Here is a 49,612-nt window from a genome sequence, read left to right as displayed (position 1 = left end):
GTATATCTGTTTGAAAAAAATAAACACTGCCTATGATATAATAAATCTAAGTATATATTTATAAAATAAAAATTAAATTTAATCAATAAATTTATTAAATATAAATTAAATACATGAGGAGAAATAATATGGATGAAAATCAGCAACTCAATATGAATACAACAGAAGTAAGAGAGTTTTTGGAGATTAGTAATTTCATTGTAAACAAACTGGTAAAAAAGGGACAATTAGTTCCAATTAACAAAGATACATGGCGATTAGATGGGAGTTTCCTTTTCAGAAGAAGTGATGTAGAAGCAATAAAAAAAGCAAGAGAACCTGAAGGTCTTACTTTGTACCAGGCTAGTAAAAAATATGATGTGAGTACATATCAATTAGAAAGATGGCTAGAAGATGGGGAATTAACAGCCACTATACAAGAATATCGTAATCGTGAAACTAAATTCATAAGAGAAGAAGAGTTACTCAAGCTTGTACATCGATTAGATCAGGCAAATGCACTTTATACATACTCTCAAAAGTATAATACCGTTTTATTCCACAGATACATGCAGGGGAATACGATAGCAAGAGTCATTTCCATTCCAAAGCGTGGAGATATTATGTTAATTGATGAGTTCGGAAATGAACTTACCTTAAAAGAAGCAAAAAAATTAGGGTATGAACCAGCTTATGAGTTGACTGATAAACCTCGGAGCCATCATCAAAGATTTATTAAGTTCCGTTTACCTAAGTCTGATCAATTACGTAGTAGTTCTTTCCAAAAAGTTGACTTAATACTCCAATATGTCTCACCAAGAAATATAAAGATTTCAGAAGAGAAGGGTTTTTGGTATTTAGATGTAAGACAATCACTTATTGAATTGCCTATGGGTATGCAAATGGAGTGGGTTGAGAGCCTCTCACCATATTTAATTGAAGGAAAATTAGTGAAACGTGTTAATAATAGCGTTTATTTAGATAGCAGCAGTGTGACAAAACCAGTTACGATTTCCAGTAAAGAATATCAAGTACTTAATAAAATAGTCGAAGAAACAAACAGCACTATTGAGGAATTTATTGCGTCCGCTATTCGCGACAAAATCATTCACTATCAAAATACACAATAAACGTATTTATAAGCTATTTTAAGCATAACGAGAATTGATAATCATACAATGATACAGAAAGGCTTTTCACATGGTATCTATCCCTTATATCCGAAAAGACACCTAATTAAGGTGTCTTTTTATTTTTCACCTTTCAAGGAGAAAAAGCATATATTAGAATAGAGGACGAGCTGATCACTCCTCCTCTATTCTAATTTTTGGTTAGAACCCCTCACACAGTAAGAGCATCTATTGTCCTGGATGCTCTCTTTTTATTGAACAAGATGGACACTTAATATTCTGTAAGTGTAAACATAGAGGCAGTAATAACCATTGAAATTGATAAAATTATTTGAAAGAGCATTTTCTCACTGCACTCGTTTTTGTTCATGGATTTTCTAAACTTTTTATTGATAATATTAAAATATGAAGAATGTAGTTGAGGTTCGATTTAAGTTCTAACAAAATATCCGAATTTGATTAATTAGTACAACCGTCAGTCAATTAACAAATGCTGGTACTAGTTTAGTATTGATTAATACGATCGGGAAAGATGTATAAAATAAAGATTCAACATGGAAATAACTCGTATACATTCACATCGAAAAGGGTTGTCTCATAATATATTAAGACTGGTTTATTAAGATATTGTAAGGGTGTGAATATATGGAAGATATACATGTGAAAATTGAAAGTCTGAAATCAGAACAAAAAGAGATCATGCGTGATATTCGTAATTTAGAAACTCGAATAATAATTAACGAGAAAGACATTTCTACAATTAATAAGCAATTAGAAAAAATAAGCACGAATACCTCTTGGATTTTACGCATTATTATCAGTACGATAATTATGGCCGTTCTAGGTTTGATACTAAGAGGGACAATTTAAAATTCCAAAAAGTACTCTTTGAAGAGAGACAAGTATCTCTCTATTTATTTTGATGAGATGCATGTCGGAAAAGGATAAAATACTAACTTAAATCATATTTCTTAAAAGTAAATGTAAATAAGTAACCCCAACTATAGAAAATGTATAATCCTTATAAATACCACTATTCATGAATTTATTTAGCAATTCTTCTTACGTGGCGTTCCATCTTTAAGACCCATACCTATGATAATACAAATCCTTCTATGAAAAAATCCATATTTGATTACCATCATCCTTCGTAGACATAACAGTCTATATTGTGTGAAAGGTCATTATCCTAAATAATAAACAATACTATAAGAAGAAAATATAATGGAGGTGGAGTCATGGGGGTTGTTAACGCTACAGATGCAGATATTGCACTTTTAGCAAGATTACTGAGAGCAGAGGCTGAAGGAGAAGGGACTCAGGGTATGTTGCTAGTCGGAAATGTAGGAATTAACCGAATAAGAGCCAATTGTTCTGATTTTAAAAATCTTCGTACCATTAGACAAATGATTTTCCAAGAACATGCATTTGAAGCTGTTACTCACGGTTATTTTTATCAAAGAGCAAGAGAAAGTGAAAAACGCTTAGCTCGTCGAGTAATCGCTGGAGAGAGGCATTGGCCTGGAAAATTTAGTTTATGGTATTTTAGGCCACCAGGTGATTGTCCTCAACAATGGTATAATCAGCCTTTGGTCGGACGTTATAAAAAACACTGTTTTTTTCAACCAACAGCCGCAACTTGTGAACAGGTTTATAACACATTTTAAAAAATGATAAAAACAATCTGTATAAAAGTATATGGTAGAAAATATGTTGGCTTGTGCCAACCGAAATTCATCTGCCACTTACCGTTGGGCTATCGTTTTGCACACGCTTGAGTAAGGTGAATTCTTTCGGGAAGTGCGGTTAGAAATAATTTAAAGGAATCTAGATAAAACAAAAAAACACAGATAAATTTCTATTCATGACTATATATTATAACGGCTCTAGATTATGTCATAGTTATGTAGGAGATTCGATGTCTAGGGCAAAAAGATTAAATGATTATGATGGTTAATCAAATGCAAAAATTTACTGTGGAAAAATTAGCACATGAATTGGTTGTTTCAAAACGAAGCATTTTCAATTAGGTTGCACATTTAGACAGTTAAATATATATAGATAACTTTATGGATTGGTGGTATAAGATCTTCTAATTCTTAATTATATAGTATGAAAAACTTGGTAATTAACTTGTACACTTTTAGTAAATTTATTTGTTTTATGTAAAGGTGCCAAGAAATACTTTGTAGTTTTATTTCTTGGCGTGGGTATTTATTTGGGTCATTTGGATGCCGACCTTACAATAGTATATGTCCGATATATAGAATGGTTTGTTATTTACGTTCAGTTCAGTGAATTTAGGAAAGAAAAAACACCTATTTTTTAATAGGTGTTTTTTCTGCAAATTGGCTTATAAAATTAAAGGAAAGGTATTTCTATTCATTCATTTTTAATAATCATCGTTATGATCATGTTTATGCTCATCACATTCTCTACAATGCTTGCGCTTGCAACAGAAACGATTACAATCAGGTGAATTTATAGAGATGACGTTAATTCTGTTAATCGCAATACGTGCTAATCCTGGGAAACAATCAAAGTCAGATAAAATGATTACGTTGTTTCCTTGAAAACCTTGGAATGTTGCACTTGTAGGTGGTTGGCAATCATATTGAATAACAATACAAGTACCAGGAGTTAATGTGTGTAAGAATTGTGCTAATGCTGGATTATTATTGAACTGTCTATTGCTTTCATCTTTTCTGTGATGATCTCTATGATGATCTCTCCGATCATCTCTCCGATCATCACATCTATTGAAATCACAACCTCCACCAAAACCAAAACCCATAAAATTACCCCCTTTCGTTCGTTAGTACATCTTATGCTCGTCTAGAAAGGATGGTGTGAGTATAGGAGTCTAGTTAAGTGTGGATTTTTTATGTAAATATGAAAGTTGTTTAATAATACCATCTTTTTTTCTCTTCATTTACCTAATATGTTCAGTTTGATTTGTGGTGTACTATTACAAGGTATTTTTTGTAACATTGCTATATCTTTTGTTTATAGAATTAATGTTCGAAGGTTTTACGTATGGTATGGGGATCGATGGATTCTATGCCGGAAGAATTTCCAGATTTTTAAAAGTGTCGATAGGCCTGAACCCTACTAAGGAGCTTGTTTCTTTTTCGAGAAGGGAGTAACTGAGGATATGCATCGCTTTTATCAAGAGTAGTAGTTCATTTAAGCAACTGTTCTTTGTTTTCCCTCCTTATTAGATATAAAGTTTTTATCTTGTAATACCCAATTAGATTTCTCGGTTTGAGTTACACATTTTATAGGGTTTAGTAAATCAAATAATTTATAAATTCGGTTAGGAGTAGTATAAATATACGATGCATAGTTGTGTCTGAATAATGTAATGACGTCCTTCCTTTCTAAAATTATAAAAAGATATGGATGATAAAAAAAGCGAAAAGAGGATATAAAAAAGAGTTGTATAATGGTGATTCTTTTGTTATGTAAATGTACGACGCAACAGGAAGAAGAATTTGAATTGAACGGGGAAAGTGTATGACGCTATGCTTATTTAGTGAAAATGTTATAGCCTTGGCATAAAAGTAAATCCAGTTTTATCGCCAACACTCGCGAAGCAAACAGTGATGATACGTTCTTTTTTAGTATCTACATGTGTTTGGGGATATAGAAAAACCTCTTCACGAAGAACTGTAGCACGCAAATGTAAGCAAACAAGATTGACTTATCCTATGAGGAGGCCATGAAAATATCCAAATAACGAATCTTTACTTGAAGAAACAAATGAAACAGAAAAAAATGTAAGAATGACTTTTGTAGATATATTCAATTGGTTTATTTTGGATATCATCAATATAGTAAAGGAAATGTATATAAAAAGATTACTTGTCTTGGAAACAAGCGATCTCTTCATTAAATAAATTGCTACTTACCAAAAGCAAGTATTAATTATCCCATACATATGTTCAGGAGATATTATAACGCAATTTTTTAGTTATATAGGGGGGAGCATCAGGATTTTTCTTTATAAAAGAATAACTCTCTAAAGTGTCTTTCTCCGACTTGAATCATCTTAATTTTAATGATATACATAGTACTCCTATCTAAATTAGAAGATTAGGTAATAATAACAAGTTAAAAAGAACGAATTTAGTGATATAACTTGTATCCTATTGCATCTCATAATACAATTAAAGGGTAACTTAAAATAATTGCTATATATAGTAGGCGGGTCATCTCACTTCCATCCAGTAGGGAGGGAGGTGATAGAATGATCGCATTTTTAATTGAATTAGCAAGTGGATATGCTAAAGGTATCGGAATAGGTTTAGGAACCTTAACGATTACTATAATCCCTTTCTTATATAAAAAAGCGAAAACCGCCCTACTCGGAAAAGATAATAAGGACGGTTCTCGATCTCAAAGTTAATTAAATTGTAAAACAACCGCGCCTACTATCTTCCCAAATAGCAAGTTTAAGTTGCGAAAGGCAGAAGTTTCTCAGGCTTCTGTCTTCTTTATTTTATGCAAAAAGCTTATAAACTTATACACGGTATTCATATTCTCCAATGAACAAATTGAAAAATTTATGTGCGAATACTATGGCTTCATTATATCCAATTTGTTGACTAATAGTCAACAAATTGGTATATTTTCATGCGATCTAATCATCTTTATGCAAATGAAACTGCATTGTAATGTACTAGAGTACAAAAAATAACACAAAGAAAGGGATAATCTTTTTTACTCACATTTCTTCTAAAAATTATAGAGACTATATCATTTAAGGTTATACTTACTTTACTAATTCGTTTTACAACAAGTTGACTATTATTGAGCCTACAGTTTATTTCTATTTGTTAACATTACATGTTGCCACCTCAATACGTCTTTCCTTCTTTATTTTTGTATAGTGTCCAGGTACATCTACTTGTTATTTCTCCAATGATACTAATTGTTTTGAACTTACAAATGGAAATAATGGCTGCAGGATTAATCCTGTAGTATTCACTCTAGCACTAGGTACAAATTACCGCCGAGTTACAAGAGAAAATTTACTTATACAAGGATATATTCGTCACAGCATTGAATATGCAGGTAGTGGATTGGATTCACTACTATTTGTTTGTATTGCGAATATTTTATTTTCTGGTTTTATAGATTTAACAGAAGGTTATTTGCTATTACTAGTTTTTTCCTCAGACACTACACGTCACTTTATCATTCCTAAAAAATGGTGACTTACCATGCTTAGAAAAATTCTTTTTGAAAATACAGTTTTTTATAACGAACAACCATATTGCGAATTAGTCAGTGCTCAATTTTTTGAATTAGCTCTTTCTCCTTGTCCAACAGAATTAAACGAAATATTTGATACTCTTCGCGAAAAAATTGTACTAGATCTTACTGTGAAAATTTTACAAGTACAAGTATAAAATAAAAAAGACAATGTCTTTTTTATTATTATAAAACATATATAATGATGAAACGGTCACGTATCAAAACATATTTTATGATTTTCATAAGTGGGGGATGGTGATGGAAAAGCCATTGGTTGGTAAGCGAATATGGAACAAATTTTACAAAAGGGAAATACTAAATGATCAAGATGATTCACGCGAAATAAGAAAAAATAAGAAAAATGAAAAAAAAGAATCAGAGAAAGAAGCAAAAGCGATACAAACAGAGAAAGAAAGAAAAGAACCAGAGTTAGAAAAAGAAGTGAAAGTAATACAAACGGAGAAAGAAAGAAAAGAACCAGAGTCAGAAAAAGAAGTGAAAGTAATACAAACGGAGAAAGAAAGAAAAGAACCAAAATCAAAAAAAGAAGATAAAATAATTGGGTTTGAGAAAGAAAGTGAAAAGAATTTACTAGAAAAAGAAGCGGAAGCGAATGAATTAGATGAAGTAGAGGTGAAAATTAAATCAGAAAAAGTAGATAAAACGAATGAATCACAGAAAAAAAGTATAGATTCGGAATCAAAAATAGAGACTTCAGTACGTTCAATAGAAGTAAAAACGCCATTTTCTATTATTTCGGATGTTACTAGTTTTATAAAATTCCCTAATATTAATGTAAAAAATCAAGAAACATTTGTATTTCGAAGTGAAAAAGATGCAAGAGGGCGTGAACTGGATTCTAAGTTATTAACTACAATGCAAAATTATGCTGAAGAAATTAACTGTAATTTAGTTTCTTCAAACCTTCATGAAAAGAGAGTACTTTTAGAACTTTCTAATCAAAAAGTAAAAGGGAATATGGAAGAGCGTTGGGGAGGCCAATCTTCGTGGATTCCTATCCACAGTATGATATTAGAGAAGGATGTTGAAGCAGATGTAAATAATTATATAACTGCGAAACTACCAATAGAGATAGGGAGGTATAAAGGTGAAATTAGTTTAATAGAAAAGGTAGTTTTTAAAGGGAAAACTATAGAAATAAAAGAGGTGTCACAGGAAATTATTTTGACAAAAAAAGAATTCTTATTGCCAAAAATAATAAAGAAAGAACATAATCCATCTATAATTGAAAAAGGAAGCTTATGTGTAGAAGGATATATATTTCAATGTATTGAATTTATATCAGAACAAAGTAAAACTCACGATAAGCGTTATCAGTTAATGCAAAATATTGTATTGGAATTAACTATCCAATTATTGCAAGAACAGGAAGTTCTTGTGAGGATTACATAAATGATCATATATCCATCAATCAGCTGGAATTTTTTTCAGGAGTATGTAATAGAGGAAAACAAAAAGGGTGCTAGCAAGTTTGCAAATAATCTAACTAACATGTATTAAAAATAGAGGTGGAATAATAATGATGTCTCGCTTTAAAACAAGTTACTTGACTAGGTGAAACAGGATAAATCTATGTTAAAACATGCGGTGAGATACAGCGTGTATTCACTTCCATTTTAGAAAAATCCCAACTTAAATAATAATACATGTTTATCGTAATTATCCAAACAACAATTATATTCTTTGAATAATTGGAGGAACAACTTCTTTCGTAGTTTCTACTAAAAATAAAACAAGTTTCCCAGCCAATTGTAGACCTCTAAATTTAGGGAGAATAAAAATTCCACCTATTCCTATAGCATTATCATCTAGTTGGACTAATTGTCCAACTCAATTTCATTATATCGTCACCTCCGAATGTTTGCTCTGATGCCTCTATTATAAATAAATTTTATGATGCTTTACCACTCAGAAGTATTTTTTTAGGCCGGACCATTCATCTCCCACTTACGCTGCGCTTAGAGGAAGGAGATTTCTGGCTGAAGTTCGTTAAAATGAACTATATGTTATGCTTTTCAAAAGAAGCCGCTTTATAGAAAGTATCCATATTCATTATTTAGGTAGTGTGTATAGAATAGGAACTCTAATGATAGTGATTTTTCCTAATATACGAATCCACCGCTCTAACAGCTACATCTGATAATGATTAACAGGATAGAATGATCAGTAAAGCGAAGTCGCTACCAAATTCACTGTAAGAACCACCGTAACTCATAAACTTTTCTCCTTTAATTAGAAGACCTAACAATGGGATAGATTGTTGTTTTAATGGCTTTACAGTGCTGTATATTTTATGGAATGAATGAGAAAGTCTGTTTAGAAATAAAGAAAAGACACTCTTATATGAGTGTCTTTTCTGATAGTTTTTTAGCAGAAGCAAGCAGCTCCAACTATGATTAATAAAATAAATAATACAACTAATAAAGCAAAGCCACCAGCAAAACCGCCGCCACAACTACCACCAAATCCCATAATAGATCCTCCTTTTGGTAAGAGGGTAAAACAAGGGTTCACTCAAGTGCCTTAACGGGTTCATTTTATCTTATGTTTTTATAGAGTAATTGAGCAGGTCCTTTTAAAAAAAGAAAAGCAATGGATCTTGACTTGGACTAGCCAATATACGAGCCGAACCGCCTAGATCATTCGCAAAAAAATAGTTCTTATTCAAAAAATAGATACGTAATAAGTGGGGTTTCGTCCCCACACGACGAGCCAGCATTCTAGCCAAATAGCAAAGGGTATATCATTGCTATAGCGAATATATTTTTGAGGTGAAACGCTATGAAGCCGTTATATAGTCCTGGCGACGTGGCAGAGCAATTAGGTATCCAATCTAGTACATTACGTAAGTATGCTGATGTATTAGAAAAGAGGGTTATACTTTCATAAAGAATGAACGTGGGCATAGGAAGTATAGAGGAAGTGATATAATAGTGTTTCGTAAGGTTATTGACTTAAAGAACAACACAGACATAACAGTAGAAAACGCTAACAAAACAAATAGTATCATGGCATCAAGGTGTTGAGGTACTGCCATTAGAGCGACACAGCGCTATGAAGAACCAGATTTAAACGCTACAGACGATGCTTCAAGATCAAAACGAGTTCATTGAAAAGCAAAATGGATTACTACAAGAATTAAACAAGCGTTTAGTTGAACAAGACCAGCGATTTGCACAAAGAGAATCAGAGTTATTGAGCGCTATACCGCTATACAAACGATACAGGAATCCCAAACGCTTATAGCGACGAATACTAGTGAAGACGAAGAATCAGGGACGCGATGAAATGCTTATGCAAACAATAATGGAAGTCCAGGAAGTTAAGAAGATGATTGCAGCAAGTAAAGATAAGTAATGGTATGAGTTTTGGAAATAATCTTTTGAGATTTAATTAATTATTTTTCGCCACCTCTAAAAAATATAGAAAAATGAATATAAGAGTAAAGTTTAGAGTCATATGAGAACCCTGAGCTTTTTTGGATACTACTGATAATCAGATTTTATGTGAACTAAATATTAGGAAGAAGGAATTGAAAATGCATAAGAAATGTCCTAATTGTGGTTTTAGAGAAATCAGGCAATGTTCATTAGAAGTCCAAGCATATTTAATACTTAGTAGTACGAATAACCTTTTTAATAAATTTTCAAGTGTGATTGCTGATGTTTGTACGGAGTGTGGTAACATTTTATCTATGAAAGCAGAGCATCCAAAGTATTTTAAATTAGATAAATAAAAACTACTGATAATACAGATTATGTGAACAGAAAATCCCTTTAGAAGGAAGATCTAAAGGGATTTTTTTATAGATTTTGAGATACATGGACTACTGATAAGTGGTGTTATGTAAACTTTACATGAATAAGATATATAATATAAAAATAACGATTAACTGAGGTGAGAGTATGGAAAATACATATGAAATTCCTATATTAGAAACAAAGCGTCTTTTATTAAAAAAACTAGATTTTCATGATTTAGATGATTTATTTGAAGTCTATTCGGATCCTCAAACAACTACCTATGTACCTCGGGAGGTACAAAAAAATAAAGATGAAACTCGTATTTTTTTAGAAAACACGATGGAAACAGCTAAGAAAGGTAAGTCCTTCACATGGTCTATTATCTTTAAGGGTGATCAAAAAGTTATTGGAACCTGTGGCATCTGGAAATTATTATACGGTAGCGCTTCTTTAGGAGCTGTTATTAACCCACTGTATTGGGGAAAAGGAGTTATCGTCGAAGCTTTAGAAGAACTAATAAAGTTTGGCTTTAAAGAATTAGATTTAAATCGTATTGAAGGAAGATGTGATGTAAGAAATATAGCGTCTGAACGAGTTATGCAAAAGCTAAAAATGACATATGAAGGAACATTGAGACAAAGTGTAATGATCAATAGTATGTATTGCGATTCTAAGGTATATTCTCTATTAAAACATGAATATGATAATTTTCGATAACAGAACTTATGTAAAAAGCTAGCATGGATCTAGCTTTTTCTTTTTTGTTCATGAATGTTCTAACCTCTTTATTTGTGATGTTTTGAATGTATACTTTAGTTGGTGATTTTGGAGGGAATGGGTAAATTGAAATAGATTCAATAAAATCAAGGAAATGAATGTAAACTAATATTCAAAAGTTTACTTTGGAACTTATAATTGAAATTCAACATACAATGACACGAGTATTTACAACATAGTTTTAGCCAGGGCAATAAGAAAAACCACAGCAATTGCTGTGGTTTTTCTTATTGATGAAATGGAAAGTGAATTTCTATTCAAAAGTTTACTTTTGAATTAGAAGAAGGAAATTTTTATTTTATCCAATTTTTTATCTCACACTTAAAAATAAAGTGGAAAACATTTTATATAATACTTGATCAATAATTGGTTGTTTTTGGTGAATCGAACTGATTAGTATTTAATTTTTGAGGGGGAGGTTTTTTCGCGTTGTACACTTTATTTACATTAAATTACATGTTTTAAAAAGTGAAAATTATAAGTACAGTAATGCATGGAGAAGAGTTTGAATTAAATAAAAGTATCGAGCTTCATTTTTATTAGTAGATGGATACTGATTTTCATTATGTAATTGAACAGCTATTTCTTCTATTTTAGAAATAGTTTGTAGCGCTCTTTTTTCTTTGTTATTTCTCAGAACTTTATAATCTCCAATTCCAAGTCTAACGTATATCTCGTTTTACACTCCCCTCCTTTTACTCCAATATAAAGAACTTCCTTTTGAAAAAAGTATTATTATTTCCTTTAAAGCTTTCAATTAAATTCTTGTATCGTAATTTAACATAAAGATATTTTAAATTCTTCATCCGCAATGAAGAACAGATGATTTTCTACCTTGCATCTAATGTACGTTTTATAAATATATATAATAATTTTCTAAATACAACAGTTTAACTTAGTGGTTAGATAAATATTTAATATCAATAAAAAAACAATGATTTTTATCAGTCTTTTATAAAAATTGACGCATATATTAGTCAATGCTAATATGAATAAAAAATAACATATTAGTGAGAACTAATACGAATGGAGAGGATACATTTGTGCAACTCAAATGATTTGGATGTAAAAGTTAAGTTTATTCGTGGCTTTTCTGATAAAACAAGACTACAAATTCTTCAATGTATGATGGATGGTGAAAAAACAGTATCCGAAATTGTAGAAATCACCCAAGGAAACCAGTCAAACATATCCCAGCATCTAAACTGTTTAAAAGGATGCGGAATCATTCTAGGTAGACGAGAAGGAAAATACGTCCATTATTCCATACGTAATAAGCAAGTTGAACAGCTTCTCACTATGTTTGATGTTGTTTTTCATGAGGTACAAAATGAAGTAGCATCATGTGATAAAAATGATGCTTGTTTATCTCAAAAACAAGAAAATTGTCATGACAGATAAGAAAGAGAAGACAAAACAAGTAAATTTCTGTCAAGATTCGTACTTAACACCTTCAAAAGAAGAGTTAGCAAAGGAAACTTCATCCTGTTGTTCATCTGAATTAGCCCTACAAAGCGAAAAAGTGACATCAAAATCTTCTTGCTGTAGTGATAGCCCATGCGAAGACTCTTTAACTATTCTTAATAATCTGAAAATACCAGGAGATGGGGTACAAACATATGTGGTCGATGGCATGGACTGCGGTGCTTGTGCTTTAACTATTGAAAAACATCTACAAAATGTTTCTGGCGTAGAGGAAGTTCGAGTTAATTTCGCTACAGGAAAAATGCAAATTCGTCATAGTCGAAATGCAGATGACATTATTAAAGAAGTATCTAATGCAGGCTTTGAAGCCTCCTTAGCAGGAACTCGTAGAGGAGCGACATCTGTTTCAAAATCAAAAAATACAACTTTGATTCTCTCAGGGCTATTTTTAGCTTTAGGATTTGGAGGAAGTTTTACAAACGTACCACCTCTTCTTATTACACTTCTTTATGCGATGAGCATTGGGATTGGTGGTTATAAGCCTGCCAAAAGTGCCTTTTATGCAGTTAGAAGTAAATCACCTGATATGAATGTGCTTATGATTTCGGCTGCTATTGGTGCTGCATTAATTGGCCAATGGCTAGAAGGAGCAACGCTACAAAACTTGGTATTGCCATGGGCGGTGCAGGAACTGATACAGCAATGGAAACGGCAGATATTGTCTTGATGGCAGACAATCTTGAAAAACTTCCTTATACCATGAAACTAAGTCGAAAAGCATTGCACATCATTAAACAAAATATATGGTTCTCATTGATTATTAAATTTATTGCCCTTGCCTTTATCTTCCCAGGATGGCTTACTCTTTGGATGGCTGTACTAAGTGATACAGGGGCTGCGCTTATTGTAATACTTAACAGTATGCGCTTATTACGAAACAAATAATAAGATTCGGGGCTACCTAGTAGTTCCGTATCTTAAATACATTTCGAAAGGGTATCCAACATATGAAAAAAATGCGTGTAATTGGATTACTTATGCTTATTTCCATAGTTTCGATTTTAGGAGCATGTAGTGATGATAAACTAAGAGATTCACTAAATTGGGATGTAGAAAAATTTGCATTTACAGATCAGAATGGGAAAAAGTTTGGTTCATCTGAGTTAAAAGAAAAAGTTTGGGTAGCTGATTTTATCTTTACAAGCTGTCAAACTGTTTGCCCACCTATGACAGCCAATATGGCAAAACTTCAAAAAATGTTGCATGCAGAAGGAATTAAAGATGTAGAGTTTGTATCATTTAGTGTGGATCCAGAAGTAGACACACCTGAAAAAATAACAGAATTTATGAAGGTCTATGGAATGGATACAAAAAGAACTCATTTCCTAACAGGATATACACGACCAGACATTGAAAAGTTTGCAAAAAAGAACTTCAAAACCCTTGTAACCAAACCAGAAAATAACTCACAAGTTATACATGGTACGAGTTTCTATCTCGTGGACAAAGATGGAAAAGTTGTAAAGAAATATTCAGGTCTTCAAAACACACCATATGAGGAAATCATTCGTGATATTAAACGAATTCGATAACTAAAAAGCTTCTTACTATGTTCCTATTAAACTCTTAAAATGGATTCCTTGTTACTGTGGCTGTGACGAAAACTCCGACCATAAAAACAATAAAGAGTGTTTTATCAGTGAAATTAAAGAGAACGGTGAGGTTATATGGGAATCATATGCAATGGGTCAAGCTGCTTGTGTAGATATTGCTTTCCAAGCCATTTTAATGAAACAAAACGGAGCCTCTACTTTAGAAATTCGTGAATACATCGACAAACAATATAAGAAATAAGGTATAAATGCAACTCCAACACCGATGCCTAGCGATTAATACATTTTTTAGGGGAAGTTAAACTATTTGCCTTTTAACATAACTAATTAAATGTGACTCAATTACCCAAAATGAAATCTCCTAACATATTAGTTATATATAACATGTTAGGAGATTGGTATTTTAAGTGTTTTTTTGATTTAGGTCTTAATAACGAATGGAGTCCATTTGAACATTCTTCTTCCTTTTGGCATATTAGCGTTTGTCATGATTTATGTCCCCGATTAGTGTGTTTTTGTATTTAGCTGTGGCGCTATGCGCGTAGAAACTCCTTCGATAAATGCTGGTTTTCCAAAACTTTGTGCGTATTCTTTCCATTACTTACGCTAAATACATTTCTTGTTCTTGCTGTGTTACATTATCCAAAAGAGAAACTTGCTCATCCCCTGTTTAGATTAAATTAGTTAGAGAAATGGTTGTGCTACGACTGGGTGAGACATTCTATTTTTGACGTGAAAGAATAGAAAACTGTCTCATATTCGAAATTTTTTCCATTATTATCAAATTCTCTTTTTAGTAAGTCCTCCAATTTATACCCATTTAAATTTAGACAAGTACCTAACCAACCTTGTTTACCATATATTGCTTTCAAGTAAAGGATTATAGGAGGAATTGTGATGTTAATTAATCCATATAGTTTATATATAATTCAATGTGGTCAATTTAGTAATTACTCTCCACAATATTTATCTAGATTAACTCCATTGTATTCATTATATTATCCAGAGTATCATTATAATTGTTATGGTAATAGGGATTATGGAGGATGGAATAATGAATACAATGGAACCTCAATATATGATATTCATTATTCTGAATCGGAACGAATGAGTTGGGTGAGCAGTGGGTTAGATCATTTAGGGCATGAGATAGATCATGCAGTGCATCATCCTTCTTCTATGATACCTCCTGTTTGTCACGGTCATACTGGATACCTGACAAATAAGTTTGAATTAGAATACAAAACCGAAAATGGTGGTTGGGTTGCAGCTTGGTCTGATGACATTGCAGAAAAAGATGTATTACAGGGAGTAGTAGCTGCAGGCGTATCTGTATTTAGCGCTAATCCAGCTGCTTTTTTGTACTGGATAAATCAATTAGTAAATCGTACTATTTCATCTATACAAACTGATGCACAACACAAGTTTACGGCTGAGATGAGGAGAGTAGCTAATGAAATAGCTGCAGATGTTATTAGACGAGCAATTCAAGGGAAAAGTTCATTAGAGACCTTTAAACGATTTGATACATTTGATTTTAAAGCCGGGGCAATAAGATATTCTGGTAGAAATATGGCTTGTGGAAATACAGTATCTACTACTTGGGGAATGAAGCCGTATATTGCACTTAGAGTGCGCTAAATTTATAAACCTGAAGATAAACAAAGGGGGAGAATAGATTCTAACAGTGGAAGCAATGAATAATGCATTTGTTCCTATCAACGATATAGAGAGGTGATGTTTATATAACTTAAGAAAGTAGGGGGCTCAAATTGAGTAGCCCCTTCTTATTTATTTAAATTCCACATAAAATTTAGTGTCCATGATTCCAAAAGCAACTTTACATGGAAAAGGATTTTTTTCTGTTGAATCAGCACGCATACAAGAAAGTACCCAATATTCCAGCTCTAAAGGCAAGCGGAATACTTGAATACTACCATCATTGTTTTTTACTGTTACGATTGGGATATTTGCACTGGTTGTTGCAAAACCGTCTGTTTTTATCATTGCTACTACATCATTAGTATGAAAACCGGTACTTAAAACTTCGTATATCTTTTCATCTTCCTCATTGATAATCATAGGAATACCTAAATAGGGATAGTTATTTACATCATTATGAATAACTGTTCTTGCTGTATTCTTTCTTATCTGATTCCCTTGCATTTTATACACTCCTTAACAATCTCAACGTGATTACTTAAATCTATTCTATTTTACGTCTATTATGTTAGAAAATTGTAGTGTCATCTTATTATAAAAAGCATCGGTACATATAACAGCACTATTTAGCGGATCAATATCAACAACAGTCATATAACTTGAGAGTAAATAACCATCTTCATAATATGTAATTAATATTTTTTCATCTTTCCATTCATTGCTTAAAAGCATAGTTAGTTCAGTCATATCTCGTCCTATATACATACTTTCATCTTTATAATATGTAGTTTGAATGAGGATTAAAATAATATGTGGAAGTTTAAAAATATAATTAAGAATAGCTTTTAAATGGGTTGGTTACATTATTGATTGTGGAGGTGAGAAAGATGAACAAAAAACAACAAGGGTATAACAAGGCAACTTCTGGTGCTAGCATTCAAAGTACAAATGCTAGCTATGGTACAGAGTTTGCAACTGAAACGAATGTACAAGCAGTAAAACAAGCAAATGCACAATCAGAAGCAAAGAAAGCGCAATCTTCTGGTGCTCAAAGTGCGAATGCTAGTTATGGCACAGAGTTTGCAACTGAAACAGATGTGCATTCTGTGCAAAAACAAAATGCACAATCAGCTGCAAAAAAATCACAATCTTCTAGCTCAAATCAGTAATGAAAGAAAAACACTTCTCTAACTCGAGAGAAGTGTTTTCTCAGGCTGTGAAGAAACTGTTCTCCACAGCCTGTTTTGTGTCTGAAAAAATACATAATGTATCACTAGCAACTTTAGATGATGAGTTTGCCACAGTTTTAAAAACTGAAGAATTGATTAAAAAGTTGTAGTTAGTTGAAACAATATAATCTGAAGGTGTTTGTCATATATACATTGATACCACTAAGTCGTTTACTTCAAGGAGAATACTTCATTCCTTTCTTTTTTCTCTTACAGCTTGATTTTGTAATCGTTTTTGTTGCTGTTGTTTTGTTAATCGATCAACAATTACATGAGCTGGTACTTTATCAATCATTCCTACATAAGCATCAGCTATTTCACATGTTTGTCCTAGGTGAAGGGAGTTCATTAACGTCTCCATATTTATCTGTATATGGGGCACGACAACGGTTACTAATTTTAGGTGCCAATCGTCATTTTAAGTTAACTGAACTGGAATTCCGTTAACTTTTCGAAATAAATCTAACAAAATTAGTTTACAGAACACCTATAAATATTGGTGGAAAATAAGTTTACGGAACATATTTAAAGAAAACGTTCTTGGAGACTTCATATCTAATTACCTTAAAGTCAATGTTTTATCATACATTTCAAAGTTTTTTACAAGTGGCCCGAAAAAGAACCAATCATTGCGGTACCCCTAATATTCTTACTTATAGTTCTTGAGTATATACACGGATATTCATATTATTAATTCCAATTATGTCCATTGAGTACATATCAATGGGCCCCACCCCATACCCATCAGGTTAAGAATTATATTGTTCTTCCAATTAGAAATCTATTGAAATAATAAATAAATTCTTCTAGTTTTAAATGAATATAGATTGACTTATTGGGAAAAAATTACTTTTAGGGCTTTTAAATAGATTTTCTCAAAGGAGAGATACTTTTGTCTAATCAAATTGATATGAATACATATTCTTATTTAGTTTCCGATAAAATACAGGAACTTATATTGTTTCCAACTGAACAATGTAACTTTAGATGTGTTTATTGCTATGAAGATTTTAAGTTAAAACGAATGTCCCCAAACATTGTTCAAGCAATCAAAAATTTCATGGATAATCGTGCACCTAAATTAAACTTCTTATCACTTAATTGGTTTGGTGGCGAGCCGTTAATAGCGAAGGATATTGTTTTAGAAATTAGCAATTATGCAAATCAATTATCTAGGAAGTATGATGATTTGTCGTACTCTTCAGGTATTACCACAAACGGTTACCTTTTATCACCTTCAACTTTTAAGGAACTGGTAGAAGAAGGGGTAACTCATTATCAGATTTCACTGGATGGTCCAAAAAATATACATGATCTTACTCGAATTAAAGCTAATGGAAAAGGGACATTCGAACGTATATGGAATAATTTGATGTCTATTAAAAATTCAGAGTATAAAAATTTCCAGATTCTTCTTCGAATCCATTTAACAAAAGATAACCTTCCACATATGAGTGATTTCATGGGAGAGCTTAGAGATCATTTCGTAGGCGATCCGAGATTTCAGATCCTATTAAAACCAGTTGGGAAATATGGTGGTCCAAACGACCATAAATTAAATGTAATTAATGATAAGGAGGAACAAATTTTCATAGAACAGTTCAAATCTATGCTTTATCAAAATTCTACAGAGGTAAATGATTTTAAAACAGATAATGTTTGTTATGCATCTAGACCCAATTCAATTGCAATAAGGTCAGATGGGAGTTTAGCAAAATGTACCGTAGCTTTACATGATGAGCGAAATAGTATTGGAAACATTGAACCAGATGGAACCTTGAATATAAATAAAAATCGTTTGTCTCCTTGGTTACGAGGCTTGGTTACATTAGATTCTGAGACTCTAGAATGTCCTAAACGCATGTTACCTTAATGTGAAGGGAGGTGTATAAAATGAGTGAAGCACCTAAAGGCAAGATTTTTGGTGTAGACATGTCAGCGGAGGACATTACTCTGGGTACAGATGGATCGGTTATAATAAACAACTCCGCTCTTGTCGAGCTAGTAAAAGCAGCACAACTACAAATAGCTAAAGAAATATTGGGAGATTCTTCTCGGGATATTCCACCTCCAGTAGAAATTAATGAAAATTGTATTTAAACCTAATTCGATTGCAATAAGAGCGAATGGTAGCTTGGCATATTGTAGTTTAAACATTGTGGAAAATAGCACTGGAAGCATAGAACCGGATTGAATTATAAAAATTGGTTTGCTCCCTTGGTTATTACAGGATTTGATTATATTAGATTAAAAATCCTTAGAGTACCTTAAATAGAGGTGACCCGAATTTGAAGGGAGGTGCGTAAAATGAGCGAAACACCTAAAGGTAAGATATTTGGAGTTAATATGTCAGCAGAGGAGATTACTTTAGGCACAGATGGATCAGTTATAATAAATAATCCTGCTCTTGCGGAGTTAGTAAAAGCAGCACAACTACACACAGTTACAGAGTTGATGTCTGCTAGGGATGTAAATGTAGGATGCCCTACAGGTAATGTGTACAAATGCTCAGGTACATTAGAGTAATAGAACTTGAGAGGGGATTTGGTGTTATTTGTAAATTTCTTTTCAATAGACAAAATAGCAATTTTAGTGTGAGAATTCCAAAAAAAATCTTTATTTAGAGGTAATCTTAGATTATCTCTAAACTACTAGGGGATTGGATTGTCGCTAACATTCCTATAATTTTTGCTTAAAAGGATTAATTAGTAGGAAAGCCAGTCCCCAGTTTCTATTCAATCCATTCCTAAATAATAATGGTGATACTAAAGTTGGAAAGGAGATTTAATTTTGAAAAAATTAGCATTACTTATAGGCATCAATTATCAAAATTCAATTGCACCTTTAAAAGGATGTATTAATGATGTAAAGGGCATTACAAAGTTGTTGGTAGAAAAATTCCAATTTTCTATTTCGGATATACAAATATTATTAGAAGAGGCTGCAACTCGCCAAAACATACTAAACAGTTTAGATTATTTAATTAGTGAATTAAAATCGGGAGATATTGGGGTGCTTGCTTTCCACGGTCATGGTACACAAGTAGCTGATGAGCCACCTATTGATGAAGAAGATATATTAGATGAGGTGATTGTACCCTATGATGGGATTAATGATAAGAAGGTTCTTTATGAAAATGTAATTCGAGATGATGAGATACAGGAACGCTTAGTCAAATTGCAACAAAACGTTAGTTTTACGTTTATTTTTGATAGTTGTCATTCCGGAACAATAACAAGAGACATTACAGGAGCTACTAGATCGGTCCCTCCTTCCGTTAGCGTTTCTGAAATTAAACAACTCATATCGGGTCTTACAACCTCCAGATCACTGCCAAAGGAGCATCCTCTTTCGGTGGGGAATTATTATTTACTAACAGCCTGTAAGGCCGAGCAACAAGCAAAAGACGATATGACCAATGGATATTTTACTGCTGAGTTGTTAAAATACATGGAACCGGGCATTACATACGAGCAATTGAAAGAAAAAGTGATTCCAGCAGTAAAAGAACGCTCTTTTAATCAACAGGAGCCACAGTTCGACGTACCAAATCTATCCCTTCCAATTTTCGGTTCCCAAAGTAACTTAAGCCGTGGGATGGATCAAGTACTTAAGATTTTTGGAGTAGATATATTACCAACAGACATAAATTTAGAGTCAGATGGAACAGTTGAGATTAAAAATTCTAATCTTTTTAATTTAGTAAAACAATTAAAAGAAAAAAAAATTAAGGATTTATTTAATGCGTAATTCTGAAAATTCAGGTGTGGCAAACCGAATTATTTTCTCCCGAATAATGACAACCCAGTTTAAATCTCCAATTTGGAGATTTTCACCCTTTATTCCCATTAACTGAATGTTTAAGTCGCAACTGGATTTCTATTCTTGAATCGTCACAAATAATTGCTCCACGTAATACATACACCTAGCTGAGAATCTTCATAATATTTTCTCTCCCACTTTTCATATTTGATTTTCTCTTATTTGGGTTCATCATATAAACTATAATATAAGTAATACTTTTTATTATTTATATTTTGTTGTTTCCTGTTACAGAATCCTTATTATAAGGATTCCTTTTTTGTATCAAAAATCTACAAAGAAAAAAGATAAGATCGGGAACACAATCTTATCTTTAGCACAAGGAGTAAACAAAAGGAATAACCATCATATTTTTATAATACTTCATTTTTTGTTAATTTTGAATATTGAAACTTTAGTTTCTAAGTATATATATTGAGAAATTTATTACAAAATTAGCTATAAACGATTCAAAGTTTACTTTCATTTCCCTTTAAATATTAACTTTCATCTGTTTTTTACTGATATTCTAAAAACAGATGAAAAAGTATACATTCAAATTATTTTGGTGAATAATGGATTAATTTAACCTAGTTTTATACGTATCTCGGTTGAACCCCATCATGGAGATAACTGATTCGTTTTAAAAGGTTTTACTTAATTATAGCGCTATGTGGCTGTGCATAATTTTGACAAAACATTACAAAGACCGTGCGAGCTTCGTCGATGGATTTCAAGAGGTATTAGCCCTTTGATATGGAATTTTCCTTATAGGAGGTGGCGTAGCGCTATGTCAGAAGCAGAGATAGTATATACCAGCAATGAAGTCTATAGTCGTTTAGGAGTAAGTGGCAGTACACTTAGAAAGTATTCGGATGTTCTTGAACGTGAAGGGTATGATGTAAGAAAGAATAGTCGAGGGAGAAGGGAATATACAGAGTTTGATGTTTTGCTTATTGAACAGTTAGTAGAGTTGAGTAAGCAAGATGGTATGACTTTAGAAAAAGCTGCGAAAATGATTGCAAAGCAGTTTGGAATCGCTAATAAGAAAGAGGAGTCCCAGGGTACAGATGCAGTTCCTTATCAAATGCAGTATCAATTCCAACAACAATATAGCGCTATGATAGAAGAAATTAATAAGGTGCAGCAAGCAAATCTATTAGAAATGGAAAAGAGACTGGGGGATCGTATAGATCAAAAAAACAAATTAATCGAAGAGGATATTAAAGAGAGAAATAAATTAATAATGGAAGATATGAAAGATCGCAAGGAACGTGAGGAAAGGATAGAAAAGAGGTTGGAGCTAAGGGATGATAACCTTATGAAGATGGTCAGAGAGATTCAAGATGCTAAACGTACTATTGTATCAGCACAGGAAGAAATAGCGGCAGCAAAAAGGAAATTCTGGTGGAAGTTTTGGGGATGAGTACATTCAATAATAAATGTACTCATTTCTCTATAAAGCATCGAATATTATAGTATAATTTTGCTGTTGAAAAATTGATTACATTGCTGAGGGGTTATATTCGTACCAGTTGGTGTCGGAAACATTAAATTATCACGATTTGCGTTATGATCGGGATCATTAGGAAACGGATCGGGGTCATCGGCTCGACCGCTTTGATTACTAAAATTTAGTACATGTCCTAACTCATGTGCCAAGAGTAAAGGCTCAGCTTTTTCACTTATCAAAACAATGTAATTGTCATCACCAAGGGGTTCCGCGCGAGCAACGACATTAGAAGGATTTCCGTTTTTTATGAAAAATCTACCCTCTACAAAACAAACTAAAACATTTATTTCAGCAAAATTCCTTTTTATTGTATCAAAAACATTGAACACATCTTGAGATAAATCGTTAACATCTATATTTTCTGCTATTAGGCGAGTGTCAAGTGTTGCATAAGAATCTTCTCCACTCGGATATGCCCAAACATTTCTAATCGAAAAACTTCTATCACAAGATAAAAATATAGATTCGGCTTCTCTCATATATTGAGTTATTCTTGTGTGTCCAGTACCCCCGGTATCTGCATTTTTTGAATACCACATTTGTGCATTAATATAATTGCCACTAGGTATTCGAGTTCTTGGGTGTCGATCATGAAGTGAGACTTGCATTTTCAAATTCCTCCTTAAATGTTATTACAGCATATAAATTTTGTGTAATAACTCATAATGTTATACGTTATTGAGGGATGACTGGCATATCCTTGATTCAGTTGAATTGTCATATAATCTTATAAAATATTTTTAAATTTCACATACCGTATTAAAAATGAATTTTGGTGATTGACACAATAATCTCTAGAGTGCTACGTTTTTAATGGTAAAGTAATAAGAGGTTTATTACTTAGATGCAACATACATAATGAGAAAAGATGTTGGAATACCTTTAGAAAAAGGAAAACTCTCTTCTTATTTTCTTTAAAATAAAATATACAGATAATATAATTATATTAAATGAGCCTTACATTTAGGGAGGAAGAAAGTAAGATGTTTAAAAAAGTTACACCGGTTGTGGCTTCTATTATAGGATCTAGTCTTTTACTAACAGCTTGTAGCAGTGGGGAAAAAGAGACTGGTAATACAGCGAAGGCAACTAACAAGAATGAAAGAAAACAATCCATTAATTTGCCGTATATAGCGGAGATTCCAACAATGGATGTAACAAAAGCGACTGATAACGAATCAATGAATGTAATGCGTAATGTGTTTGAAGGTCTATATACGCTTGGGGAAGACAATAAAGTAGTACCTGGTGTGGCGAAATCTTATGATGTGAGTGAGGATAAGAAAACGTACACATTTCACTTGAGAGAATCAAAATGGTCAAACGGAATGCCTGTTACAGCTGAAGACTTCGCCTTTGCTTGGAAAAGAGCTGTGAATCCTAATACAGCGGCAGAATATGCGTTTTTGTTCTTTGATATAAAGAATGCGAAGAAAATAAACAGTAAAGAGTTGCCTGTAGATCAGTTGGGGGTAAAAGTAATAGATTATAAAACATTAGAAGTGCAATTAGAACAACCTGTTCCTTATTTCATTCAATTGACAACGTTTCCGACGTTTTTACCGATAAGCCAAAAGTACTTTGAATCAAAAGGGAATCAATATGGCTTAGAATCGGATCAATTAATATATAACGGAGCATTTACGTTATATAATTGGAAGCATGAGCAAGGTTTTCAACTTAAAAAGAATGCGAGTTACTGGGATTCTAAAACAGTTAAATTAGATGAAATAAACTTCGATATTGTAAAAGATAAGTCGACAGAAGTGAATTTATATGAAGCGGGTCAAGTTGATCGTGTAGGATTAACAGGTGAATTTGTTGATAAATATAGAAATAATCCTGACTTCAAGGAACGTCCTGAAGTTACTGTACAGTTCTTGCGTTTGAATCAGAAAAACGAAATATTGAAAAATAAAAATGTAAGATTGGCAATCAGTAAGGCGTTTGATAAGAAAGATTTTGTGGAAAATCTCTTAAACAATGGTTCACTTCCAGCGGAAGGGATTGTACCGTTCAACTTTGCGAGAGGAACGGATGAAAAAGACTTCCGGAAAGAAAATGGAAATTTAGCAAAATATGATGTGAATGCAGCGAAGGAAAGCTGGAAGACAGCCAAACAAGAGCTAGGTAAAGAGGAAGTAGTATTGGAATTGCTAACTAGTGACAATGCGTTAGCGAAGAGAAATGCAGAGTATTTTAAGGGTGAACTTGAAAAGAATCTGAACGGATTAACCGTGAATGTTAAACTGCAGCCACGCAAACAACAAATTGAATTGTTATTAAGTAGTGATTATGACATAGGTATTGATGTATGGGGTCCTGATATTCCTGATCCTATTACTTTCTTAGACTTATTTACGACAGATAGTACATATAACTTTGATAAGTATTCAAATAAGCAATATGATGAACTAATTTATAAGGTAAAAACCGATTTAGCTGATGAAGAAAAGGCACGTTGGGAAGCAATGAAACAAGCAGAGAAAATATTATTAGAAGATGGAGCAGTAGCGCCGATCTACCAACAAGGAAGATCATATTTACAACGTTCTTTTGTCAAAGGTATTGTGACCAACGATTTTGGTGGAGAATTTAACTATAAATGGGCTAAAGTTAAAAGATAGGTGGGTAAATTTGAAATATGATGAAGAAAAGGAATAGGTAAAAAAGGAGTTGATTTCCGAATCCTTTTAGTTATAAATAATGTGGAGTTAGAGTATAATTTTATATGGGTATATGGTATTTGATGAACGCTTTATCCTTTAATGGTGATTAATGAGGGAGTGTAAGGGGAGGGGCTTACAGCCCTTTTTTTATGGTGTTCTATAAGTTTTCTTATATAAGTAGATGCAGTTTGTATCAAGTAAATTGTTATACCTTTGAAATAAATTTGTACCGCTCTATCCCTTTGTATGAAGGGATCTTTTTGTGTACATGTGTAATTGTACACATGTACACAAAAAAATAAATCGTTCTATCGCTCTATATGTTTTATGAGGTAGTGTCACATGCCCATCAAGCTAAGGTTTTGAGGTACCCCCTAAATGAGAACTTTCTTCCTCTACAGTTAGTCATTTTAAGAAATTAGCTCATTTTTTTGTTTTGGTGCAACCTTTTCTATTAGGTTGATGAGCATGTGGTGCTACCCCATCACAATCAAGCTAAGAAAAGCAGATACCCTAAAACAAAAAAACAAGCCGTTTTCTGTCAAAAATACCCAGAATTTTCATCCATCTGTTTCAAAATATATTCATATTATTTATCCTAAAACATAAGTTTGTAAAGTATTTCTGACTATACTTTATTTTAAAACTACAATAATTCCTTGATAAATAAATAGAAATGTTGTAAAGTTATGATAATTTAACTGTATATCGTTTGAAAGCGATGAAAGGAAATAGTAACAGGTATCTTTTCTTTTAGAGAGTCGGTGGTTGGTGTAAACCGATAGAAAGAACTTGCGAATCCGTCCTTGAGCGAAATGTAGAACACTTCAATGTGAAGTTAGTAATCGTTTCCGGCTAAAAGCCGTTAATAATTTAAGTGGAGGGCGTATATTTTCTGTGCTTTCAACTAGGGTGGCAACGCGGGTTAACTCTCGTCCCTTTTATAGGGACGGGAGTTTTTTGTGTTTTTAGTAAAATTCCCTTCCTTAAAAGTTTAACGTGAACGAAGAAGATAGTACTAGTCATTTATTAAAGGAGAGATAAGACATGTTAGATGTAAAAGTATTACGTACAAATTTTGAAGAAGTGAAGAAGAATTTGAATAATCGCGGAGGGGAGTTTCTTGAATTAGATAAGTTTGAAGAATTAGATCAAAAGCGCCGTGAACTGTTAGTAGCAGGTGAAGAATTAAAAAGTAAACGTAACGAGGTATCTGAGCTAATTGCGAAGTTAAAACGTGAAAAGCAAGATGCTAATGAACTTATAATCGAAATGCGTGAAGTAGGAGACAAGATTAAAGCGTTAGATGATGAGTTACGTAACGTAGAAGAGGAATTGAATTCTATATTATTAGCATTACCAAATATCCCTAATGAAACAGTGCCTATTGGAGCATCCGAAGATGATAATGTTGAAATACGTAAGTGGGGAGAAATAAACGAATTTTCATTTGAAGCAAAACCACATTGGGAAGTTGCTGAGAAACTAGGATTACTAGATTTTGAGCGAGCTGCAAAAGTAACAGGAAGTCGTTTCGTATATTACAATGGCTTGGGAGCACGTTTAGAGCGAGCAGTAGCTAACTTTATGCTGGATTTACATGTTGAAGAACATGGGTATACGGAAGTGGTTCCGCCGTTTATCGTAAATAGCGATAGTTTATTAGGAACAGGGCAATTCCCGAAATTTAAGGAAGATGTATTTACATTAGAAGGCACAGATTACTCTTTAATTCCAACGGCGGAAGTACCGTTAGCGAACTATTATCGTGATGAAATTTTAAATGTTGAGGAATTACCTATTAATTTTACTGCTCATACGCCATGTTTCCGTTCTGAAGCCGGTAGTGCAGGACGTGATACGAGAGGACTTATTCGTCAACACCAATTTAGCAAAGTTGAAATGGTTAAATATACAAAGCCAGAAGAATCATACGATGAGCTAGAAAAATTAACAGCGAATGCTGAAAAAGTACTGCAATTGTTACAATTACCTTATCGAGTAATCGTATTATGTACAGCTGATATAGCATTTCCGGCTGCGAAAACATATGACATTGAAGTGTGGTTACCTAGCTATGGGATTTATCGTGAAATTTCTTCTTGCTCAAACTGTGAAGATTTCCAAGCGCGTCGTGCAAGCATTCGTTTCCGTCGTACACAAGGTGCAAAACCAGAATTTGTACACACACTAAATGGCTCTGGATTAGCTATAGGTCGCACAGTAGCGGCTATTTTAGAGAACTACCAACAAGAAGACGGCTCAATTATAATCCCAGAAGTATTACGTCCATACATGGGAGGCGTAGAGGTTATTAAATGAGAAAGATGTTGATTGGTGATAAAGTTTAACCATGAGTAATAGAGTCCTATTAATTTAGGACTCTATTTATATAGCAAATTCATTTAGGAGTCTCACGATATGCCCCATCAACTTAAGAATTTTATAACACCCCAAAACAATAAAATTGTACATTTTCACTTGGTTATCCAGATAACTACGATAATACAAGGATTATGTAAGGCGTAACAGGAGAACTAGGAAGGATAGGGAATGGACTGGTTGAAATGTTAGGAAATCCATATGGACATGGGGCGGGTGGTGGAATTTGGTTGAATCCTTTTGACAGACGATATCTAGTAGTTTCTATGAATATACAGCAAGATGGTGGAGAAACTGTACTTATTCCAGTTTTTGATCAAAAAACCGCAGATCTTTTTAATTTAGTGCTTGCTGCTGAATATCTGAGTCAATGTGGTACGGGACCGGGAGAATGTAACTAGTATATAAATTTAGCAATTTATATAGTAAAAAGTATATTTGTACGGTAGAATTTCCACTTCTATAAAAAATCTCTTTTATGATGCAATAAAATTACAGTATGTTTTTGTTGTTATCATGTTTTCATAGTAAAAAGTATTTTTTAGGGCGTCGATTAAACATATAAAAGATGAAGTCCTTATTAATGTCGTTTTGTCACCTAACTGCATTTATTAAGTTATGATAAATATTTTCGGAGGTGACATATGTCAGAGAAAAATGAGTTTGAATCACATGAGATTCTATACGGATTGGCATTCGATCCGAATTTAATTGGTTTGAAACTTCCATCAATTCCTCTTTTTACATTTCCGACAGGATCGACAGGGGCAACCGGACCTATAGGATTAACGGGACCAATGGGACCAACTGAATCGATGGGACTAACCGAACCAACGGGGTCAATATCTACCAATCGAATTTACGTAACAAATGTTAATAATGACAACGTTTCTGTGATTAGCGGGGCGACTCATGCCGTGATTAGTACTATTCCAGTGGGGAGTACTAGACAGGGAGTAGGAGTCAATCCATTTACTAATCGAATTTATATATCAAATGCTAATAATAACAACGTTTCCGTGATTAGTGGGGCGGCAAATGCTGTGCTTGCAACTATTTCGGTGGGGAGTTCTCCAGTTGGAGTAGGAATCAATCCATCTACCAATCGAATTTACGTAACAAATGCTAATAATGACAACGCTTCCGTGATTGATGGACTAACAAATAGCGTGATTGCGACTATTTCGGTGGGGGGCGTTCCAGTTGGAGTAGGAGTCAATCCATCTACTAATCTTATCTACGTAACAAATCTTATTAGTGAAAACGTTTCCGTGATTGATGGGCTAACAAATAGCGTGATTGCGACTATTCCGGCGGGGATTTCTTCACAAGGGGTAGGAGTTAATCCATTAATCAATCGAGTATATATAACAAATACTGCGAGCGATAACGTTTCTGTGATTGATGGGCTAACAAATAGCGTGATTGCGACTATTCCGGTGGGAAATGCTCCAGTTGGAGTAGGAGTCAATCCATCTACTAATCATATTTATATAGCAAACGGTTATAATAATAACGTTTCCGTGATTAGTGGAGCGACTAATGCTATAATTACGACTATTTCAGTGGGGATTAATCCAGTTGGAGTAGGAGTTAATCCATCTACTAACCTTATCTACGTAACAAATCTTATTAGTGACAACGTTTCTGTGATTGATGGGCTAACAAATGGCGTGATTGCGACTATTCCAGTGGGGAATGGTCCATTTGGAGTAGGAGTCAATCCTTAAAGCGAATATAAAACACTAAGAGTGATGATTAATGTTACTTTCACATCCGAAAACTATGTAAATATTATGAGAAAAGACTCTATTCTCTAGGAGAGTCTTTTTCGTTGTTATAGAAATCGTTTAATCAGGTATGACTCACAACATTAGCTATACAGCTAGATAGCATGCTTGCAATAATTGATCGCATTCTAATTCCATATTTACTTTTAATAGTATAATTTTTCGTTTTGGGGATAATTCAAAAAAATAGCTTGATGGTCATGGATTGTACCAGAAATTAAGCTAATATCTCATGTGAAAAATTACATTTAGCATTTTTTAAGAACAACATAAATAAAAATAAACTAAAATGAGGTGATTTTGTGGGAGAGAAAAAGCTACATGTATGTTGTGGCCGGACCATTCTCGAAAACTGGGGAAGAGATATTAGATGATACGAATAAGTACCGGAATATCGTTCTTGAAATGATAGTTGAACTACGAGCTATAAAACCAATTCGGGAACCACAACGTGAACTACTTACAGCCCCACCTATTGAGATTCGTTTAGGTACTACGTTTTTAGGTGGAAAATCTAAATTCAAATAAAATAAAGATATCTATAACAGAGGTGCTTAGATGATTACAATTAGTTTATGTATGATTGTAAAAAATGAAGTTGAAACACTTAATAGATGTTTAGAATCAGTTAAAGACATCCCTGATGAGATTATTATTGTAGATACAGGATCAACAGATCAAACGAAACAAATAGCTAGTAAATGGACAAAACAAATTTTAGATTTTAAATGGATAGATGATTTCTCAGCAGCTCGAAATTATTCTTTCCATCAAGCTTCAATGGACTACATTTTATGGTTAGACGCTGATGATATACTTTTACCAGAAGAACGTAAAAAGCTACTTGATTTAAAACAATCACTCACTCAAAAAATTGATGCGGTTTCCATGATTTATCACGCAGAAATTGATAAATTTAATAATGTTTTAACTAGCATTCGCCGCAATAGATTAGTTAAAAGAAGTAAAAATTTTCAATGGCACGGCGTTGTTCATGAAGATCTAAGCATTCATGAACAGTATAATTCTCTCGAAAGTGACATCATAGTCACCCATAAAAAAAATTATGCCGATAATGAATCAGATCGAAATCTCAAACTATATGAACAATTTTTGAAAAAAAATAAAGATAAGATGACAGTTCACGATATATTTCATTATGCCCGAGAATTACATAAACATAAAAAATATAAACAAGCCATTGAATTTTATAACAAGTTCTTAGACTACGAAGATATCCAATTAGAACACAGGCTTTTTGTTATGCATAAATTAGCTAGTTGTTATCATCTAATCGGAAATTTAAAAAAAGAAATAGAAATCACATTTCAGTCTTTAGAATATGATATTCCTCAACCGGAATTTAGCTGTCGGTTAGGTGAATTCTTTCTTAAAAATGATCAGTTTTCTCAAGCTGCCTATTGGTATAATCAAGCTATAGAAGCACCTTCAGCAAATTCTGCTCATTTCATTGAACAACACCCCTTTAAAACTTGGTTACCGCATAAACAATTAGCGTTTTGCTACTTTCAGCTAAAAGACTATAAACAGACTTATCATCATAATAAGATGGTTCTTCGTTTCTTACCAACTGATGAGGAGACCCTTAATAATATTAAAGTAATTGAGGAGTTAATGATGACTGATTAACAATCATAGGATGTTTATTCATCTGTAAAATAAAATTTTTTCGGATGCTGTAAACATCCCATCGCCATATCAACCTAAGATTTTAAAGTACCCCCTAAATGGAAATTTTGTGTTTTTTAGTACCTAAGTTCACTTTTAACGTTTTGAGGCAACCTTTTCTGTTAGGTTTATAGATATGTGGTGTTAAACCATAAACAATGTTTTAGATTATAAAATAGAGTACTAAGCGTCCGATTTGAAGGCACGAAATAATATCAATTAAAACTGAACAAAAACGCTATTTGGTAAGTTTTTGTCTACTGTCGTGTTCTTTTTAAAGAGGTTAAAGCTATTATCCCACTTATAAAACTAGGCAGTAGGCTCCAAAAGAAGCCCCCCATTGACCAGTTACTAGGGTTACAGTTAAGAAAAGGAGTGGTACTAAACTAATCATTATTAAAGATATGCTTTGATATGGATTCATATAAAAACGCCCCTTTATAGATAAACAGTATTGTATGTATATCTACAATCGAGTAGCGTTGAAAGTTCATTATTTATAATGAAAATTTCATTTTGTTTTAGTTTAAAATCAAAAAAGAGCACTTAATAAAGTGCTCTCGTGACGAGATCCATTTTGTGAATACCCCTTTATTTTATAAAGAAAGGAACACAGAATATTATATGTATTTCCTGTCAATTGAGTGCATTTTTACAAACAAAGAGCGGTTAGCAAAAGCTAACTGCTCAATACAAGGAGATACAGAGAAACCTATTATAAATGAGTTTTGGCATACGGCCTATCAACAGTATTGACGGAATATTTATTTTAAATCCAATTTACTTAAAGTAAACATCCCAATAGATAAAATGGCTGCACCTACTGCAGAACCTATCCAGTCTCTCCAGCCTAATGTATTAAAAGGTGTATCTGTTAAATCCATAATTAAGAAGATAGCAAACATTAACATACCGAATGCTAAGCATCCCCAGAATGTTTGTAAAGATGTAATCATCTTCTTACGGAACTTTTTCATGTGAATCATCCTTACTAATATTTTGTATTTTTATAAACAAATTATTTCATGTATAAAGATTGAAGGTACAGAATATGCAATATTTCATATTAAGACTCAATAAAATCATCCTTTTGTGGTAAAGGGTGATGAAATTGAATAAACAGGAATAGATGATTCCCATTAAAGAGTGGATAAGAGAAATACAAAAGAGCAGCCAGCAAAAGCTAACTGCCCATCTCCAAGGGGGAACAAGGAAAAAAATCTAATGTCATCTATATTATTGACGGAATTTTGAGTTTTATTCAAGGGAGATTATATTTTACAAATCAGATTATGATAGTCGATATTCTCCATATTGACCAGAAAAGAACCAAGAATTCTAGTGAAATTCCAAGTGTTCTTTTCCTAGTTTTTTGAAATTCTTTTATTAAATAGCCAACAGCACTAATTGCTATAAGAATGAAAAGAATAAGTTCTAGTGTAACTGGCATTTGATCTACTCCTAATCATTTAGTCTAATTTATTATATAACGATTATAAGATATTTTTGTGGGTAATGGTGAAAAATTAAACAAAACTATCTCTATATGAAAAAAGGTCCTGTTGTCTCCAACAGAACCTCTTCTAAAATGGCAAAGAGTAACTCTTACCTTACTCTTTGTTTATATACTACAGGAGTGTTAATAAAAATCCAAGGCTCCTTATATTGAGAAATAAAGAAGAATCATTTTAAATAATTTTATCATTGTTATAAATAACCGAGCAGTTAGCAAAAGCTAACTGCTCGGTTCTCCAAGGGGGAACAAGGAGAAAGTAACTTAATGGGTTGTCTACAGTATTGACGGAATATTGAGTTTTATTCAAAGGGACTTATAATATATAAATTAGATTATGATATTTGCTATTACCCATATCGCACAGAAAAGAACTAAAAATTCTATTGAAATCCAAAGTGCTTTTTTCTCAGGTTTTTTAAACTCTTTTATTAAAGAGAAAACAGCACTAATTGCTATAAGGATGAAAAGAACGAGTCATATTGTATCTGGCATTTTAACCACTCCTAATTTTAAATCCATTATATAACGATTTTGGAATTTTATGATAATTGTTGGCGAGAATTAAGCAAAATTTAAACAAAATAATCCTTTGAATAGAAAGAGAGGAATAACAATGGGACAAGGAAACCGTGGAATGGCATTTGAAATGCTTATCAATCTAGCGAATGAAATGTATCAAAGAGGGGGAGCTATGATGGAGGAATATGAACAGCTACAGAAGGAATTTCGAAATATAAGTAAGCAATACTGGAAGAAACCTAAGAAACCTAAAGTATGCGAAAAATGTTTTTCAAAAGTAGATGTTCACCTGCACCATAAAATTCCGTTAAAAACAGGCGGAACAAACGATTATGAAAACCTTATTCCTTTATGTGAAGAGTGTCATTGAGAATTCCATAGACACTTTGAAGCTGTAAAATCACATGAATATTTTATGGGAACACCTAAATATACAGAACTGATAGGTATATGGGAAGTGTTGAATGATCCATTAGTGGATTTCTTATCTATGAAAGAGTTCAAGGAGATGGTTTGCAAGAGATTGGATTTAAAAAGAGATGTACTAAAATCATTTAATGAAGAAGAAATATAAGTAAATAATAAACAGTTAAAGCTTAACAGCTGCTTTTTTATTTTGTCACCATTTAAGAAGGACATGAATATATTAGGAGTAAATAAAAAGCATAGGAGTGATAAATATGTTCTTCGCAAAGTTACGTGGCAGAAATGAAGTTCCACCAGTAGAAACAGATGCTCGAGGACAAGCTTTCTTTAAATTGAGCCGGGACGAGCTTAGTTTAAAATTTAAGTTGGAGTTATTCGATTTAGAGAATGTAGTAGTTGCCCATCTGCATCTAGGAGCAAAAGGAACAAACGGTCCTGTTGTAGCTTTTTTATTTGGACCTATAACAAATCCAGTTTCAATAGAGTGTGCAACTTTTACAGGAATAATCACTCAAGAGGATTTGGTTGGGCCGTTGGCTGGTCAAACATTAGATGCTCTTGTAAATGAAATCATCGCTGGCAACATTTATATTAATGTTCATACAGTACAACATCCTAATGGCGAAATTCGTGGTCAACTGTATCATTGTTAATTAAAAGTAGCGAATCCGCAGCTTTTTTATTTTATAAAGAAGTAATTATAATGACTGTTTATTTATGGTAATATGAATGACACTAGGAGTAATTTTAATTGTATTAGGAGTTTTAATTATCGGTATAACTACGTCCTATTTAGCAAGGAAAAATGAAGGGATAAGTCGGATAGAAGTCCTGGCAGTTCCTATAGGTTTAATTCTAGCTATGACTACTAAACCTATAATGTCGAAGGTTCTCATAGTTATCGCGCCTTTCTAATTGCGCACATGTGCACTTGTGTATTTGTACACATGTTAACATGTGTACAAATTTTGTTTTGGAAAAATATAACTGTGTATCGATACCACACTGATATAGAGGGTGTATATCAGTCTATATGTTTTATGTAGGTATAACATGTGTAAATGTGTAAAAGGCCACATGTACACATTTACACATGTTATTTTTATTTCTTTTGTTGTTTCTTTGCTTCTTTAAGAGCAGCTTTGCGTTTGATGTTTTCAAGTTGTGCGTGGAATAGTCTAAGTTGTTCAGGAGACAATTTTTCCATATATAAGTTATGCATTTCACCAAGCAGTTCATAAGCATATTGATATTCTGAAATCTCAAGTAATGCATCAAATTCATGTTTAGTTTCTAAAGGCATTCGAATAGTACCACGCTTATCGCCATTCACTAGTGTTGCTTTTGCAGGTAAACTAGGATCATAAGGTGTAGAGGGAATGACATCAGCTTTATAGCCAACATCAATTTTCCCTCCATTATTTTTAGAGCCAGGTTTTTCCCCGCCCTCCTTTTTTCCAAAAAAACCCATGTTATTACTCATTTCTCAATTCCTCCATTTTCTCAATTCGTTCTAAAAATTCATCTGTAAATGGTTCAAAAACTTCAATAAATAATTTCTTGTCCCAATATTGATCTTTATTTAAACCGATACGTGGAATGCTTTGGATTCTTTTAGCGTAAGGTATTAAATTTTTAAATAAATTATTTTCTCCAAAAATGTTTTTTGCATCTTGTAATACCGTTGCATCGATTTTACCAGCACTGTGTAATTGATTTGGTAATATGCCGATTACATCAAGTGGAGCATTAAATTCTTCTACTAATTTTCTTAAGAATCGAGAGATATAATCATTAGCACCATCTAAACTATCACTTTGTGTTTGGAATGCAACGAGTACATAGTCACTCGCCATTGCAGAGCTTTTTGTATAATAAGATGCTGTAGGTGGACTGTCAATGATAACAAAGTCATAATTTTGTTTCAAAGGTTCTAATAGGTGTCTAAAGTAATTAATCTTATTGGCTTCTACTTGATGATAGTTAGGATCAGAAGGCTCAGTATGACCAAATCTTGATGTTAGTAAGGTTTCAAAATTTTCGAAGTCACTATGAGAAGGTAGTAAATCTAAATTCTCCATTATATTCAACTGCATGTCTTCTAAACTACCATCTTGTACAGCTCTCATTAATGTTTTGTCAAAAGCAAAGTATTCATCATTAATTCTTTTTCTTGTTAAGATCATTGTTTTTGTTGTATTTGCTTGCGGGTCCATATCAACTGTTAGAACTTTATATCCCTTTAAAGCTAAATGATAAGATAAGTGTCTTACAATAGTAGACTTACCAACGCCACCTTTACTGTTTGCTACAGTAATAGTTAATGGTTTTTTTAATTTCATATGTATCCCTCCAAAAAAACTTTTCGTTCGTTTACACATATACACATTTACACAAGTTCACATGTGTAAAAAATCTTTAATGCAATTATACTACTCAACTAAAAAAACATCAATGCATTTTTACACAAGTCCACATGTCCACATTTACACAAGTCCACAACCAAAAGGAAAAGGTTGATATAATAAGATTTTAATAGGATAATATGAATAATTACGTCCACATTTACACAAGTGTACATTTACACAAGTGTAAAAATTATTCCGATGATTTTTGTCTAATTAATAGAATAAAAGCAGATAAGAGGACATTTACACATTTTCACATTTACACATGTTCACATGTGTAAATGAAAGGAGTTTTACTGAAATTCTTTGTTTACAAACAAAAAAACTTGTTGTAACGTTATAGACAACAAGTTTCTCAACGCAATTCGATTTAGTTTGATAATATACATAAAAAATTCGGAAGAATTTGTAGGATATATATAAGACATATAAACACAAAAAACAAATAAAAAAAGAACGGCTGTCTATCTGAGATTTGGAGAATCTCAAATCAGACAGAGGAAGTAGATCTGCTGGAAACATTTCTACTTCTTGGTGAATACAATTTGCTGGAAACATCTTGTATTCTATTTACGTCACTGCTCGAACCAGTGAGTAAACTTCCCAAACCGTTCTAATTAACTATGCTATTGAGATATGAAATATCTATTATTAGTATAGTTAATTAGTGTAGATTTGTAAAGATAGGACCCCTTATTTAAGTGCATCTTTAATTGTATTTGAGTATGGAATTTTCTGTCTTTGTATACATTTATGGGAAGTCTATTTATCTAGGTGAGCAGTGATATAACTGCTCACCTTTTTTTATTGTTTTAAATCTAGTAGAAAGGAGATCCAACATGAATACAGTACAGAAGGCTATTAATCTTATACTTCATAATGGTGTTCGTAAATATAAACATCAAAATTCAAACGCTGCACTTGTTTCTATTGCTGCTCAAGAGAAATTTGAAAAGAAGATTCTAAACGGTAAGAAAAATAAAAAAGGATCTATTTTCATTACACGTAAAAAAGAAGATTTAAGTGCAAAATTCGGGACACGTGGTGTTGTATTGACTTCTGAAGAAGCTGTACTGGATCATGTAGGACAAGCTTCTCACTGGACACCGAATGTATATAATTTTGGTACATATAGCGAAAATAGGCTTCGTACAATTGTTGGCCATACAGAAAAAAATTTACAGCAAATCAATTGCTTTGTAATCGATATCGATTCAAAGTCATTTCCAATGACGGCAATTAACGATGTTGCATTAAATGCTGGCTTTGGTGTGCCTACTATGATTCTTCAAACTACAAAGGGATATCAAGTGTATTATGTATTGGATCAAGCTGTATATGTAACAAATAAAAAGAGCTATATTGCTATTAAATCAGCAAAAAGAATCTCTCAAAACTTGAGAGAAATGTTTGCAGAAAGCCTACCACAAGTGGACTTAACATGTAATCACTTTGGCTTCTTCAGAATGCCATCAGAAGAGAATATGATTATGTTCTTTGAAGAAAACCTTTATACTTTTAAGGAGCTGCAGGAATGGAGTAAACGCCAAGATGATAATAAGGATAAAGAGTTTTTTGTAAGCCCAGGAGAAAATAACGTAATTGAGACACCTTTTGCTAAAAATATACCTGTAGAACAACCGAAACAGGTAGAAGAAGCATGGTTTAAACAAGTTATTAATTGTACAAAAATTGCACCGAAACAAACAAAAGCAGGGCGAAACAATGCGATTTTCACCCTTTCTTTAGCGTGTTTTCAAAGTGAAGTGTCAATTAGAGAGACTTTAGATATGATGGACCAATTTAATAGTAACCTGGAACAGCCTTTAGACCATGAAGAGGTTAGAGGGATTGTAATGTCTGCATACTCGGGTAAGTACCAAGCTGCACATAAAGATTACATCGATCGCCTTCTTCAAATGTATGCGACACCTGGGCAGGTAAATTCTTTTCGATCTCCAGCTGCATTTTGGAGAAAACACAAAAAGCAGCGTGAAGATCGAGTGCGTTCGCATTGGCATGAGTGGGAAGCTGATATTATTGCATTCTTATCAATGAATTCTAAGAATGAACCTGTGTTATACTTTACACAAAAAGAGCTATGTGAAGCGCTTAATATACCTAGAAGTACTTTAAACACTGTCTTGAATAAGAGTAATAAAATATATAAGACTGTTGAAGGAAAAGGGAAAACAGCAAGAACGGGATTTTCAACAATTGGAATGTTGATTTCATTTGCATTACGTGAAAAAGAGCAAAAAAAAGAAAATTATTTAAGCTATTTAAACAAGCTATTCCCCCAAGTGGGCAACATCCTATTACAAGCAAAAAGCAATAGCGCTATGGCAGAAGAAACAGTGTCGTATAGCATCATCGAGGGGTTACCAGCTGGTTGAATTTAATTGTCCACTGTGCCAATACATAATTATATCTACGATACGCTCTTTGGTGAGACAGCTATAGCGTTATGCGCTTAATATCTAGTTCTTTCTTTGATGTTTGGGGTTATTTTTTTGTTATTGATAGTTATAGCTTCATTATGGTATGTGAAATTACTTAGATTGTTTTAGAAATTTATTATATTGGTGGTGTGTTATATGGGTAAAAATTATTCTATAGATCGTGATAACAAGGGTAGATATAGACATTCTTATGTATTTATGAGGGGGGTTACTTTAGAGATTAAGTTACTTGGTCATGATACCTTGTTAAAAGGAAAAGTTACGACCATTGAAGAATATTATTGTGTTGTAGATGTGGAGGGGGACGATGGTCTCTATCAGGTAACTGTTAATTTTGCAGAAGTGAAATATATAAGGCATGAAGAGTTTGCAACAGTTGAAGAAAGATCCCCTAATTTTAATCCTAAGGATAAGAAAACATCATTTGTGTTTGAGATAGGGGAGAAGGTCTCTTGTGTGTTTAAAGATGGCAAGCGTATGAAAGGATTTGTGTTATCTGAGGGTGCTTATTATCTGTATATCAAAACAGAGAAAGGTAATTATTGTACAATTATGAAGAGTGCCTTATCTTATATTGCACATGTAAAACATAATCCTTTATTGGAGTTAAATGATTTTTATATAGAGGAAATGAAAACAGCTGGTCATAAAAAACCAACAGAATATGTCTTTTCTGTGGGAGATGAAATTACTGTATGTTTTGCTAATGGTAAGAATGTATCCGGTGTGGTTCTTGATGAAGGTAAGTATTGGGTACTGTTACAGTCTGAAAGATTTCAGATTACAGTTTTAAAAGGCAGTTATTCTTATTTTAAACATGGAGTTTTTAAGAGCAAATCTTATTTGTATGTAGCTAATAAAAGGCTAAAAAAGACGTTAAGGAAAGATAACTAGTTATGGCGGGCGGAGACTTTATTAAAACGATAGAGTCTCTTTTTCTTATAATAACTATAGAATGTTTATTGCAATATAATTAATTAACTAACCCACCTTTCTAACGACTAATGAAGCAGAAAAATAATGAATTTGGCCAGTCACTTGAACAATACGTATTTGAATAATTTCTCCTGCGTTAGTTGGTCTGTTCTTGATAAGTTATCTGTTTATTAGATAGTTGCATTGCGTTTATTGTGAACCTAAAACTAATGTTATTCTGCCCTAGTGCCCCTGCAACTATATTTATTGAAAGAGTTCTAGTATATACCCCCTGAACTATTAACAGTAATTGAAAGTTATATTTGGTAACACCACTAAAAAGCCCTATTGAACTAAAATTAACATTTGCGTTTAGTACTACAGTAGCCATCAACAAAACGCGAATTTTGTACGCTAAGTAATCTGTATTTTAATTGTTAGACACAAATAACAATTGGAGGGGGACTTTTTATGGTTAAATTTTCAGCATAAGAAAAAGTAAAGATGGTAGTGAGGGAATAAAAGGCTTTCGAAGATTATAAGGGGTAGCACCACATTGCCATCAAGCTAAGAAATTCATTGTTCTCCAAAACGAAAAAATGACCTAAATTTTCATAAATAATGGTTGTAGTGATATGGGATTTTTTGTTTTAGGGATACCTCGAAGTGTTAGCTTGATAAGCATACTCCTTTGCTGATTTTATAAACAATACAATTATTATTGATTTAACAGCAGTCCAGACAGTAAGCGTATTTTTTTCCTCTTCACAAAGTGGAGTTTTTACTATAAATGAGCGTTTATATTTGTACTCTGTATTTGTTAAGGAGACAGAAACATATTATCTCAAAATAAACATTCGCTTCATAATTTCACCAAATGTAAAAAAGAGAACTCGCCGGCCCTCTTTTTACTATTCATCTTCTTATTAAAGTTTTTTCTCTAACGCCCGATATTAATCTGCAATTCTTGTTACCACTAAAGATGGATTTCCATAAGAAGAAACTTCACCTTGTGCAACATCAATTCTAATACTTAATGAATCATTTGCATTTAATCTAATTAATACTGTTTTCCCGATGGTATACGCATTCAAAACGTTTGCAGGGACATCTGTACTTATAGATGTCGTACCTTCAAATTCACTTTCTTGAACAGGTGTAATGTCATTAATATATAACCTAAATTTTAAAACTGTATTTGCAGGGGTTAAATCACGATTAAAGACTCTTGCTGTTAAATCCATATTAATTTCATATATTCCACCACTCAACACTTGGATACTATTATTTAATAAATTAAGATTTGTTCCCAAAGATGGACCAAGATTCTGAAAAACTACTTTTTGACCTACATTTGCTGTACGAAGTGTATTAGATCTATCATACAATGCTCCATAAGCTACAGTACTTCCTGTGGGTCCTGTTGGGCCAGTAGGGCCAGTACTTCCAATTCCTGTTGGACCCGTTAATCCGGTTTCCCCTGTCGGTCCTGTTGGGCCTGTGATTCCAATTCCTCCTGTTGGGCCAGTAGGGCCTGTCGATCCAGTTATTCCAGTAGGACCTGTTGCTCCCGTGGGTAAAGTGAATGGCGGGATAGGTGGCAATGTAGGACCCAGTAAGTTCGGATTAAATGCTGCTCCACTCAAAAATTCATTTTCTTCATTCATGTACACACCTCCTTATGATGTTTGTACTTATCATAATTATTAAATGCTCATTACTAGACAAATGATCTTCACATAAGCGGAATCTCTCTATTTTGTTTTTTACAAAATATGACAAAATGGTTGTGGCTGGATTTGTTATGCTTGGTCTAAATCTGCCGAATTGGATGTACGGAGAGAATTTCCTTTTTACAGATGGATGGTGATATGAAAGGTGATAAGTTTAATAAATATAAAGAAGCTATGGATAAGGTAGTGAAATAATTGATTTCGAATGGTGGTACCCCTTAAAGGGGCGTGGTGCTATCTCTTTAAAGATTAAATGCATAATTGCATATATGATTATCGTATTTAATCGATAACATTTGACATAATATTTGGTATGCTTATGATAGAATGTTATATCCTTTCATTCTGCTTTATAAATATAAAAAGGGATATTAGGGAATTCTTGCTTTTTTAGAAGGGAAAATATTATGAATCAAATACTTAAGAGAGAAGATGAAGCATCAAAAAATACTTTAATGAATTTCTTGAGTGAAATTATTGATGAGATTGATTTCCAAAAGAAAAATCAAGAGGACTTAGCTAAAGGAATTGGCATTGCCCCTGGGACTTTTTCGAAGAACTTAACAGGGAAAAGTCAATTTGGGTTTTGGAATTTAATTAAATTATTTAACCTACTGTATGCGAATGATATTAATAAACAACAAGAAATGTTACATATGTTTTGTTCTGTAACAACAAATAAGAAAAACTTGAGAATTGCCATGGAGTATGCAAATGCAAAGGGTGATCTACAACTATTGAAATTTGTTGTAGATAGGGAAAAGGACTCTTCTCTTGCGATGAATAGAGAGTGGGCTTATGTATATGAATTAGTATGGCAGCGTAGCAGTGGTGTTATTGTGAAGCAGGAATTGTTAGCAAAATTAGAAGATCGCAAGGGCAGTAAGGTAATTAAGACTAAAGAGATGAAGGTTTTATATGGCATATTAACTTGCTATACTATGTGCGATTTAGAAACTTATACCTCGCTATTTGAATATGCTGACGTCTTGCTACCAAAAGTCGAAGATATATCTGATAGTTTTATCAAAGCAGCTTATTTAGGCAGAATAAAAGAGTGTTTGTCATTTGCATATTTAGTCCAGGACAAACTTGAAAATCTTAGAAGTACATGTCATGAGATTTTAGAACTAGAAGATCCTGAGAGTTGTTTTGATCTTTTAAGGGCATCAGCGCTTGTATATCTAGCGGAGTCGTTTACTTTTGAGTGCTATGATAGTGCATCTAAGTATATAAAGGAGTCCCTGAAACAATTAGAGCCATATTACTTTGAAAGAGAGAAACAAAGACGGCAAGAAATTCTTAATACCTATGCGTTTATTAAGCTAATCAATAAAAAAGATTTGGATAAAATCAAAATATATCATCCTGCTGAGGAATCTTTCTTAGAGATTATCAAGGGGAATTACAAAAATGCAGTTAATATTCTTAATGATTTAGAAAAGAAAAACGGCTATTTAACCCCTGTGCAATATTGTTATTTAGGAATAGCGAAAGGGGATATTACTTTAATCGAAAAGTCGATTATGCTATTCGAGTGTACAGGTAATAGATTCTATTGCAAGTTCCCTAAAAACATGTTGGTAGAATTTAATAAAAATGGTATAATATATGAGAGTGGTGCTATATGAAAAAAATATTATTTTTACTAACAAGTATAGTTCTAGCAGTAGGAATTATCTATACCGCTGCTGGTAGTAAAGAGCAACCAAACAATATAGTTAAAAAAGATTCAGAACTATTATTAGCTAGAATGGGAGATCCCGGCGGTGGAATCGGGTAACCTTTAAATAATTAGAATGCGATTGTCTCAATAGAGGCAATCGCATTCGCTGTTTTAAGGGGGATTTCCCAAATATCAAATTTGATATTTAGGAAATGTTTGTGAAATGTTCACAAACTAGTAGTTATCTATTGAATCAAAATTTCAAACTATATTGTTATTGCGAATTATTACCGTGAAAAATATTCACAATATGTGAATTAAGTGTTAAAGCGAGAATAAGTGTTCAGATTTGCGTTCGCTTTTTTGTATTTTTAAAATTACAAAAAAAAATCCAAGTCATCTGATGTATTGATAACATAGGATTTTCCGAAGATTTCAGTTGTGTAATTTGGTTAGATGTTACAAATTTTAATAAAATATGGATTGACGACATTGTGCAATCGTTGTAATCTTGTTTGTGATAGATTGTTTGTGAGAACATCTAACAAGCGAACTACTAACAATTACATAGTACATGGGCAGAAAGCAATAAGAGTTGGCGCTCCTATTACTTTCGACCTTCTTAAAACAATAAAGGTGTTTTAGAAAGGCCGCCCACTTTGATGAAGCATAACTAGATGCAACATCAATAATATTATACTGTTTCGTGTGTTTATACAAGGGTATACTTGCGCGATTTTACTGGCAAATATTATTGGTTTTGTTTAGTTATTCTTTAAAAAGTGGTTCTTCGGATATGGAGAAAAAGGCGTAAACTAAAACACTAGTTTACGCCTTTTTTGTATTTTTATCCGTTAACCACATTGAAAATTTTATAACGCTCATCTTAATGTTTGTGTTTAGGATTTATGTGATTCTAGGTTGAATTGAAAAACTTGTTGCTAGATAGGGCGGCTGATCCTGAGAAAATTGGTTGCTAAAAATATTGATTGGAGATGATATCCATGCGTACAAAGGATTTTAGCAAAAAAACACATAGTGTAAGAGTTATACAAGAAATGGATGCTGGTAATTTAGTAAAAAAAGCACATTCAGTTTGCACCTTCCAAGGGCAAGAATATTACGTTTTAGATAATGGGAATCTGTATGACTCGATACTAAAACGTGAAGTTCCATTAGCAAGAATGTTTAGGTATATCAAATGTGTAAGAAACAGCTATGGCGTTATGATCGCAAAGAAATCTAATACTTGTGCAAAGTTGATGGAAGTTAAATTCATCAAAAAATCTAAGAAGGTTAGCTAATAATACAATATTTGATCATTTAATTGTGCATGAAATTTAAATGCACCAGGGATTATATGAAGTTTTGGAATCGATAAGGGATGGCATTATGAGGGTTTAATCCTATCAAATAATTACATTCTCTTAGTTAGGTTAAGATGATCCCGATTGTCCTTTGAAAATTGTATATAGATGCTGGGGGAGTGCCACGACCACTGTTTGCCGCTCCATTTCGTGATTAGGGAGAAGAAAGACACGAATAAACCCTGAGGGTCATAAGTACCGCTTGTAAGAAAGCAACTAGTGGTGGTCTATCTTGTAGGGCAATAAGCTCTACAAATTACTTAGAGGACTGCTGTACATTAGATCATAGCGCCATGACGGAGTATTCCTGAGCGATTGATTGTACAATCATTCCTTTAGCGAGTGGGCGAAACGAGACTAATCGTCCCTTTTGCAAATGAAGAATCTCCTTTTTGCATTTGTGAATGTATAAATATAGACCTTTAATTTTTAATTGTTCTATGATTGAAAATGGTTTTATGTAGAATTAAGCTGATCAAATATTAAATTGTATGAGAAGGTAGCTTGTGAAAAAATTGAACAAGCTGCGTATAAAGGGAGTAAGAAAATGGGAAAGGAACACCGTGAAAGGTATATAAAAAAAATTGCAGGTGTTATAACAACAAAAAGAAAATATCCTACAGGATATTTAGTCGTTGGAGAATATGATTTAAGTTTAGAATTTCAGAAAGAAATGGTAGATGTGCTAGATCGTGAAGAAGTAGCGAGCTACCATTTAGATTTTAATAAATATGATAGTGAAGCTGATTGTATTGTAGCCTTGAAAAGAGCGAAGAAGCAATTAGGCAAAAGTAGAGAGTCAGGAAAGCTGTTAATTTTAGTTATTACAGCATTTGATCGTTTTACTAAAAAGTATATGGACGCAGTAAAACAATTAATTGGTTGTAATGCTATTGGTATTAATTTATTCATTAGCGCAAATATACCGTTGGTTCATATAGTTGGATTAACTGAATACATGATTACTTTCGATTCAACAGCTAAAGTCCTATCAGAGTTCTATCGCTATAGTACACAACAGGTTATTTGTTCACTATATAATGAAACTTTAGCTCGGAGTAGTAGTAGGGGTACCGCCAAAATAGGAATGTATAAAAAATGAATTGAGTTATAGAAAAAGAAAAAGAAAAAGAAAAAGAAAATATAAGATAGGTTAGTAAACAAGCATTCCTCTTATTAAAACATAAAATAATATAACTCTTATTTGCAAAGGGGGTATAAGAAAATGAACTGGGATAATAATTGTTGGAAACACAAACATCACGATGATTGTTCAAAACATAAACGCCATTGTGATTGTTGGAAACACAAACATCATGATGATTGTTCAAAGCACAAACGCCATTGTGATTGTTGGAAACACAAACATCATGATGATTGTTCAAAGCATAAACATCATTGTGATTGTTGGAAACACAAACATCATGATGATTGTTCAAAGCATAGACACCATTGCCATTGTGGGAAGCATAAACATCATTGTGATCGAAAACATTGGTAAAATTGTTTATGATTTTTTACTTCCTATGAGAAATTTTATAAAAAGACTCATTCTTTGTAAGAAAGGACGAGTCTTTTTGTTTGTTATCAATAATGATAATTATGTAAATAAGCTGTCCATATGGGCAGCTTATTGTATTTTTCCGCTTAGTGTAGATTATTTTGCAAAATGCTGGCGATACCCCTAGTAGAGATTGGAGGTGAGTGAGAGCTGAATGTTAAATTAAATGCAAAGAAAATCCTGAGGAGTAAAAGTATTAGTGTTGGATTATTTGATTTAGATGAGCGTTATCGTTTAGGTGAAGAAATTAATGTTTTTTGTAAAAGTATGAATGCAATTTATACTTTTACAGTAATTAATATAACTTTGGTTCGAAAAATACATTGGGTTGTACACTTGAAATAAGATTAACTGTGATATAGCGCTATGAAAATAACAAGCTAAAACATGTTTATATAATGATATAATGATATATAACTATCAATTGAAATGGGGAGAATAACATGTTTAAGACTAAGAGCATGAAGCAATTTCCAGTTTTACTTGCGTTTGTCATTATGATTTTCACTGGATGCAGTGATGATTCAATAGCTTTTAAAAAAGGTGAAAACTACAAACAAACAGATCGTTCTTTATTTGTAGAAGTACAAGCAGATAATGAATGGAAGATGCACAAAGGTAGTGATAAGGCTGATAAATATGCGGTTTATAAATTAGAAAAAACTGAGTATACAGCTGGTAAATATAGTGTGTTTACAATTTCATTAAAAGCGAAGTATGGCAGCGATCCTTTACTTCTTTCTAACGGAGATGAAAAATTATTAGTTTCGCCAACTGAAAATGGATTTTCTATTACGACAGTCGGAATAAATTCGAATGATTCTTGGAAGAACTTCCAAAAGGATTTCAAAGCAGCTGGTGATAAAGAAGATTTCTTAAAAAAGACATCAGAAAATAAGAATAAAACTAGTAAGTATGAAAAAGTAAACTAAAATAAATACTTGAGAGCAAAATCATTTAAATGATTTTGCTCTTTTTTATTATCATTTGGTATGTTTTGAAATGGGGGAGGAAGTGAAAATGTTTGGCCAAGGTCATTTAATATTTCCAGCTATGCTAAGATTCGCGGTTATCACGACCTTATTATTTAATTTAGCACTCATGTTCATCATTTCTCTTATTGGGGGATGATGTAATAATGGAAAAAGTCAAATCCACTATAAAAGATATTTGTTTATGGGTATTTGTTATGAGTTTAGTTACTTTAGCTTGGATAGGTATTGAGAAAATGGTTGTTGCAAGGATATTAGGGTGAATATATTTTTTTTGCAAACTCTTTTTGCATAATTTGAATAGAAAGTTGGGGTATTAATATGAGAGATATTGTTGCAACATTTCATTTTGTAAATGGTATGAGAAAATCAACTACTGTTAAAGCGGAAAATGTAGATGCAGCCAGTACAATTATTAATAGTAAATTCTTTCAGGGTGTAGGACACGCTATATTTGAAGGATATAAGAAAGAATGTAGAGATGAATTTGAAGGTATTAGTGATAAGGTAGAGAGTTATGAAGTATTTCGTGATCGTGTGATGTTTATTGATTATGAAGTGCAATAATCTTATGAGAGAGAGCAGATCCCTGGTGGCTGCTCTTTTTTAGTAGGTGTAAGAGTGGAGATAGTGGTTATATGTTCCCCTTTCTCCTTATATTTCGTGCTATCTCTACTCTTATGTATATCTAAAAATCATCTGAAAAAGGAGAGGTGCAAAACATGTTTAAAAAGAAGAAGACAGATCCTATTGAATTTCTAGTGTATGGTAAGAAGGATTTTGATAAATTACCTATTGAAATTTGTATGTATGCATTAGAAAAAATCAAACAGCATCAAGAAATTGTCGCAGTTAAAATAGATATTGGTATTTTAGGAAGAAAAACGAACATAAATACAGCTGAAATAAAAATCGATGCGTTAAATAAAAGGGAATGGATAGTATATTTTGGGGAATATGATGTGTTTTTATATGATAATTTTATTGCCAGTACACCTGTTAATTTTAAATGGATAAATGCAAAACAGTTTGAAGTTAAGTTTAGCCAAAAAATAAGTGATGCTTCAAATGTTTATGTTAAATTTTACGGTGATATTGGGAACTTAACAAAAGAAGACTATTTTGCAAGTTAAAGTAGCGTTGTAAAAGAGCAGATCCTAAAGGGACTGCTCTTTTTTGTAGACAGTTGTATATGACAGATTGGGATGAAGCAAATGAAGAAAAATAAGAAATGTAAGAAGTGCCAGGGCAAAGGTTTCATATTCGGTAAAAATTACATAATAAAAGAAGGGTCATTTGGATATGAAACACATGAATATGGTATTAGGGCTCACATGCCCTACTTGTTTTGGGAAGGGTGTGAAGTGAGAGTATGTTCTTTAAAACTATTTGAATAAGTATGTTATTATTTTTATTTTTTTTGTCGTTTCTCATATCCCTTCTGGTACCTGAACTCTCAAAAAATGGAGAGTAATTATGGTACTTGTAATGATAAGCAGTTTAATAGGATTAATAGTGTGTGGATATTTTCGTATAGTTGAAATGAGTGAAGGAAACAAGCAAAGAATTGAAATTAAAGCAGAACGTATTAAATATAACGAGAAGAAACAAAATGAGTTGTTATCAGAGAAGTTTAAATTACCAATTACAGATATTTTAATAGTGCCAGTTTCAGAAACGAAATACTACAAAGTAACGACCAATACAGGGATTTATAAAATATCATTCGCATATGACACAAATGATAAAATAATAGGTTTTAAGGAATTTAAACAAATTACATCAGTAAGCCAGGAGGGTAATCATGAGCAAGGAAGTCACAATTAAAATTACGGAAACAGGCTGGAAATTGAAAGCAAAAGTGAATGGAAATGTTTATGAAGAGGAAGCGGTTATGAATGAGCCTGGGGATGCCTTACATGTTAAAGGTGATTTAGAAGAAGTGTTTTGGATGAATGATAAGTTACATGAAACTTTAAGAGGTAACTTTTGCTTCTGTATTGCAAATGCTTTAATCAAAAGCCAGTAAAAGGATTCCTGGTGAAGAATAATAAAATATAAGAATGTTAAAAGAGCAAATCCTTAAATGGCTGCTCTTTTTTATTGATACAGATTAGTGATAAACAAAGCATATTGGGTATAAATCAGTATGTTTTGTTTGTAATTAATCTCAAATAAGGAATGATGATTTTAAATAATGGGGAGTGGGATAGAATATGAATAAAAGGAAGTTGTTTGCTAGTTTCGGATGCGCTATAGCGCTGTATAACTTAGTTGGCTGCTCTAATTCTACTAATACAGGCGTTGTGGCAGCTGAGAATGAAAAAGCTGTTGTAAACGAAAAACAAGAGGTTATAAACAATGAAGAAAATTACGAACTAGGAGAAATAAAGATCACAAATAAAGAGCGCAATAAGGAATCAAGAATTGAAGTTGTAGAAGCTCATATTGTGGATGATGGTCTACAAGGATTAGATCCTCGTAACACAGCATTAAAAGAAGTAATTATTTTACATGATAAGGTAGAAGATTGTAACTATCTTTATACGTATAGCTCTAGCAGTACAAGTTCGGGTTCAGCAACAATGAAAAAGTTAGAGTGCGGAAAGAAAGAGTAAGGTGATTTTATGAAGGGATTCATGAGAAATATACTTATAGATTCCTTTTTCATTCTAAAAACAAAAGAATTGTTTTAGATGATGGAGATAAAGAGTATCCTGTCGATGCAGCGGAGGTACTTTTGGGAAAAGAATATGTGTTTATAGGGGTATCGCCAGTATTTCGGAAAAAAACCACGCTAAGAGTATGCAAGATTTTATACGATTTTTTGGATAATCCAGTAACAAACAAGAACCCTAAAATCGCTTCAGGATAGGAATGTATAAAAAATGCATAGATCCATAGAACAAAAAAAGAAGATTCCTTTGTAAGAGTAGAGTTCCTCCCTATTCCTTGCTACCGATAATAATGCGTTATGTTAACCAAGTATGTATACGATATACAAAACTAAACAGATAAAACTAGTTTATAAAAAAGGATATTTATATATAGCATGTGTCATAAAAATGATATAACGTTTTTTTACTTTTATTTTCTTTATTTCATACATTTATTAGATAGGATAAAAGATTTTGGAGGTGAATCATGTTTAATAAAAAGAAATGGGAGGGTCTTATACCGGATGATTTTTTGAGTGCCCCTGCATCAAATCCAAATTTGATTGGTCCTACATTCCCATCTATTCCTTCTTTTACATTGCCAACAGGATCTACGGGACCAACCGGACCAACCGGGCCATCTGGAGGACCAACAGGTCCAACAGGAAACACCGGACCTACGGGAGATACCGGACCAACAGGAGACAC

At 32.8% G+C, this 49,612-nt stretch carries 48 protein-coding genes, 9 pseudogenes and 1 other annotated feature; of the genes and pseudogenes, 45 read left to right on the top strand and 12 right to left on the bottom strand.

Annotated elements, in window-relative coordinates; translation table 11 throughout:
* Positions 1-128 precede the first annotated feature (128 nt).
* The 3 genes from DN390_RS21765 (at position 129) to DN390_RS21750 (ending at position 2,776) form a co-directional block, all read left to right on the top strand.
* The gene (locus tag DN390_RS21765) at positions 129-1,109 is read left to right on the top strand and encodes a DNA-binding protein (protein ID WP_147808413.1); all 981 of its coding nucleotides are present in this window, start codon (positions 129-131) and stop codon (positions 1,107-1,109) included.
* Positions 1,110-1,754: 645 nt separating this feature from the next.
* Positions 1,755-1,979 carry a hemolysin XhlA family protein gene (locus tag DN390_RS21760; RefSeq protein ID WP_147808412.1) on the top strand — a complete coding sequence of 75 codons (225 nt, stop codon included), beginning with the start codon at positions 1,755-1,757 and terminating at the stop codon, positions 1,977-1,979.
* A gap of 368 nt (positions 1,980-2,347) precedes the next feature.
* Positions 2,348-2,776, top strand: coding sequence for a cell wall hydrolase (locus DN390_RS21750; protein WP_147808411.1), 429 nt, complete (start codon positions 2,348-2,350; stop codon positions 2,774-2,776).
* 725 nt (positions 2,777-3,501) lie between these two features.
* Here the strand turns inward: DN390_RS21750 and DN390_RS21745 are convergent.
* On the bottom strand, positions 3,502-3,903 hold the full coding sequence (locus tag DN390_RS21745) for a hypothetical protein (protein WP_147808410.1): 402 nt from the start codon (positions 3,901-3,903) through the stop codon (positions 3,502-3,504).
* A 598-nt stretch (positions 3,904-4,501) separates the two neighbouring features.
* On the opposite strand from DN390_RS21745, the pseudogene DN390_RS31295 reads away from it, so the two are divergent.
* The 4 genes and pseudogenes from DN390_RS31295 to DN390_RS21735 all read left to right on the top strand — a co-directional run.
* Positions 4,502-4,781: pseudogene (locus DN390_RS31295) on the top strand (tyrosine-type recombinase/integrase); the annotation flags it as partial.
* Between the two features lie 577 nt (positions 4,782-5,358).
* Positions 5,359-5,517 carry a hypothetical protein gene (locus DN390_RS30760; protein ID WP_170879422.1) on the top strand — a complete coding sequence of 53 codons (159 nt, stop codon included), beginning with the start codon at positions 5,359-5,361 and terminating at the stop codon, positions 5,515-5,517.
* 556 nt (positions 5,518-6,073) lie between these two features.
* Positions 6,074-6,523, top strand: a pseudogene (locus DN390_RS31290) (DUF7852 domain-containing protein); the annotation flags it as partial.
* A 103-nt stretch (positions 6,524-6,626) separates the two neighbouring features.
* The gene (locus DN390_RS21735; protein ID WP_147808409.1) at positions 6,627-7,781 is read left to right on the top strand and encodes a BC_2427 family protein; all 1,155 of its coding nucleotides are present in this window, start codon (positions 6,627-6,629) and stop codon (positions 7,779-7,781) included.
* Between the two features lie 224 nt (positions 7,782-8,005).
* Here the strand turns inward: DN390_RS21735 and DN390_RS30750 are convergent.
* Together DN390_RS30750 and DN390_RS21730 are read right to left on the bottom strand one after the other, a co-directional pair.
* A pseudogene (locus DN390_RS30750) lies at positions 8,006-8,219 on the bottom strand (GNAT family N-acetyltransferase); the annotation flags it as partial.
* 537 nt (positions 8,220-8,756) lie between these two features.
* Positions 8,757-8,861, bottom strand: coding sequence for a YjcZ family sporulation protein (locus DN390_RS21730; RefSeq protein ID WP_000505684.1), 105 nt, complete (start codon positions 8,859-8,861; stop codon positions 8,757-8,759).
* 309 nt (positions 8,862-9,170) lie between these two features.
* On the opposite strand from DN390_RS21730, the pseudogene DN390_RS21725 reads away from it, so the two are divergent.
* From DN390_RS21725 to DN390_RS21695, 7 genes and pseudogenes are all read left to right on the top strand, one after another.
* Positions 9,171-9,746, top strand: a pseudogene (locus DN390_RS21725) (DUF3967 domain-containing protein).
* A 548-nt stretch (positions 9,747-10,294) separates the two neighbouring features.
* A complete protein-coding gene (locus tag DN390_RS21715) occupies positions 10,295-10,849 on the top strand; it encodes a GNAT family N-acetyltransferase (RefSeq protein ID WP_147808408.1) in 555 nt (184 codons plus the stop codon).
* A gap of 1,101 nt (positions 10,850-11,950) precedes the next feature.
* Positions 11,951-12,310: an ArsR/SmtB family transcription factor gene (locus DN390_RS21710; RefSeq protein WP_147808407.1), complete on the top strand. Its 360-nt coding sequence runs from the start codon at positions 11,951-11,953 to the stop codon at positions 12,308-12,310.
* Positions 12,300-12,992, top strand: a pseudogene (locus DN390_RS31520) (cation transporter); the annotation flags it as partial. The gene DN390_RS21710 and the pseudogene DN390_RS31520, both read left to right, overlap by 11 nt.
* 44 nt (positions 12,993-13,036) lie before the next feature.
* Positions 13,037-13,279 carry a hypothetical protein gene (locus tag DN390_RS31690; protein ID WP_370513482.1) on the top strand — a complete coding sequence of 81 codons (243 nt, stop codon included), beginning with the start codon at positions 13,037-13,039 and terminating at the stop codon, positions 13,277-13,279.
* A 62-nt stretch (positions 13,280-13,341) separates the two neighbouring features.
* Complete coding sequence (locus DN390_RS21700; protein ID WP_147808406.1) at positions 13,342-13,926, top strand: SCO family protein; 585 nt, start codon at positions 13,342-13,344, stop codon at positions 13,924-13,926.
* A 25-nt stretch (positions 13,927-13,951) separates the two neighbouring features.
* Positions 13,952-14,188: pseudogene (locus tag DN390_RS21695) on the top strand (PCYCGC motif-containing (lipo)protein); the annotation flags it as partial.
* 234 nt (positions 14,189-14,422) lie between these two features.
* On the opposite strand, the pseudogene DN390_RS31275 reads toward DN390_RS21695, so the two are convergent.
* Positions 14,423-14,659: pseudogene (locus DN390_RS31275) on the bottom strand (Y-family DNA polymerase); the annotation flags it as partial.
* Between the two features lie 185 nt (positions 14,660-14,844).
* Here DN390_RS31275 and DN390_RS21685 point away from each other — a divergent pair.
* Positions 14,845-15,588, top strand: coding sequence for a hypothetical protein (locus DN390_RS21685; RefSeq protein ID WP_147808405.1), 744 nt, complete (start codon positions 14,845-14,847; stop codon positions 15,586-15,588).
* A gap of 150 nt (positions 15,589-15,738) precedes the next feature.
* Here DN390_RS21685 and DN390_RS21680 read toward each other — a convergent pair whose 3' ends face one another.
* Together DN390_RS21680 and DN390_RS21675 are read right to left on the bottom strand one after the other, a co-directional pair.
* The gene (locus DN390_RS21680) at positions 15,739-16,113 is read right to left on the bottom strand and encodes a hypothetical protein (protein WP_147808404.1); all 375 of its coding nucleotides are present in this window, start codon (positions 16,111-16,113) and stop codon (positions 15,739-15,741) included.
* Between the two features lie 45 nt (positions 16,114-16,158).
* The gene (locus tag DN390_RS21675) at positions 16,159-16,356 is read right to left on the bottom strand and encodes a YolD-like family protein (RefSeq protein WP_147808403.1); all 198 of its coding nucleotides are present in this window, start codon (positions 16,354-16,356) and stop codon (positions 16,159-16,161) included.
* A gap of 140 nt (positions 16,357-16,496) precedes the next feature.
* On the opposite strand from DN390_RS21675, the gene DN390_RS21670 reads away from it, so the two are divergent.
* Entirely contained in the window at positions 16,497-16,778 is a 282-nt protein-coding gene (locus DN390_RS21670) for a gamma-type small acid-soluble spore protein (protein WP_061401355.1), read from the top strand.
* Between the two features lie 239 nt (positions 16,779-17,017).
* Here DN390_RS21670 and DN390_RS21660 read toward each other — a convergent pair.
* A pseudogene (locus DN390_RS21660) lies at positions 17,018-17,214 on the bottom strand (IS4 family transposase); the annotation flags it as partial.
* A 516-nt stretch (positions 17,215-17,730) separates the two neighbouring features.
* On the opposite strand from DN390_RS21660, the gene DN390_RS21655 reads away from it, so the two are divergent.
* The 5 genes from DN390_RS21655 (at position 17,731) to DN390_RS21630 (ending at position 22,065) form a co-directional block, all read left to right on the top strand.
* Positions 17,731-18,711, top strand: a complete 981-nt coding sequence (locus DN390_RS21655; RefSeq protein WP_255444114.1) for a radical SAM protein — start codon at positions 17,731-17,733, stop codon at positions 18,709-18,711.
* 20 nt (positions 18,712-18,731) lie between these two features.
* A complete protein-coding gene (locus DN390_RS21650; protein WP_147808402.1) occupies positions 18,732-18,938 on the top strand; it encodes a hypothetical protein in 207 nt (68 codons plus the stop codon).
* Positions 18,939-19,145: 207 nt separating this feature from the next.
* Positions 19,146-19,364 carry a hypothetical protein gene (locus DN390_RS21645; RefSeq protein WP_147808401.1) on the top strand — a complete coding sequence of 73 codons (219 nt, stop codon included), beginning with the start codon at positions 19,146-19,148 and terminating at the stop codon, positions 19,362-19,364.
* A gap of 264 nt (positions 19,365-19,628) precedes the next feature.
* Entirely contained in the window at positions 19,629-20,588 is a 960-nt protein-coding gene (locus DN390_RS21640; RefSeq protein WP_179955769.1) for a caspase family protein, read from the top strand.
* Positions 20,589-21,429: 841 nt separating this feature from the next.
* Complete coding sequence (locus DN390_RS21630; protein ID WP_147808399.1) at positions 21,430-22,065, top strand: DUF3967 domain-containing protein; 636 nt, start codon at positions 21,430-21,432, stop codon at positions 22,063-22,065.
* Positions 22,066-22,112: 47 nt separating this feature from the next.
* Here the strand turns inward: DN390_RS21630 and DN390_RS21625 are convergent, their stop codons facing one another.
* A complete protein-coding gene (locus DN390_RS21625) occupies positions 22,113-22,760 on the bottom strand; it encodes a hypothetical protein (RefSeq protein ID WP_147808398.1) in 648 nt (215 codons plus the stop codon).
* A 375-nt stretch (positions 22,761-23,135) separates the two neighbouring features.
* Between DN390_RS21625 and DN390_RS21620 the strand changes: the two genes are divergently transcribed.
* The 6 genes from DN390_RS21620 (at position 23,136) to DN390_RS21595 (ending at position 30,643) form a co-directional block, all read left to right on the top strand.
* On the top strand, positions 23,136-24,779 hold the full coding sequence (locus tag DN390_RS21620) for a peptide ABC transporter substrate-binding protein (protein WP_147808397.1): 1,644 nt from the start codon (positions 23,136-23,138) through the stop codon (positions 24,777-24,779).
* Positions 24,780-25,533: 754 nt separating this feature from the next.
* Positions 25,534-25,764: a binding site (T-box leader), on the top strand.
* A gap of 104 nt (positions 25,765-25,868) precedes the next feature.
* Positions 25,869-27,143: a serine--tRNA ligase gene (gene serS, locus DN390_RS21615; RefSeq protein WP_147808396.1), complete on the top strand. Its 1,275-nt coding sequence runs from the start codon at positions 25,869-25,871 to the stop codon at positions 27,141-27,143.
* A gap of 245 nt (positions 27,144-27,388) precedes the next feature.
* Entirely contained in the window at positions 27,389-27,604 is a 216-nt protein-coding gene (locus DN390_RS21610; protein ID WP_147808395.1) for a hypothetical protein, read from the top strand.
* A gap of 243 nt (positions 27,605-27,847) precedes the next feature.
* The gene (locus tag DN390_RS21605; RefSeq protein WP_147808394.1) at positions 27,848-28,933 is read left to right on the top strand and encodes an exosporium leader peptide-containing protein; all 1,086 of its coding nucleotides are present in this window, start codon (positions 27,848-27,850) and stop codon (positions 28,931-28,933) included.
* A 381-nt stretch (positions 28,934-29,314) separates the two neighbouring features.
* On the top strand, positions 29,315-29,521 hold the full coding sequence (locus DN390_RS21600) for a hypothetical protein (protein WP_255444112.1): 207 nt from the start codon (positions 29,315-29,317) through the stop codon (positions 29,519-29,521).
* Between the two features lie 30 nt (positions 29,522-29,551).
* The gene (locus DN390_RS21595) at positions 29,552-30,643 is read left to right on the top strand and encodes a tetratricopeptide repeat-containing glycosyltransferase family 2 protein (RefSeq protein ID WP_147808393.1); all 1,092 of its coding nucleotides are present in this window, start codon (positions 29,552-29,554) and stop codon (positions 30,641-30,643) included.
* A gap of 803 nt (positions 30,644-31,446) precedes the next feature.
* Here the strand turns inward: DN390_RS21595 and DN390_RS21590 are convergent.
* A complete protein-coding gene (locus DN390_RS21590) occupies positions 31,447-31,659 on the bottom strand; it encodes a hypothetical protein (RefSeq protein ID WP_071737000.1) in 213 nt (70 codons plus the stop codon).
* A 1,209-nt stretch (positions 31,660-32,868) separates the two neighbouring features.
* Between DN390_RS21590 and DN390_RS31270 the strand changes: the two genes are divergently transcribed.
* Together DN390_RS31270 and DN390_RS21580 are read left to right on the top strand one after the other, a co-directional pair.
* Positions 32,869-33,087, top strand: a complete 219-nt coding sequence (locus DN390_RS31270) for an HNH endonuclease (RefSeq protein ID WP_370513483.1) — start codon at positions 32,869-32,871, stop codon at positions 33,085-33,087.
* Between the two features lie 310 nt (positions 33,088-33,397).
* Positions 33,398-33,796, top strand: coding sequence for a CHRD domain-containing protein (locus tag DN390_RS21580; protein ID WP_147808392.1), 399 nt, complete (start codon positions 33,398-33,400; stop codon positions 33,794-33,796).
* A gap of 449 nt (positions 33,797-34,245) precedes the next feature.
* Here the strand turns inward: DN390_RS21580 and DN390_RS21570 are convergent, their stop codons facing one another.
* The gene (locus DN390_RS21570) at positions 34,246-34,626 is read right to left on the bottom strand and encodes a hypothetical protein (RefSeq protein ID WP_147808390.1); all 381 of its coding nucleotides are present in this window, start codon (positions 34,624-34,626) and stop codon (positions 34,246-34,248) included.
* Positions 34,619-35,485, bottom strand: coding sequence for a ParA family protein (locus DN390_RS21565; protein WP_147808389.1), 867 nt, complete (start codon positions 35,483-35,485; stop codon positions 34,619-34,621). The genes DN390_RS21570 and DN390_RS21565 overlap by 8 nt, the downstream gene beginning before the upstream one ends.
* Before the next feature lie 905 nt (positions 35,486-36,390).
* Here DN390_RS21565 and repS point away from each other — a divergent pair.
* Positions 36,391-37,947, top strand: coding sequence for a replication initiation protein RepS (repS, locus tag DN390_RS21555; RefSeq protein ID WP_147808388.1), 1,557 nt, complete (start codon positions 36,391-36,393; stop codon positions 37,945-37,947).
* A gap of 201 nt (positions 37,948-38,148) precedes the next feature.
* A complete protein-coding gene (locus DN390_RS21550) occupies positions 38,149-38,907 on the top strand; it encodes a hypothetical protein (RefSeq protein ID WP_147808387.1) in 759 nt (252 codons plus the stop codon).
* A gap of 974 nt (positions 38,908-39,881) precedes the next feature.
* Here DN390_RS21550 and DN390_RS21545 read toward each other — a convergent pair.
* A complete protein-coding gene (locus tag DN390_RS21545; RefSeq protein WP_147808386.1) occupies positions 39,882-40,595 on the bottom strand; it encodes an exosporium leader peptide-containing protein in 714 nt (237 codons plus the stop codon).
* Between the two features lie 473 nt (positions 40,596-41,068).
* Here DN390_RS21545 and DN390_RS21540 point away from each other — a divergent pair, with 473 nt between their 5' ends.
* The 14 genes and pseudogenes from DN390_RS21540 to DN390_RS21480 all read left to right on the top strand — a co-directional run.
* Positions 41,069-42,292, top strand: coding sequence for an AimR family lysis-lysogeny pheromone receptor (locus DN390_RS21540; RefSeq protein ID WP_147808385.1), 1,224 nt, complete (start codon positions 41,069-41,071; stop codon positions 42,290-42,292).
* Positions 42,289-42,444 carry a hypothetical protein gene (locus DN390_RS30745; protein ID WP_176359943.1) on the top strand — a complete coding sequence of 52 codons (156 nt, stop codon included), beginning with the start codon at positions 42,289-42,291 and terminating at the stop codon, positions 42,442-42,444. The genes DN390_RS21540 and DN390_RS30745 overlap by 4 nt, the downstream gene beginning before the upstream one ends.
* Positions 42,445-43,331: 887 nt before the next feature.
* A complete protein-coding gene (locus DN390_RS21535; RefSeq protein WP_147808384.1) occupies positions 43,332-43,631 on the top strand; it encodes a hypothetical protein in 300 nt (99 codons plus the stop codon).
* Between the two features lie 610 nt (positions 43,632-44,241).
* Positions 44,242-44,796 carry a hypothetical protein gene (locus DN390_RS21530; protein WP_147808383.1) on the top strand — a complete coding sequence of 185 codons (555 nt, stop codon included), beginning with the start codon at positions 44,242-44,244 and terminating at the stop codon, positions 44,794-44,796.
* 163 nt (positions 44,797-44,959) lie between these two features.
* Positions 44,960-45,382 (top strand): hypothetical protein, encoded by a 423-nt coding sequence (locus DN390_RS30740; protein WP_218944381.1) that lies wholly within the window; start codon positions 44,960-44,962, stop codon positions 45,380-45,382.
* 23 nt (positions 45,383-45,405) lie between these two features.
* The gene (locus DN390_RS31265) at positions 45,406-45,600 is read left to right on the top strand and encodes a hypothetical protein (RefSeq protein ID WP_147808415.1); all 195 of its coding nucleotides are present in this window, start codon (positions 45,406-45,408) and stop codon (positions 45,598-45,600) included.
* A gap of 98 nt (positions 45,601-45,698) precedes the next feature.
* Entirely contained in the window at positions 45,699-46,187 is a 489-nt protein-coding gene (locus DN390_RS21515; protein WP_147808382.1) for a DUF5512 family protein, read from the top strand.
* A gap of 381 nt (positions 46,188-46,568) precedes the next feature.
* A complete protein-coding gene (locus DN390_RS21510; RefSeq protein WP_147808381.1) occupies positions 46,569-46,814 on the top strand; it encodes a hypothetical protein in 246 nt (81 codons plus the stop codon).
* Between the two features lie 155 nt (positions 46,815-46,969).
* Positions 46,970-47,380 (top strand): hypothetical protein, encoded by a 411-nt coding sequence (locus DN390_RS21505; protein WP_147808380.1) that lies wholly within the window; start codon positions 46,970-46,972, stop codon positions 47,378-47,380.
* Positions 47,381-47,646: 266 nt separating this feature from the next.
* Positions 47,647-48,074 (top strand): annotated as a pseudogene (locus tag DN390_RS21500) (hypothetical protein).
* Positions 48,052-48,276 carry a hypothetical protein gene (locus tag DN390_RS21495; RefSeq protein ID WP_147808379.1) on the top strand — a complete coding sequence of 75 codons (225 nt, stop codon included), beginning with the start codon at positions 48,052-48,054 and terminating at the stop codon, positions 48,274-48,276. Before DN390_RS21500 ends, DN390_RS21495 begins: the two are co-directional and overlap by 23 nt.
* A gap of 187 nt (positions 48,277-48,463) precedes the next feature.
* On the top strand, positions 48,464-48,865 hold the full coding sequence (locus DN390_RS21490) for a hypothetical protein (RefSeq protein WP_147808378.1): 402 nt from the start codon (positions 48,464-48,466) through the stop codon (positions 48,863-48,865).
* Positions 48,866-48,882: 17 nt separating this feature from the next.
* Positions 48,883-49,122 carry a hypothetical protein gene (locus tag DN390_RS31685; protein ID WP_147808414.1) on the top strand — a complete coding sequence of 80 codons (240 nt, stop codon included), beginning with the start codon at positions 48,883-48,885 and terminating at the stop codon, positions 49,120-49,122.
* Between the two features lie 269 nt (positions 49,123-49,391).
* On the top strand, positions 49,392-49,612 hold a 221-nt coding region (locus tag DN390_RS21480), incomplete at its 3' end, for an exosporium leader peptide-containing protein (RefSeq protein WP_147808377.1).

It is taken from the genome of Bacillus sp. SH7-1 (assembly GCF_008042405.1).
Lineage (GTDB): Bacteria > Bacillota > Bacilli > Bacillales > Bacillaceae_G > Bacillus_A > Bacillus_A thuringiensis_N.
This window is presented reverse-complemented; position numbering and strand designations above follow the sequence as displayed.

Excerpts from the sequence above, each read along its gene's own strand:
- DN390_RS21765 (WP_147808413.1), top strand. The coding sequence starts at position 129 with ATGGATGAAAATCAGCAACTCAATATGAATACAACAGAAGTAAGAGAG.
- DN390_RS21760 (WP_147808412.1), top strand. The coding sequence starts at position 1,755 with ATGGAAGATATACATGTGAAAATTGAAAGTCTGAAATCAGAACAAAAA.
- DN390_RS21750 (WP_147808411.1), top strand. The coding sequence starts at position 2,348 with ATGGGGGTTGTTAACGCTACAGATGCAGATATTGCACTTTTAGCAAGA.
- DN390_RS21745 (WP_147808410.1), bottom strand. The coding sequence starts at position 3,903 with ATGGGTTTTGGTTTTGGTGGAGGTTGTGATTTCAATAGATGTGATGAT.
- DN390_RS30760 (WP_170879422.1), top strand. The coding sequence starts at position 5,359 with ATGATCGCATTTTTAATTGAATTAGCAAGTGGATATGCTAAAGGTATC.
- DN390_RS21735 (WP_147808409.1), top strand. The coding sequence starts at position 6,627 with ATGGAAAAGCCATTGGTTGGTAAGCGAATATGGAACAAATTTTACAAA.
- DN390_RS21730 (WP_000505684.1), bottom strand. The coding sequence starts at position 8,861 with ATGGGATTTGGTGGTAGTTGTGGCGGCGGTTTTGCTGGTGGCTTTGCT.
- DN390_RS21715 (WP_147808408.1), top strand. The coding sequence starts at position 10,295 with ATGGAAAATACATATGAAATTCCTATATTAGAAACAAAGCGTCTTTTA.
- DN390_RS31690 (WP_370513482.1), top strand. The coding sequence starts at position 13,037 with ATGGAAACGGCAGATATTGTCTTGATGGCAGACAATCTTGAAAAACTT.
- DN390_RS21700 (WP_147808406.1), top strand. The coding sequence starts at position 13,342 with ATGAAAAAAATGCGTGTAATTGGATTACTTATGCTTATTTCCATAGTT.
- DN390_RS21685 (WP_147808405.1), top strand. The coding sequence starts at position 14,845 with ATGTTAATTAATCCATATAGTTTATATATAATTCAATGTGGTCAATTT.
- DN390_RS21680 (WP_147808404.1), bottom strand. The coding sequence starts at position 16,113 with ATGCAAGGGAATCAGATAAGAAAGAATACAGCAAGAACAGTTATTCAT.
- DN390_RS21675 (WP_147808403.1), bottom strand. The coding sequence starts at position 16,356 with ATGACTGAACTAACTATGCTTTTAAGCAATGAATGGAAAGATGAAAAA.
- DN390_RS21670 (WP_061401355.1), top strand. The coding sequence starts at position 16,497 with ATGAACAAAAAACAACAAGGGTATAACAAGGCAACTTCTGGTGCTAGC.
- DN390_RS21650 (WP_147808402.1), top strand. The coding sequence starts at position 18,732 with ATGAGTGAAGCACCTAAAGGCAAGATTTTTGGTGTAGACATGTCAGCG.
- DN390_RS21645 (WP_147808401.1), top strand. The coding sequence starts at position 19,146 with ATGAGCGAAACACCTAAAGGTAAGATATTTGGAGTTAATATGTCAGCA.
- DN390_RS21630 (WP_147808399.1), top strand. The coding sequence starts at position 21,430 with ATGTCAGAAGCAGAGATAGTATATACCAGCAATGAAGTCTATAGTCGT.
- DN390_RS21625 (WP_147808398.1), bottom strand. The coding sequence starts at position 22,760 with ATGCAAGTCTCACTTCATGATCGACACCCAAGAACTCGAATACCTAGT.
- DN390_RS21620 (WP_147808397.1), top strand. The coding sequence starts at position 23,136 with ATGTTTAAAAAAGTTACACCGGTTGTGGCTTCTATTATAGGATCTAGT.
- serS (WP_147808396.1), top strand. The coding sequence starts at position 25,869 with ATGTTAGATGTAAAAGTATTACGTACAAATTTTGAAGAAGTGAAGAAG.
- DN390_RS21610 (WP_147808395.1), top strand. The coding sequence starts at position 27,389 with ATGTTAGGAAATCCATATGGACATGGGGCGGGTGGTGGAATTTGGTTG.
- DN390_RS21605 (WP_147808394.1), top strand. The coding sequence starts at position 27,848 with ATGTCAGAGAAAAATGAGTTTGAATCACATGAGATTCTATACGGATTG.
- DN390_RS21600 (WP_255444112.1), top strand. The coding sequence starts at position 29,315 with ATGTATGTTGTGGCCGGACCATTCTCGAAAACTGGGGAAGAGATATTA.
- DN390_RS21595 (WP_147808393.1), top strand. The coding sequence starts at position 29,552 with ATGATTACAATTAGTTTATGTATGATTGTAAAAAATGAAGTTGAAACA.
- DN390_RS21590 (WP_071737000.1), bottom strand. The coding sequence starts at position 31,659 with ATGAAAAAGTTCCGTAAGAAGATGATTACATCTTTACAAACATTCTGG.
- DN390_RS31270 (WP_370513483.1), top strand. The coding sequence starts at position 32,869 with ATGTATCAAAGAGGGGGAGCTATGATGGAGGAATATGAACAGCTACAG.
- DN390_RS21580 (WP_147808392.1), top strand. The coding sequence starts at position 33,398 with ATGTTCTTCGCAAAGTTACGTGGCAGAAATGAAGTTCCACCAGTAGAA.
- DN390_RS21570 (WP_147808390.1), bottom strand. The coding sequence starts at position 34,626 with ATGAGTAATAACATGGGTTTTTTTGGAAAAAAGGAGGGCGGGGAAAAA.
- DN390_RS21565 (WP_147808389.1), bottom strand. The coding sequence starts at position 35,485 with ATGAAATTAAAAAAACCATTAACTATTACTGTAGCAAACAGTAAAGGT.
- repS (WP_147808388.1), top strand. The coding sequence starts at position 36,391 with ATGAATACAGTACAGAAGGCTATTAATCTTATACTTCATAATGGTGTT.
- DN390_RS21550 (WP_147808387.1), top strand. The coding sequence starts at position 38,149 with ATGGGTAAAAATTATTCTATAGATCGTGATAACAAGGGTAGATATAGA.
- DN390_RS21545 (WP_147808386.1), bottom strand. The coding sequence starts at position 40,595 with ATGAATGAAGAAAATGAATTTTTGAGTGGAGCAGCATTTAATCCGAAC.
- DN390_RS21540 (WP_147808385.1), top strand. The coding sequence starts at position 41,069 with ATGAATCAAATACTTAAGAGAGAAGATGAAGCATCAAAAAATACTTTA.
- DN390_RS30745 (WP_176359943.1), top strand. The coding sequence starts at position 42,289 with ATGAAAAAAATATTATTTTTACTAACAAGTATAGTTCTAGCAGTAGGA.
- DN390_RS21535 (WP_147808384.1), top strand. The coding sequence starts at position 43,332 with ATGCGTACAAAGGATTTTAGCAAAAAAACACATAGTGTAAGAGTTATA.
- DN390_RS21530 (WP_147808383.1), top strand. The coding sequence starts at position 44,242 with ATGGGAAAGGAACACCGTGAAAGGTATATAAAAAAAATTGCAGGTGTT.
- DN390_RS30740 (WP_218944381.1), top strand. The coding sequence starts at position 44,960 with ATGATTGTTCAAAACATAAACGCCATTGTGATTGTTGGAAACACAAAC.
- DN390_RS21515 (WP_147808382.1), top strand. The coding sequence starts at position 45,699 with ATGTTTAAGACTAAGAGCATGAAGCAATTTCCAGTTTTACTTGCGTTT.
- DN390_RS21510 (WP_147808381.1), top strand. The coding sequence starts at position 46,569 with ATGAGAGATATTGTTGCAACATTTCATTTTGTAAATGGTATGAGAAAA.
- DN390_RS21505 (WP_147808380.1), top strand. The coding sequence starts at position 46,970 with ATGTTTAAAAAGAAGAAGACAGATCCTATTGAATTTCTAGTGTATGGT.
- DN390_RS21495 (WP_147808379.1), top strand. The coding sequence starts at position 48,052 with ATGAGCAAGGAAGTCACAATTAAAATTACGGAAACAGGCTGGAAATTG.
- DN390_RS21490 (WP_147808378.1), top strand. The coding sequence starts at position 48,464 with ATGAATAAAAGGAAGTTGTTTGCTAGTTTCGGATGCGCTATAGCGCTG.